Annotated in this window: 55 protein-coding genes and 1 tRNA gene (2 of these 56 cut by a window edge); 30 read left to right on the plus strand and 26 right to left on the minus strand. The window is 42.6% G+C overall.

Annotation, left to right across the window (positions count from 1 at the left end; all coding sequences use genetic code 11):
* On the minus strand, nt 1–2,710 hold the 5' portion of the coding sequence (locus BC659_RS00530) for a tetratricopeptide repeat protein (RefSeq protein WP_133472631.1). Its footprint begins 332 nt before the window's first position; the window shows 2,710 of its 3,042 coding nt (coding positions 1–2,710); the start codon lies at nt 2,708–2,710; its stop codon lies off the left edge, out of view.
* 161 nt (nt 2,711–2,871) lie between these two features.
* Between BC659_RS00530 and BC659_RS00535 the strand changes: the two genes are divergently transcribed.
* On the plus strand, nt 2,872–3,285 hold the full coding sequence (locus BC659_RS00535; protein ID WP_133472632.1) for an acyl-CoA thioesterase: 414 nt from the start codon (nt 2,872–2,874) through the stop codon (nt 3,283–3,285).
* Here BC659_RS00535 and BC659_RS00540 read toward each other — a convergent pair.
* Both BC659_RS00540 and dacB read right to left on the minus strand, forming a co-directional pair.
* Nucleotides 3,282–3,710 carry a DUF6526 family protein gene (locus BC659_RS00540; RefSeq protein ID WP_133472633.1) on the minus strand — a complete coding sequence of 143 codons (429 nt, stop codon included), beginning with the start codon at nt 3,708–3,710 and terminating at the stop codon, nt 3,282–3,284. The genes BC659_RS00535 and BC659_RS00540 overlap by 4 nt on opposite strands.
* Before the next feature lie 41 nt (nt 3,711–3,751).
* Nucleotides 3,752–5,140, minus strand: coding sequence for a D-alanyl-D-alanine carboxypeptidase/D-alanyl-D-alanine endopeptidase (dacB, locus tag BC659_RS00545; protein ID WP_133472634.1), 1,389 nt, complete (start codon nt 5,138–5,140; stop codon nt 3,752–3,754).
* Nucleotides 5,141–5,182: 42 nt separating this feature from the next.
* Between dacB and BC659_RS00550 the strand changes: the two genes are divergently transcribed.
* From BC659_RS00550 to BC659_RS00560, 3 genes are all read left to right on the plus strand, one after another.
* Nucleotides 5,183–6,439, plus strand: a complete 1,257-nt coding sequence (locus tag BC659_RS00550; RefSeq protein WP_133472635.1) for a competence/damage-inducible protein A — start codon at nt 5,183–5,185, stop codon at nt 6,437–6,439.
* Between the two features lie 209 nt (nt 6,440–6,648).
* Nucleotides 6,649–8,121, plus strand: a complete 1,473-nt coding sequence (locus tag BC659_RS00555) for a dihydrolipoamide acetyltransferase family protein (RefSeq protein WP_133472636.1) — start codon at nt 6,649–6,651, stop codon at nt 8,119–8,121.
* Nucleotides 8,122–8,358: 237 nt separating this feature from the next.
* Nucleotides 8,359–9,078 (plus strand): hypothetical protein, encoded by a 720-nt coding sequence (locus BC659_RS00560; RefSeq protein ID WP_133472637.1) that lies wholly within the window; start codon nt 8,359–8,361, stop codon nt 9,076–9,078.
* A gap of 196 nt (nt 9,079–9,274) precedes the next feature.
* Here the strand turns inward: BC659_RS00560 and BC659_RS00565 are convergent, their stop codons facing one another.
* Nucleotides 9,275–12,199 carry a S9 family peptidase gene (locus tag BC659_RS00565; protein ID WP_133472638.1) on the minus strand — a complete coding sequence of 975 codons (2,925 nt, stop codon included), beginning with the start codon at nt 12,197–12,199 and terminating at the stop codon, nt 9,275–9,277.
* Nucleotides 12,200–12,330: 131 nt separating this feature from the next.
* Between BC659_RS00565 and BC659_RS00570 the strand changes: the two genes are divergently transcribed.
* Both BC659_RS00570 and BC659_RS00575 read left to right on the plus strand, forming a co-directional pair.
* The gene (locus BC659_RS00570) at nt 12,331–13,158 is read left to right on the plus strand and encodes an SMP-30/gluconolactonase/LRE family protein (protein ID WP_133472639.1); all 828 of its coding nucleotides are present in this window, start codon (nt 12,331–12,333) and stop codon (nt 13,156–13,158) included.
* Between the two features lie 111 nt (nt 13,159–13,269).
* Complete coding sequence (locus tag BC659_RS00575) at nt 13,270–14,610, plus strand: PAS domain S-box protein (RefSeq protein ID WP_162847307.1); 1,341 nt, start codon at nt 13,270–13,272, stop codon at nt 14,608–14,610.
* 62 nt (nt 14,611–14,672) lie between these two features.
* On the opposite strand, the gene BC659_RS00580 is transcribed toward BC659_RS00575, so the two are convergent.
* The 4 genes from BC659_RS00580 to BC659_RS00595 all read right to left on the minus strand — a co-directional run bounded on the left by BC659_RS00580 (nt 14,673) and on the right by BC659_RS00595 (nt 18,693).
* Entirely contained in the window at nt 14,673–15,581 is a 909-nt protein-coding gene (locus BC659_RS00580) for a DMT family transporter (protein ID WP_133472641.1), read from the minus strand.
* Between the two features lie 90 nt (nt 15,582–15,671).
* Entirely contained in the window at nt 15,672–16,421 is a 750-nt protein-coding gene (locus tag BC659_RS00585) for a polyprenol monophosphomannose synthase (RefSeq protein ID WP_133472642.1), read from the minus strand.
* A 97-nt stretch (nt 16,422–16,518) separates the two neighbouring features.
* A complete protein-coding gene (locus BC659_RS00590; RefSeq protein WP_133472643.1) occupies nt 16,519–17,289 on the minus strand; it encodes a 3'-5' exonuclease in 771 nt (256 codons plus the stop codon).
* Between the two features lie 24 nt (nt 17,290–17,313).
* A complete protein-coding gene (locus BC659_RS00595) occupies nt 17,314–18,693 on the minus strand; it encodes a UDP-N-acetylmuramate--L-alanine ligase (protein ID WP_133472644.1) in 1,380 nt (459 codons plus the stop codon).
* 295 nt (nt 18,694–18,988) lie between these two features.
* On the opposite strand from BC659_RS00595, the gene ytxJ reads away from it, so the two are divergent.
* Nucleotides 18,989–19,318 (plus strand): bacillithiol system redox-active protein YtxJ, encoded by a 330-nt coding sequence (gene ytxJ / locus BC659_RS00600; protein WP_133472645.1) that lies wholly within the window; start codon nt 18,989–18,991, stop codon nt 19,316–19,318.
* 137 nt (nt 19,319–19,455) lie between these two features.
* Complete coding sequence (locus tag BC659_RS00605) at nt 19,456–20,100, plus strand: NAD(P)-dependent oxidoreductase (protein WP_133472646.1); 645 nt, start codon at nt 19,456–19,458, stop codon at nt 20,098–20,100.
* A 177-nt stretch (nt 20,101–20,277) separates the two neighbouring features.
* Here BC659_RS00605 and BC659_RS00610 read toward each other — a convergent pair whose 3' ends face one another.
* Both BC659_RS00610 and BC659_RS00615 read right to left on the minus strand, forming a co-directional pair.
* Nucleotides 20,278–20,808 carry a GNAT family N-acetyltransferase gene (locus BC659_RS00610; RefSeq protein WP_133472647.1) on the minus strand — a complete coding sequence of 177 codons (531 nt, stop codon included), beginning with the start codon at nt 20,806–20,808 and terminating at the stop codon, nt 20,278–20,280.
* Between the two features lie 10 nt (nt 20,809–20,818).
* The gene (locus BC659_RS00615) at nt 20,819–22,003 is read right to left on the minus strand and encodes an acetyl-CoA C-acyltransferase (protein WP_133472648.1); all 1,185 of its coding nucleotides are present in this window, start codon (nt 22,001–22,003) and stop codon (nt 20,819–20,821) included.
* A gap of 156 nt (nt 22,004–22,159) precedes the next feature.
* Here BC659_RS00615 and BC659_RS00620 point away from each other — a divergent pair, with 156 nt between their 5' ends.
* From BC659_RS00620 to BC659_RS00630, 3 genes are all read left to right on the plus strand, one after another.
* On the plus strand, nt 22,160–22,576 hold the full coding sequence (locus BC659_RS00620; RefSeq protein WP_133472649.1) for a hypothetical protein: 417 nt from the start codon (nt 22,160–22,162) through the stop codon (nt 22,574–22,576).
* 63 nt (nt 22,577–22,639) lie between these two features.
* Nucleotides 22,640–23,314, plus strand: coding sequence for a hypothetical protein (locus tag BC659_RS00625; RefSeq protein WP_133472650.1), 675 nt, complete (start codon nt 22,640–22,642; stop codon nt 23,312–23,314).
* 14 nt (nt 23,315–23,328) lie between these two features.
* Nucleotides 23,329–23,997: a hypothetical protein gene (locus BC659_RS00630; RefSeq protein ID WP_133472651.1), complete on the plus strand. Its 669-nt coding sequence runs from the start codon at nt 23,329–23,331 to the stop codon at nt 23,995–23,997.
* On the opposite strand, the gene BC659_RS00635 is transcribed toward BC659_RS00630, so the two are convergent.
* On the minus strand, nt 23,994–24,839 hold the full coding sequence (locus BC659_RS00635; protein WP_133472652.1) for a CvfB family protein: 846 nt from the start codon (nt 24,837–24,839) through the stop codon (nt 23,994–23,996). The genes BC659_RS00630 and BC659_RS00635 overlap by 4 nt on opposite strands.
* Before the next feature lie 139 nt (nt 24,840–24,978).
* On the opposite strand from BC659_RS00635, the gene BC659_RS00640 reads away from it, so the two are divergent.
* A complete protein-coding gene (locus BC659_RS00640) occupies nt 24,979–25,905 on the plus strand; it encodes a hypothetical protein (protein ID WP_133472653.1) in 927 nt (308 codons plus the stop codon).
* A 37-nt stretch (nt 25,906–25,942) separates the two neighbouring features.
* Here BC659_RS00640 and BC659_RS00645 read toward each other — a convergent pair whose 3' ends face one another.
* From BC659_RS00645 to BC659_RS00660, 4 genes are read right to left on the minus strand one after another with little or no spacing between them, the layout of a single operon-like run.
* Nucleotides 25,943–28,459 (minus strand): DNA gyrase/topoisomerase IV subunit A, encoded by a 2,517-nt coding sequence (locus BC659_RS00645; RefSeq protein ID WP_133472654.1) that lies wholly within the window; start codon nt 28,457–28,459, stop codon nt 25,943–25,945.
* 20 nt (nt 28,460–28,479) lie between these two features.
* Nucleotides 28,480–28,851, minus strand: a complete 372-nt coding sequence (locus tag BC659_RS00650) for a polysaccharide biosynthesis C-terminal domain-containing protein (protein ID WP_133472655.1) — start codon at nt 28,849–28,851, stop codon at nt 28,480–28,482.
* 10 nt (nt 28,852–28,861) lie between these two features.
* Nucleotides 28,862–29,692, minus strand: coding sequence for a DUF1835 domain-containing protein (locus BC659_RS00655; protein WP_133472656.1), 831 nt, complete (start codon nt 29,690–29,692; stop codon nt 28,862–28,864).
* A gap of 30 nt (nt 29,693–29,722) precedes the next feature.
* The gene (locus BC659_RS00660; protein ID WP_133472657.1) at nt 29,723–31,603 is read right to left on the minus strand and encodes a DNA topoisomerase IV subunit B; all 1,881 of its coding nucleotides are present in this window, start codon (nt 31,601–31,603) and stop codon (nt 29,723–29,725) included.
* 231 nt (nt 31,604–31,834) lie between these two features.
* On the opposite strand from BC659_RS00660, the gene BC659_RS00665 reads away from it, so the two are divergent.
* On the plus strand, nt 31,835–32,293 hold the full coding sequence (locus BC659_RS00665; protein ID WP_133472658.1) for a YkgJ family cysteine cluster protein: 459 nt from the start codon (nt 31,835–31,837) through the stop codon (nt 32,291–32,293).
* A gap of 217 nt (nt 32,294–32,510) precedes the next feature.
* Nucleotides 32,511–33,677, plus strand: a complete 1,167-nt coding sequence (locus BC659_RS00670) for an exo-beta-N-acetylmuramidase NamZ family protein (RefSeq protein WP_133472659.1) — start codon at nt 32,511–32,513, stop codon at nt 33,675–33,677.
* Between the two features lie 160 nt (nt 33,678–33,837).
* Here BC659_RS00670 and BC659_RS00675 read toward each other — a convergent pair whose 3' ends face one another.
* Nucleotides 33,838–34,575 carry a tRNA threonylcarbamoyladenosine dehydratase gene (locus tag BC659_RS00675; RefSeq protein WP_133472660.1) on the minus strand — a complete coding sequence of 246 codons (738 nt, stop codon included), beginning with the start codon at nt 34,573–34,575 and terminating at the stop codon, nt 33,838–33,840.
* A gap of 125 nt (nt 34,576–34,700) precedes the next feature.
* Between BC659_RS00675 and BC659_RS00680 the strand changes: the two genes are divergently transcribed.
* Nucleotides 34,701–35,792, plus strand: a complete 1,092-nt coding sequence (locus tag BC659_RS00680) for a YCF48-related protein (RefSeq protein WP_133472661.1) — start codon at nt 34,701–34,703, stop codon at nt 35,790–35,792.
* 180 nt (nt 35,793–35,972) lie between these two features.
* The gene (locus BC659_RS00685) at nt 35,973–36,371 is read left to right on the plus strand and encodes a DUF3106 domain-containing protein (protein WP_133472662.1); all 399 of its coding nucleotides are present in this window, start codon (nt 35,973–35,975) and stop codon (nt 36,369–36,371) included.
* Nucleotides 36,372–36,412: 41 nt separating this feature from the next.
* Here BC659_RS00685 and BC659_RS00690 read toward each other — a convergent pair whose 3' ends face one another.
* Nucleotides 36,413–36,745, minus strand: a complete 333-nt coding sequence (locus tag BC659_RS00690; protein WP_133472663.1) for a DMT family protein — start codon at nt 36,743–36,745, stop codon at nt 36,413–36,415.
* A gap of 134 nt (nt 36,746–36,879) precedes the next feature.
* Here BC659_RS00690 and BC659_RS00695 point away from each other — a divergent pair, with 134 nt between their 5' ends.
* The 4 genes from BC659_RS00695 (at nt 36,880) to aat (ending at nt 38,558) form a co-directional block, all read left to right on the plus strand.
* A complete protein-coding gene (locus tag BC659_RS00695; RefSeq protein ID WP_133472664.1) occupies nt 36,880–37,170 on the plus strand; it encodes a hypothetical protein in 291 nt (96 codons plus the stop codon).
* Between the two features lie 69 nt (nt 37,171–37,239).
* A tRNA-Val gene (locus tag BC659_RS00700) sits at nt 37,240–37,314 on the plus strand.
* Between the two features lie 86 nt (nt 37,315–37,400).
* Nucleotides 37,401–37,706: an ATP-dependent Clp protease adaptor ClpS gene (locus tag BC659_RS00705; protein WP_133472665.1), complete on the plus strand. Its 306-nt coding sequence runs from the start codon at nt 37,401–37,403 to the stop codon at nt 37,704–37,706.
* Between the two features lie 204 nt (nt 37,707–37,910).
* Nucleotides 37,911–38,558, plus strand: coding sequence for a leucyl/phenylalanyl-tRNA--protein transferase (aat, locus tag BC659_RS00710; protein ID WP_133472666.1), 648 nt, complete (start codon nt 37,911–37,913; stop codon nt 38,556–38,558).
* Nucleotides 38,559–38,632: 74 nt separating this feature from the next.
* Here aat and BC659_RS00715 read toward each other — a convergent pair whose 3' ends face one another.
* From BC659_RS00715 to BC659_RS00725, 3 genes are all read right to left on the minus strand, one after another.
* Nucleotides 38,633–39,235, minus strand: a complete 603-nt coding sequence (locus BC659_RS00715; protein ID WP_246027057.1) for a DUF4294 domain-containing protein — start codon at nt 39,233–39,235, stop codon at nt 38,633–38,635.
* 229 nt (nt 39,236–39,464) lie between these two features.
* On the minus strand, nt 39,465–41,921 hold the full coding sequence (ccsA, locus tag BC659_RS00720; RefSeq protein ID WP_133472668.1) for a cytochrome c biogenesis protein CcsA: 2,457 nt from the start codon (nt 41,919–41,921) through the stop codon (nt 39,465–39,467).
* Between the two features lie 44 nt (nt 41,922–41,965).
* The gene (locus tag BC659_RS00725; protein WP_133472669.1) at nt 41,966–42,385 is read right to left on the minus strand and encodes a cytochrome c maturation protein CcmE domain-containing protein; all 420 of its coding nucleotides are present in this window, start codon (nt 42,383–42,385) and stop codon (nt 41,966–41,968) included.
* Between the two features lie 102 nt (nt 42,386–42,487).
* Here BC659_RS00725 and BC659_RS00730 point away from each other — a divergent pair, with 102 nt between their 5' ends.
* From BC659_RS00730 to BC659_RS00770, 9 genes are all read left to right on the plus strand, one after another.
* Complete coding sequence (locus tag BC659_RS00730) at nt 42,488–43,021, plus strand: hypothetical protein (RefSeq protein ID WP_133472670.1); 534 nt, start codon at nt 42,488–42,490, stop codon at nt 43,019–43,021.
* A gap of 76 nt (nt 43,022–43,097) precedes the next feature.
* Nucleotides 43,098–44,135, plus strand: coding sequence for an agmatinase family protein (locus tag BC659_RS00735; RefSeq protein ID WP_133472671.1), 1,038 nt, complete (start codon nt 43,098–43,100; stop codon nt 44,133–44,135).
* A gap of 6 nt (nt 44,136–44,141) precedes the next feature.
* Nucleotides 44,142–44,711, plus strand: coding sequence for a hypothetical protein (locus tag BC659_RS00740; RefSeq protein WP_133472672.1), 570 nt, complete (start codon nt 44,142–44,144; stop codon nt 44,709–44,711).
* A gap of 121 nt (nt 44,712–44,832) precedes the next feature.
* The gene (locus BC659_RS00745) at nt 44,833–46,140 is read left to right on the plus strand and encodes a radical SAM family protein (protein ID WP_133472673.1); all 1,308 of its coding nucleotides are present in this window, start codon (nt 44,833–44,835) and stop codon (nt 46,138–46,140) included.
* Between the two features lie 14 nt (nt 46,141–46,154).
* Nucleotides 46,155–47,072 (plus strand): DMT family transporter, encoded by a 918-nt coding sequence (locus BC659_RS00750; RefSeq protein ID WP_133472674.1) that lies wholly within the window; start codon nt 46,155–46,157, stop codon nt 47,070–47,072.
* 8 nt (nt 47,073–47,080) lie between these two features.
* The gene (locus BC659_RS00755; RefSeq protein ID WP_133472675.1) at nt 47,081–48,301 is read left to right on the plus strand and encodes an MFS transporter; all 1,221 of its coding nucleotides are present in this window, start codon (nt 47,081–47,083) and stop codon (nt 48,299–48,301) included.
* A gap of 154 nt (nt 48,302–48,455) precedes the next feature.
* A complete protein-coding gene (locus BC659_RS00760; protein WP_133472676.1) occupies nt 48,456–49,223 on the plus strand; it encodes a sulfite exporter TauE/SafE family protein in 768 nt (255 codons plus the stop codon).
* Between the two features lie 361 nt (nt 49,224–49,584).
* Nucleotides 49,585–50,463, plus strand: a complete 879-nt coding sequence (locus BC659_RS00765) for a hypothetical protein (RefSeq protein ID WP_133472677.1) — start codon at nt 49,585–49,587, stop codon at nt 50,461–50,463.
* A gap of 157 nt (nt 50,464–50,620) precedes the next feature.
* Nucleotides 50,621–51,928 (plus strand): bifunctional folylpolyglutamate synthase/dihydrofolate synthase, encoded by a 1,308-nt coding sequence (locus tag BC659_RS00770; protein ID WP_246027058.1) that lies wholly within the window; start codon nt 50,621–50,623, stop codon nt 51,926–51,928.
* A gap of 64 nt (nt 51,929–51,992) precedes the next feature.
* On the opposite strand, the gene BC659_RS00775 is transcribed toward BC659_RS00770, so the two are convergent.
* The 6 genes from BC659_RS00775 to BC659_RS00800 form a co-directional block, all read right to left on the minus strand.
* On the minus strand, nt 51,993–52,550 hold the full coding sequence (locus BC659_RS00775; protein WP_133472678.1) for an NUDIX hydrolase: 558 nt from the start codon (nt 52,548–52,550) through the stop codon (nt 51,993–51,995).
* Nucleotides 52,551–53,078, minus strand: coding sequence for a YfiT family bacillithiol transferase (locus BC659_RS00780; protein ID WP_133472679.1), 528 nt, complete (start codon nt 53,076–53,078; stop codon nt 52,551–52,553).
* A gap of 195 nt (nt 53,079–53,273) precedes the next feature.
* Entirely contained in the window at nt 53,274–54,038 is a 765-nt protein-coding gene (locus BC659_RS00785; protein ID WP_133472680.1) for an ABC transporter ATP-binding protein, read from the minus strand.
* Nucleotides 54,039–54,040: 2 nt separating this feature from the next.
* Nucleotides 54,041–54,526 carry a hypothetical protein gene (locus BC659_RS00790; protein ID WP_133472681.1) on the minus strand — a complete coding sequence of 162 codons (486 nt, stop codon included), beginning with the start codon at nt 54,524–54,526 and terminating at the stop codon, nt 54,041–54,043.
* A 572-nt stretch (nt 54,527–55,098) separates the two neighbouring features.
* Nucleotides 55,099–56,112, minus strand: coding sequence for a class 1 fructose-bisphosphatase (gene fbp, locus BC659_RS00795; protein ID WP_133472682.1), 1,014 nt, complete (start codon nt 56,110–56,112; stop codon nt 55,099–55,101).
* 158 nt (nt 56,113–56,270) lie between these two features.
* Nucleotides 56,271–56,768 (minus strand): CAP domain-containing protein, encoded by a 498-nt coding sequence (locus BC659_RS00800; protein ID WP_133472683.1) that lies wholly within the window; start codon nt 56,766–56,768, stop codon nt 56,271–56,273.
* Between the two features lie 288 nt (nt 56,769–57,056).
* Between BC659_RS00800 and BC659_RS00805 the strand changes: the two genes are divergently transcribed.
* Nucleotides 57,057–57,671, plus strand: the beginning of a protein-coding gene (locus BC659_RS00805) for a M28 family metallopeptidase (protein WP_133472684.1). 1,026 nt of this gene lie beyond the right edge of the window; only the first 615 of its 1,641 coding nucleotides appear in the window; the start codon lies at nt 57,057–57,059; its stop codon lies beyond the right edge, outside the window.

Raw genomic sequence — 57,671 nt, forward strand, 5'->3', positions numbered from 1 at the left:
TGTAAGCAGCTATTGCCTGATCTGGTTCTTTATTGAGCTGATGATTTTTTGCTACTACAAGACTCGCCATCATTTTATCATCGGTGGCAATACCCGATTCTTTTAACAGATCCTGAGCATTGGGTGCCGCTTCTGCCCATTTCTGTGCCCTGAACTGACAACGCAATAAGCCCCTCATAGCTTCCAGCTTATTTTCCTGCTGGGTGGCAATGGGTTTTAGCTGGGTAAAATATTTTTCAGCCTGCTCATAATCTTTCAGCTCAAAATAATTGATACGTGCGGCCTGTAGCACACTTCTCTCTGCAAAACTGCTTACTCCTTTTGCAGCCACGGCGCTGTAATAGGGCAATGCTTCCTTTAATGCTTTTTCTGTTACCAATATTTCAGCAGTAAAATAATTTGCTTCTATCTGATAACGACCGTCAGAGAATTTAGACAGGTAGTCTTTAAATCCGTTTCTTGCTCCTGGCATATCTTTCATATCATACCTTAACATGGCAGATTTGAAAGTGAGCGAATCTTCTTCATTATAGGTTACCGGACGGCCATTTGCACGCATGAATGAAGCAAACTCTCCTGGTTGTTGTCTCTCCACAAACAGGTTACGGATATATTCAATGGCATCGTCGGTTTCCGCTGCATTCGGGTAAGTAGATACCAGTGTTTTAAACTGTGTAAGCGATTCTTCATTCTTATCCAGGTTAAAATAGGCAATCCCCATTTTCAGGAATGCTTCCGGTTTAATAGATGGCGCCTTGTTACTTTTCACCAGTTTATTCAATGGCACCAGGGCTGCTTCATAATTTTCGTCGGCGATATAAGTATTTGCCATCTCCAGGGCTGCATCAGAAGTAAACGGTGAAGATGGGAACCTGGTATCCATACTTTGTAATAACCTGAGTTTTTCGGTATTCTGGTTCATGGCCCCTGCAATAACCGCTTTCTGAAAAAGTGCATAGTCTGCCCCATCCATCTGTAATGCCAGTACCTGATCGTATATTCTGAGTGCCTGTTTATAATCCTTATTCATAAAATAACAGTCAGCAGAACGCAGATAGGCATCTTTCTCAATAGCAGAGGAAGATGATCCGATATTTTTTGCTATGAGTTCAAATTGTTCTTTGGCAGCGGGATAGTTTTCTGTTTTCAGGAGGGCATATCCCAGATTGTAACGTGCATTGATACTGTTTACTTCTCCGTTGGCCTGTGGATTTTTCAGGTATTCTGTAAAATAAGCGATGGCCGATTCATTGTTACCATTCCGGTATGCAATCTCGCCTTTCCAGAAACGGGCCAGCGATAGTACATTGCTGTTATAGGGAACTTCCAGTAATCTTGAGAGTAAAGGTTCAGCCTGGGTTAGCTGCTGATCGTTGATCAATTCAACAGAACGGCCATAAAGCAATCTCGGATATATCTTCATGGCGTTTTCACTTCTAACGGGCAAACTCTCGTATAAGGCAAGCCCTTCTCTGTAATTACTTGTATTCGCCAGTGTACTCACCAACAATTCCCTCGCCTCCTGTAACATACTAGAGGAAGGATACGCTGTTGTAAATGCCTGAAACCCTTTTAAAGCAGCATCCATATAACCCAGCTCATAAGAAAGCTTGGCATAATTAAAGGCCGACACCTCTTTTTGTAAAGCGTTGCTATTATTGGCGGCACAGAACTGAAAAGCATTGCGGGCATTTACTTTATCATTGGTTTTCAAATAAGCATCTGCCAGCAGGTACATACTGTTTTGCGCCAGTGAATCTTCCCCGCCACCTAACTGCTTAAACCCTTCGATGGATTTTGACCAGTTCTTCGCTTCGTAGTAACAATATGACAATTCATACAGATCTTCTCTTCTTACTTTTTGATTGCCAGCCACATATTTTTCAAGGTATGGCAAGGCTTTGGGGTATTGTCTTTTTTCGAACCAGATATGTCCTACCAACTGGCGCAACTGCAGGTCGTAATATTGTCCAGCTTTGTTCAAAGCTGCTTCTCCATATTCCAGCGCTTTGTCTCTTTCGCCGTTGAAATAATAAATTTCAGCAAGATAAAAGGGCACGACATTCTGGTAATCAGGTGATTTTGCAGCTATCTCGAAACTACCAATGGCTTCTCCGTATTTTTTCTCATTGAAAGCAATAAAACCATAATAGTAATTGGCATCAATATAGTTGGGATCCTCCGGTATTTGCCTGATAGCATTAAACAAAGGTTTTGCTTTCTCGAACTGGGTCATTGTAAAATAACCATAGGCCTGATGAAATTTCATATCTGCGATCTCACGGTTACTGAGGTTCGCAATATTGGTTTTTTCATAACTGGCTACAGCTTCGGAAAGCATTTTTCTGCGGTAGTAATATTCACCCAGATGAAAACGCATCATTTGTATATGTGGTACATCATGCTCCTGCTGAACAAAATCTACTGCCATGGGTGCTGCAGTAGAGTCATTGATTTTTAATCCACATAGGATATAATAATACTTCGATTCCAACTGAACAGCCATCGATAAATTGCTGGATACTGTGCCATTGCTGTATATCTTTTTAAATACAGGATAGGCCAGTCCATATTGGTCGTTCTGGAACAACTCTTTTGCCTGTTTGAATTCGGCATCAGGGTCCTGTAATAGTTGTGTAATCTGTGCATATGTGTTTGATTGAATCGCCAGACCAGCGACAATCAGACTTATGGATAGGAATCTGTTCATAGATTGCGGACTGCTTGATGACAAAGATTTCTGTTTCTTTCTTAATGAAAAGCGAAAAAGCTGTTTTAAAGGTAGTATTAGCGTTTTGTAAGGAAAGGCTTAACAGCTATTTGTGGAAAAACAGATCAACGACGTAAGTTTGTCAACAAATCAGGATAACTATGTACACCCACAGCACAACCTTAAGAATCAGGTATGCAGAAACGGATCAGATGAATATTGTTTATTATGGAAACTATGCCCAGTTCTTTGAAGTGGGCAGGGCAGAATCCATCAGAGAGCTGGGATTTACTTACAAGAAAATGGAAGAAATGGGTATCCGTATGCCCGTAGTGGAAATGGAAGTACGTTTTCTGCGACCGGCCCATTATGATGACCTGATTACTATTAAAACCCTTCTGAAAGAATTACCCACGGATCACAGTATCAGCTTTTACAATGAAGTATACAACGAGCAAAATAAATTACTCACAACCGGCAAAGTAACTCTTTACTTCATCGATAGCCATACACATAAAAGAACGCTGATGCCCGATGCGTTGCGCGAAAAGCTATTACCGTATTTTCAGGATTAAAGCCTGTTGTAATCGGGTCGCCAGTTGCGAATAGCTTGTTTTATTTCTTTTATACCCAGTTGTTCTTTAGCGGCTCTTTCTGCCAGTGCCGGCAATTCCTCATCAGATGCAAATCGGAGGGCAATGATCTGACGCAGCCTAAGTTCGCGTGGAAGAGGCTTACCGGTAAGTACAAAATGACGAAACTGCTCCTCCGCACGAATAGCCCTATCCTGCGCTTTGAGCGCAAAAGCCCTGGCATACCAGTAGATAAAGACCAATATAACACCACCCAGACATAACAAAGAAGCCGAGTAAAGATTCGTTGCTGATGCATGGGCCAGATTGATAAAGGCGCCGATCAAAAAGCACAATAAAGCAGGTGCCACAAAAAAATGCCATACAGGCACATAACGTGAATGATTACCAAAACTTTGTTCTTTCATATTTGCTAAGTTTAATCCTTATAAAACCAACTATAGGGCTGTTATTTTAATTCATCGAGTACCAGAAACATTTTCTTTACCATCTCACCGGCAGAACCATCATAATTATTTACCAGCATGGCAATGGTATAATTTATCCCATCTTTTGAAGTATGATAACCCGCAAAACCTTTTGATCCTCCGATCGTTCCACTCTTTAACTTCATTTTATTATACTCAGGAAATGCATCCAGGTAATAACTATACCAGGGTCGGCTGCGGGCATACTGTAATACTTTGATAAGCGCATTGGTAGTTACCCGGTTCTGGGGCGATAAACCACTTCCATCAATCATTCTAAGTGACGCAGGATCAATACCTTTTTCTTTCCAGAGATTTTTCATGATTTCCAATCCGTCATCTGTAGTACCAAAACCATTCTGCTGCCAGGCAATGGTTTTTACCAGACTTTCTCCATACAGGTTCACACTTTTTTTCATGAACCAGTAGTTAATACTGTCAAGCGTTGGTGATACCTGCGTATGCAGCCATGTGGTTTTACTTTTTACAGAAGATATTACCCTCACACCCGGATGTTTTCCATTCGAAGCTAATAGTGCAGACAAACTATAAGCAAGCTGCTGTTGCGGATCAGTCATAGAACCGGATATCTTAAAACTTTTTTGAGCCGGCGGTATGGTTCCCCTGATGTAGATCCGTTCATTATAGGGCGCAGAGAATATATAGGCATTATCGCCACTACCTTTTTTACCAGCTTTCAATTCATTGGTAAAAAGGGTATTGTACAATTGGGGGATAGTTTTTTCAATACTCACCATATCGCCGGGGTTCGGTCCGGATTTCAGCAATATATCATACTGGTTTTCCCGCCAGTTTATCCCATATGCACCCGCACCATAATAATTACCCATATCATCCCAGGGCCAGCCACCGGGAACAGATGAACTCTCCCACTTATCTCCGTGCATGATAATATTTCCTGTTATATTTTTTATACCTGCTTTATGGAGCATCTCTTTCCATTGGCGCAACAATAATGTATCACTCGTATTTGCGTATCGCCAACTGCCGAGTGTGGGATCACCTGCCCCGTTAATATGCAGGTTACCATTCAATTTTCCATGTGCAATGGTACCATCATAGGCAAATTCAGTTTTATAGGTAAAATCTTTGCCCAAAAGTTCAAAAGCTGCAGCACTGGTAACCGTTTTCTGGCAACTGGCCGGTGCCAATCCGGTATTCCCATTGTATTCGAATACAACAGCCCCCGTTTCACTGTTTACCACTGAAAAACCAATAGACGCATAACGCATTTGTGGGTCGGCCAGCAACTGTTGAAAAGCTTTTTCCAGCTTTTGCTGTACGGTTTGGGCATGGCTTACGGCAATAAATACCAGTAAACTGATGCAACTATAAACAAGTCTTCTCATAAATGCGTTTTACCTTGCAATAAAATTAAGCGCCTGTAAAGTATGGAAAAAGTTTTTGCCTCAATTATTACCATCGGAGATGAACTGCTGATTGGTCAGGTTATAGACACCAATAGTGCCTGGATAGCACAGGAGCTGAATAAAACAGGTATAGCTGTCAAAAACCGTGTGGCGGTAGGTGATGTGTGGGAAGATATATGGCAGGCGCTGGATGCCGAAAGCAAAAAAGCATCGATTGTGCTGATCACCGGCGGACTGGGCCCAACAGCAGACGATATTACCAAGCCACTGCTCTGCGAATATTTTGGCGGGAAGATGATTCTACATGAAGAGACACTGGCATATGTTACTTTTCTTTTCGAAAAAGTATTCAAGCGTCCAATGATTGAAAGAAACAGGAAACAGGCTGAAGTACCTGATGTATGTACTGTTTTAAAAAATGAAAAAGGAACGGCACCGGGTATGCTTTTTGAAAAAGATGGTGTTATTTTTATATCTATGCCCGGTGTACCCCATGAGATGAAATGGCTGATGCTGCACCATGTATTACCACTGGTTGAAAAACGTTTTACCAGAGGTGTTATAAGACATAGTACCCTGCTTACCGCAGGTATCGGTGAGTCTTTTCTTGCCGAAATGATTGCAGATATAGAGTTATCACTGCCTTCGCATATAAAACTGGCATACCTGCCTAATTATGGTATGGTCAGACTTCGACTGACCGCTTCTGGCACCAATGCTGCCTTATTAGAACATGAGTTATCTGGTTATTTTAACCAACTGCTGGAGAGAACAAAGGATTACCTCGTGATTGATGAAGATATTCCGATGGAACTGGTGGTAGGTAAATTATTGAAAGCAAGAAATCAGACTCTGTCCACAGCCGAAAGTTGTACGGGCGGTTACATTGCACATGTTATTTCGAAACACAGCGGTGCTTCTGCCTATTATACGGGCAGTGTGGTGAGTTATGATAACCGCATTAAAACGGATGTTTTATCTGTACCATCCCATGTTTTAGAAACGGTTGGGGCGGTGAGTGAGGCAACGGTAAAACAGATGGCCGAGGCGGTACGAAAAATCATGAAAACGGATTATGCCATTGCAGTCAGTGGCATAATGGGCCCTGCTGGCGGTACAGATACCAAACCTGTAGGTATGGTCTGGATTGCCGTAGCTTCTACTGAAAAGACCATAGCTCAGGTATTCAATTTCCGCTTCGACAGGGCAAGGAATATAGAACTCACGGCCACGAATGCCCTGAACCTGCTCCGTCAACTGATACTGGGGAAACTATAATAGGTACTGCTGAGAAGATGTAATCAATACATAACTATCTTGCATTTGTAAATGCTGTGTAAAAAGAAGGGCAGTTTTTTCGGTTTTCAGCCGGAAATTGTCTATTTTCTCACTAATATTGCCCCCGAAAACAAACGGGTGTAAGTTTTTCAGTCAGGAAAGCGGAAGAAGAAAGGTTTTTGATCATTATTTTAAACACTACGAATTGTATGGCAATTGCTGAACTGGTGATGCCCAAGCTGGGCGAAAGTATCATGGAAGCCACGATCCTGAAATGGAATAAAAAAGTAGGCGACCATGTGAAAATGGATGAGACTGTACTGGACATCGCCACAGATAAGGTTGATAGTGAAGTGCCTTCTACAGCAGAAGGCGTTATAGCTGAGATATTATTCAATGTGAATGATGTAGTCCCTATTGGTACTGTTATTGCAAGAATCAATACTTCATCAAACGGAACGGTGGTTGCTACACCTGTTCCCGTGAAAGAAGAGGAGATCATTGTTGAACAAATCGAAATAAAAGAAGCGGTTCAGGCACCACAGCCCGTTCCAGCTACCCCACCGGCTGTTGAAGCTGAAGCACCTGAAGTTCCTTTTGTACCTGCATCGGCTTCGGTAACATTACTGGACAAACCAGCTACCAACCGTTTTTATTCTCCCCTGGTTTTAAATATTGCCAACAGTGAAGGTATCAGCCTGAGTGAACTCGAAAGAATTCCAGGTACCGGCATAGATGGCAGGGTGAGTAAAAAAGATATCCTGAACTATGTTGCAGATAAAAAATCAGGTAAGGCGCCAGCTGTGGCGGCGGCACCGGTTGCCAATGCCCCTGTTCAGCAGGCACCCAGGTTTGAAACGGTTGCTGCTAAACCAAGTGATTCGGCTACACCTGCTACACCTATTTCCATACAAACTTCTTCCGGAAAATTGAGTGACCCTGCCGCTGTAGTGGTAAATGGTCAGACCGAGATCATGGAAATGGACCGTATGCGTAAACTGATCGCCAAACACATGGTCGACAGTAAGCATACAAGTCCACACGTAACCAGTTTCGCAGAAGCCGATGTTACTCATATGGTGCAGTGGCGCGAGAAAGTGAAAAACGAATTTGAAAAAAGAGAAGGTACCAAACTCACTTTCACGCCCATGTTTGTAGAGTGTATCGCAAAAGTGATAGAGCGCTATCCTTTGATCAACTGCTCAATTGATGGCGATAAAGTGATCATTAAAAAAGATATCAATATCGGCATGGCTACTGCTCTGCCATCAGGTAACCTGATTGTCCCTGTGATCAAGGGTGCCAATCAATTGAATATTGTTGGACTGAGTAAAGCGGTAAACGGATTGGCAGATGCCGCCCGTAACAATCGTCTGAAACCAGATGATACCAATGGCGGCACTTTTACGCTCACCAATGTGGGCACATTTGGCAGTTTGATGGGTACGCCGATTATTTCACAGCCGCAGGTAGCCATTCTGGCCGTGGGTGCTATTAAAAAGCGTCCAATGGTGATTGAAACAAAAGAAGGCGATACCATCGGTATCAGACATATGATGTATCTCTCCCTAAGTTACGATCACCGTATTGTTGACGGCAGTATCGGTGCCAGTTTCCTTACAGAAGTTGCCAAAGAATTTGAGAAATGGGATCCTGAACGCCAGTGGTTCCAATACCTTTAAAAAAATGCCTCAATGAAATCATTGAGGCATTTTTTTTAGTCCGAAAGACCGCAGGTCGGGAAGTCAGGAAGTTTTTTTCGTTTATATACAAGGTTGCTTTCGGTCTTCCTGACTTGCGGTCTTTCGGACTTGCGGTCTTTCGGACTTCCCGACTTCCCTATTTTCACACCCTGTTAATAAACAAATGCGGGATAAAATTTTAGCTTTTCGTAAATTAAGGTAACAAAACGGATCAGTATGAAGACATTATCACAAACCTGGTTTGCAGATGGCTATATTGATTTTGAATTGAAGAAATACACACTGCTGGCCTATTTAAAGGAGATTAATCATCATTTCTGTCAGAACAAGTTGTACCCGCAACTGGCAGATCTTATTTTCCATTACAACAATCTAATTGCATTTAAAGAAAATAAAAAATACCTGCAGGAGCAATTTCCGAAAAGACTAACCGGCGTTCAGATTGAAAAGTTACAACTCCTTTATGAGTCGATGGTGGAAGATGATGAATTGATGCAGGAACTGGAAGATATTATTCAGTATGCCTCTTCTAACATGAAGAAAAGTATTACCAGTGGTACAGAAATTTATGAATTTGTGGAGAATAAAATCACAATTGAACCCATTGGGCTTGTTCCCCTTGACCATAATGAAGGTTATTTTCTTTTGTGTGAAGGCACCTGCAGAAACACCTGGGTTTATCAGTACCGTTTGAGTATTTTTGAGAAACACGATGAGAAATACAGGAGTATCAAAACAGAATTTGTAGATGTATGGCAGCGAAATATCGTAAATTCCTATCAGCATATAAAGGCTGAACTTATCCGCAACCGTTCAGATTTACCCAATCCTGCTGTTTATTCCGTTGAAACTCCGCTCACCATACCATTGGAAGAAACACTTCTCCCCATTGCCAAAAGAAGCCTTGTACGGTATATCAGCACCATGATTCAATGAAAAGATTTCAGATCGCAGATTTCAGATCGCAGATTTCAGATCGCAGATTTCAGATCGCAGATTTCAGATCGCAGATTTCAGATCGCAGATTTCAGATCGCAGATGAACATAAAAAAAGCCGAACAGTATGTTCGGCTTTTTTTATGTTCATCTGTTTTTATTTTCACATCTGAAATCTGCGATCTAACATCTGCCATTACTTAATATCCAACCCCATTTCCTTGCCTTTCATCGTAGCAGGAATACCTTCTGTGATCCATTTGGCAGGTTTTTCACCTTTCAGGAGATAATCAAAGAATTGCTGTTCACGGATCTGAATATCTTTCCTGTTTTTTCTCTCTACAAGATTATGGGCTTCATTATTATAATTCAGCAGCCATACTTTCTTACCCAGTCTGCGCATGGCGGTATAATACTCGATACCCTGGTACCAGGGTACTGCATCGTCTGCATCATTCGACATAATAACCAATGGTGTGGTTACTTTTGGCAGGTGGAACAAGGGTGAGTTTTCTATATAAAGGTTCGGCTTTTCCCATAAAGTGGCGCCAATACGGCTCTGCGTTTTTTCATACTGGAACTGTCTGGTTAAACCGGTACCCCAGCGAATACCACCGTAAGCACTTGTCATATTTACCACCGGCGCTCCTGCCCATGCAGCTGCATATAAATTGGTACGTGTAATAAGATGTGCAATCTGGTAACCACCCCAGCTCTGTCCCTGTAAACCCAATCTAGTACTATCCACATAACCCTGTTTTACCACTGCCCTTGTACCACTCAGGATATAATCATAAGCACCTTGTCCGGGATACCCTTTTTTATACCAGATATCGGGCACAAAAACCACATAGCCCCTGCTTACAAAAAAAGAAATATTCAATCTCGATGGTGTAGGTGCAGGTGCATTGTATCCATAAAGACCATCACTGCTTCTCTCATAGAAATACACAATCATCGGATATTTCTTTTTGGGGTCGAAATCCTCAGGCTTATACACAATGCCTTCTGCCTCTTTACCTGTATACGCTTTCCATTTAAAGAGCTCCGCAGTTCCCCAGTTGTAAGATGACTGTTGTGGATTGGTATTAGAAAGCTGTCTGGCAGTGCCATCCAGCGCCTGTACATAAACGTTGGGCGACTGCTGATAGGTTTCCTTACTGTACACCACCACATCAGCGTCTTTTGCTTTTTGTACTGCCGGGCTCACACTCATCTTTTCTTTAAAGATTATTTTGAATTCTTTATTAAACAGATTCAGTGTAGCCAGCCCTGCACTCTTATCACGCTCATCAAATGCACGGAGCAACAGTGTTTTACCAGCTTTAATGAAACGCTCTTCCTGATCGGTATTAACATAACGATAGGTGGTTTTGTCTTTTCGGCCAGCTGTCAGGCACACAGAAGCTGCTTTACCTTCAGGATCTACCTGCCATATGTCGTATCGGTCATACACATATACATACTGATCTCCCTCCGACCACTTTACAATACCATAGGCATTCGGATCATCGGGCACATCATTTTCTTCATCACCAAGTGATGTTTTGATATCTTTTGCAACCTGGTATAATTGCTGTGTTGTATTATTATATACGAAATACTGCTGTTTGATTTCATCGAAGAAGAGCAGGTATTTACCGGTGTAAGATGGTTGCAGATTGCCCCCTTTCAGATCTTTTCTGATTACTTCAGCGGCTCCGGTAGCTGGGTTTATCTTGTACACATCATTCAAACTGAAACCCTGCCATTGTGTAGCTATGCGTTTCCCATAGTCAGACACACCATAAAACACATTACCGTCGCCTTCCTGTGTTGGTACAACTGTACGAAGTTTTTCATTGGCCAATTGCACAACCTGGCCCGCAGCCATATCATAATATGCAGTATAATTTCTTCTCAGCTCATTGTTCATATTTCTTAACTGTACAGGCTGTATATAATCATCATTATAATGCCATACATCTACACTCACCCTGTCTATTTCAGGCACAGTGGTATCTCTTACCGGCCAGATAGGCAATGTTCCCAGAAAAAGTTTATTACCTGATTTGCTGAATACAAGACTTCCCGGATTATCGCTAATGGTCCAGTTAGCTGGCACCCCTTTTGTTTTATTATCAGCCAGCAGGCTAGCACTATCCATACCATCTTTATGATAATACAGTTTGAAGAATTTTTGCAGTGCTTTGCTACTGCTATCTCTTTCAGCAACAAAAGCTACCTGTGTACCCGCTTCATCCATACGATAGGCCTTAGCTTCATTAAAACGTTTGAAAATGGCCGCACTGGTGTTTTTCTCAAGATTCAGCTTGATAATAGTAGCCACAGATGCTTCATCACTGTTTTTACGTGTTGTTTCTATCAGTAAAACGGTACCGGCCTTATTGAAATAATAATCCTTCACGAGTGCAAACCTGCGTTCCTCACCTGTAAGGAGATTTTTCAATACCAGTTCTGTTCCTTCTTCCACCGGCTCAGCTGCGGGTCTGGCAGCAGAACGATTTGTTCTTGCCGGCTGCAGTACCGCAAGTCCGTTACTCTTTGCAAGGTTTGCTTTATTACGTATGCTATCGGCCACACGTATTAAACTATCGGCCATCGATAACATGGTATTGATTCTTGTTAAAGAATCCGGTGTACGCGGTCGATTGGTTTCCGGCAAGGGTTTATCGAGCAGATAAGCCAGCCAGGTTCCTTTTTGATCGGGCACTTTATAACTTTTGATACGTGGCACTTTCACAATATCTGTTTTGCCCAATGCTACGATAGCAAGACTGTCTTTCGGCATTTCATCCGGACGACGTTTTTTAATTCTTGCCTCTCTGGTATCTTTAAAAAAAGCACGTATGCGGCAAATGGCATACTGGTTATCTTCTGTAATGGATACATTATAACCCCGGGGAATGATCACTTTATAATCGCCGGTCACACTCTGGATATACAGATTGCCATCACCTTCCTGCGGATTTACAGCATATGCTACATATTTTCCATTGTTACTGATGACTCTTTCACCCAATGACTCCCAACCATCATAAACGGTATGGTCGAGGGGTTTCTTTTGTGCGAGGGTCTGAATTGCCGGCAATAACAGGAGGGCCAGCATGAGTTTTTTCATAGCGGTAGTTTTAGTAGGTTCCGAAGATAAACAAAGACCTGACTTGTAAGAACGGCTTTTACAGGAAAATGATCAATGGATGAATATTCAAAAGAAGCCCTCGTAAGCTACCTTTACCAAAATTCAGTCATATGAAAAAATACATATTGGCCGCTATGGGTATGCTCCCCATCATATTATCCGCTCAATCACCCACACTAGAAAAGATATGGAGCACCGATAGCGTATTGAAAGTACCCGAATCTGTTTTAGCAGATGCCGCTAACCAGATTCTCTATGTATCAAATATTGATGGTCAGCCCGCTGAGAAAGACGGAAAGGGCTCGATCGGTAAAATCGGACTGGACGGGAAAATCATACAGACCGAATGGGTCAAAGGGTTAAACGCACCTAAGGGTATGGGTATGTTTAAGGGGAAACTCTATGTAGCAGATCTGACTGAAGTGGTGGTAATTGATATTAAAAAGGGAACCATACTTGAAAAAATAACAGTGCCGGATGCTGTGTTTTTAAATGATATCAGTATCGATAAAAAAGGGGTGATCTATGTTTCAGATAGCAGAACATACAAAGTACATAAAATTGAAAATGGCAATGTGTTTTTACTGATCGATAAATTACAGGGGCCCAATGGCCTACTGGTTACCAAAGACGGACTGCTGATACTGGACAAAGGACGTTTATTAAAAATGCGGACAGATGGCCAGCTGGCCAAATTAGCAGACGGCATGGATCCAAGTACAGATGGTATTGAAATGGTGCGAGAAAATGAATATGTGGTTAGCTGCTGGAGTGGCATTGTTTATTATATTCATTCCAACGGTTATAAAACCACCCTGATAGATTCCAGAAATGAAAAGATAAACAGTGCCGATATCGGATACGATGAAAAGCGTAAAATCATTTATGTGCCTACTTTTTACGGCAATACTGTGTCTGCCTACCGTTTAAAGCAATAATTAATCGCATTTTAATGGCTGAATCATATCTCATATGAAATGAAAAGCAGATATTTATAGATAGTCTCTTCCTGTGATGGGTCTGATCCTGTTCAAATGTATCTTGCTGACATGAATACCGCGGTTTATAGTATACAACAAGTTGTGAGAATGATGGAGCATTCTGAACTGTTTGCCTGCATACTATTGAATGAAGCGGGATATTATACTTATGCCAATCAGCGTTTTTGCCGGGTTACGGGATGGTCTCCGATATCTCTTCTGGAAACAAGAGCAGATGCTTATATTCATTATGCTGACCTTGATTTTTTTCGTCACCAACTAACCAATTGCAGACAAAATCACGGACAGAAATTTTCTGCGACAGTGCGATATGTTCATGGTCATCAGACACATACCATTCAGTGGGAACTCTGTTGTTATGCCAATGATCTGGAAGAAGCGATTGTAGGCATGGGTGTATTACTGAGCGGAGAACCGCTGGAAGAGTTTGCCGCTACTAAATATGCCCATCAGTTTAATGAATACCTTGATGGTGTGCAGGATGGTTTTTTTGCGTTGAACCGGAACTGGGTATTTACCAGGGTAAACCGCTTTTTTGAACAGGTAACCAATCTGAGCCGGCATGAAATGATTGGTCGGAGTTTCTGGGATATTTTTCCTGACTCACCCGACCAGCCCTATGCAGTGGCCATGCGTAAAGCTTTTGACCTGGGACAAACCATCACTTTCGAACAACCATGGCCCCCATCCTATCATTTTGCAGTATCGGCCAGCCCGTCAAAGGAAGGCATCATCTGTTATTTTATAGACATTTCATTACAGAAAAAACAACAACTCGAATTACTGGCCAATGAAATTAAACTTAAAGCCATTCTCGATAGTACCACTGATGTAAACATCATGATCAGTCCTGATATGCATATTCTGAATTTCAACAGGACAGCAGGAATACTGGCAGAAGAATATTTCCAGACAAAGTTGTATGAAGGTGCCAATTTCATGAACTATGTAATGCCTGAACTCAGAGAATCGTTTCAGGACAATTTTAACCGAGCACTATCAGGAGAAAAACTTACCATGGAACGACCCGTATCATTGCCCAATGGCGATGCGATGTGGTTCCAGTTCCTGTATTATCCGGTATATAGTGAAGCAGGCGATATGCTGGGTGTTGCCATGAATATCACCAATATCAATGGAAGAAAAACGGCTGAAATGAAACTGCTTCAGCAATACGATAAAATGCGTGAGATTGCCTATCTGCAATCGCATGAAGCAAGAGCTCCTTTAAGTAATATACTCGGACTCATCAATGTATTGATGCTTTACACGGAAAAAACCGATGACCCGGAAATCTTACAGGTATTAGACCATCTGCATGTAAGTGCTGCCAGACTGGATACCGTGATCCAGAAAATCGTATCGAATACTAGGCATGAAAGCGATTAAGTTCTCATGAATAGTGAATAACGAATATTCAACATTGAACTGGTTAATCGGATATTTTGTTTTTAAGATTCAGCTATTATAGCGATCTCTTCTCCACGATTTTTTTTGTGCTGTTTAACAATACGGATCATTTGTAACACAACGGAACAGGTAATCAGTAGTACGCCAATATAAAAACTTTTACCCAATTGCTTTTGCTCACCAAACAAAACAAAAGCCAGTACAATACCATATATCGGTTCCAGGTTAAGGCTCAGGTTCTGGGTAAATGCAGACACTTTTTGTAAGGCCTGTAACATCAGGTCCATAGCAAGTACGGTACAAAGCCAGCCCAGTATCAATAACCATAACCAGTCTGATAAGGAGGGCAGTAAGGACGTCACGGGATAATAATGCAGGTATACTGGCATCAGCAATGTGAGCAGCAATAAGCCTCCACTCAATTCATATACCATCATAACACGTGGCTCTACTTTATTCACCTGTCTTTTATTGAGTACGGTAAATAAAGCTGCTAATAGAGCGGAAACAATACCTGCGATAATACCTTCCCTGTAACGCTGGTCGAACTGAAAGATCAACAGAATACCCAGCAGACTGATTAAGCCCAATCCCACATCCCATGCACTGAATTTTTTCTGGTTGAAAACAGGTTCTAGCAGCGCTGTAAACAAACCTGTTGATGCAAAACATACCAAACCGATAGATACATTGGCCATTTTAATACTGCTATAAAAAAATACCCAGTGTAATGCAATGAGCGTTCCGATACCTAAAAGTTTCCATACCATTGATGCAGGTATACGTTGAAACTGTTTTTTTACCTGCAACAAAGCCAGCAGACTCACTACTGTAATCATGATTCTGTACCATACCAGCAGGCCTTCATTGAGTTGAATCAATGCGCCTAATACACCGGTAAAACCGGCCAGAAATACGGATATATGAAGTTTAATGAGTGCATCTCTCATAAGCATGGTATGTAAGGAAGTAAAGGTAAGCTTAGAATGAATAGCTCCGGTCACGGCCCCAAAAGCAATAAGAAGAATTTGTGGTAAGGCTTATCCGGCTGAATTGGCTACACGCTTACGGTAATTACGGAAAAGACTGTGCCACTGAATTTTTAATACACCCAGTACACCTTCCTTAATAATACCCTTGCTCATTTTGCTGACGCCTATTTTCCGGTCAACAAAAGTAATGGGCACTTCCTTGATGCGGAAGCCCAGTTTCCAGGCTACAAATTTCATCTCAATCTGGAATGCATAACCCACGAATTCAATTTCATCGAGGTTGATGGCTTCAAGCACCTGGCGTTTATAACATACAAAACCTGCAGTAGGATCATTCACCGGCATCCAGGTAAGCAGACGTGTATAAAGTGCCCCTCCGCGGGAATAGAGCTGGCGGTCTAAGGGCCAGTTTTCTGTTTTACCACCTGGTACATAACGGCTCCCTACAGCTACATCGGCACTACCGGTTGTACAGGCCTGGTACAGACGTTCAAGATCATTCGGATTATGAGAGAAATCTGCATCCATTTCGAAAATAAAATCATACCCCTTGGATATTCCCCATTTAAAGCCATGTATATAGGCTGTCCCCAATCCGAGTTTACCTTTTCTTTCTTCCAGGAATAATTGTGAGGGATATTGCTGCATTAATGATTTTACAATCGTAGCAGTGCCATCGGGTGAACCATCGTCAATCACCAATACATGATAACCTGCCTGCAATTCGAATACAGCTGCTATAATAGCAGCAATATTATCCTTTTCATTATAGGTTGGTATGATGACTAATTTTTGCAAAGCTCGTTGAAGGTTGGCACGCTAAAATACAACACAGAACGATTGCTCGCTGCTCCGGGCAAAGAAATGCGGAAAATACGGTGTATTTAAGACAGACTTATCCTTTTTTTAACAGGGTTCTGTTCAGTATTTCAGTGAGTTTTTGTTTGGTATTCATCGGAAAGTCGCCTTTCATCATCCAGTCATAATACTGAGGCTCCTCTTTCAGTACCTGTACCACAGGTTTACCTTTATGCTTTCCGAAGTTGAATACTTCTACCCCGTTTTCTTTTACAAAACGACGGGCAAAATCAACAATATCATCTTCCCCGGTAAATTTTACGATACTTTCTACTGTATTACCAATCTGCGGGTAACGTTCTACCTGAGCTTCCAGCACCTCCCAGGTTGCTGTTGCATCTGCTTCTGCACTATGGGCTCCATCAAGGTTTTTCTGACAATAAAATTTATACGCTGCACTAAGGGTGCGCTGTTCCATCATATGAAACACTTTCTGTACATCTACCAGTTTCTTACCATCCACAGAAAATTCAATTCCTACACGCAGGAACTCTTCTATCAGCATGGGAATATCAAAACGGTTGCTGTTATAGCCGCCCAGATCACACTGATCCATGAATTGTTTGAACTCATTGGCCACCTGTTTAAAACTGGGCGCATCTTTTACCATATCATCCGTAATACCGTGTACATCACTCGAAGCTTTCGGAATGGGCATTAATGGATTGATCAGTTTCCTTTTTACCTGACGGGTTCCATCAGGGTTCACCTTCACAACAGCGATCTCTACAATACGGTCGGTACTGATATTCACACCTGTGGTTTCCAGATCAATAAACGCAATCGGACGGGTAAGTTGCAATTTCATCTTGCGAAGTAAATACTTTAATTGTTAATTCCCATTTTTCAGGTGTTGTTCCATCAGTTGCTGAGCAAGCTCCGGCACATTTAATCCGTCGTAGTTGCCACTGCTCATGAGTAACAGGTTACTATTTGTATAATTACGGGTTTGCAGCCAGTTTGCCAGCGCACTGCTGTCCGTAAAAATGAGTAAGCCTTTCTTATTGAAACCGGCTTCTACAGATGAAGCGGGTAAATCGGGTAGTCTTTTTAATTCCAGTGCATGTTTTGAATAAAAAACCACGGCCTCATCAGCCTGCTCCAGTGCCCCATCGTATTCTTTCATGAAGGCTTCGTTAAGGCTGCTGAATGTATGCAGTTCAAGTACACCGATGAGTTTACGCTCAGGGAACTGCTGCTTAACTGCTTCTATCGTTGCTTTCACTTTACTCGGAGCATGTGCAAAATCGCGGTAAATAACACAATCAGCTGAAGAAGCCAGTAATTCAAGACGCTTGGCAGCTCCTGTAAAACTACCAATGGCTTCTATAAAGTCTGCAGTTGCAATACCCAATTCTTTACAGGCATAATAGGCCGCATAAAGATTCATCAGATTATGGTTTCCGAAAACTTTCAGCACACCCTTAACACCATCAATCACGACGGTAGTATTTCCTTTTTCAATGGTATGTTCGGGAATGCGATAGGGTTGGTATCGTATATCTTTTCGGAGATTTGCATGCACCAGTTCTTTCAATACAGGATCTGACTCATTATAAATTAATAAACCATCTTTTTCTATCCTGTTGATGAAAATAATAAACTGCTCCAGGTAAAATTCGAAAGTGGGAAATACATTGATATGATCCCAGGCAATACCCGTTAAAATAGCAATATGCGGATAGAGAAAATGAAACTTGGGTTTACGTTCAATAGCACTGGCCGGATATTCATCACCTTCACACACAATCACCGGTGCATCGGTAATATTCACTGACTGATCAAAGCCTTCCACCCTTGCTCCTACAAGGTAATCGAACGACTGTTTTGTTTGTTTCAACACGTGCATGATCATGCTCGTGGTAGTGGTTTTACCATGGCTGCCACCTACCACCACACGTTTTTTTTGCTGACTCTCATGGAATATATATTCCGGAAAAGAATAGATTTTCAGTCCCAGCGAAACAGCTTTCAGCAATTCGGGATTATCCTGTTTGGCATGCATTCCCAGGATCACTGCATTCAGATCATCCGTAATCATTTCCGGCTGCCAGCCTATTTTATCTGGCAATAAACCCAGTTCCTGAAGATTGGTTTTTGCCGGTTCAAAGATTTCGTCGTCTGTTCCGGTAACCTGATAGCCCTTTTTATGCAATGCAATGGCCAGTTGGTGCATTACACTCCCACCTATTGAAATAAAATGAACCCTCATAATAATTGATTGATTTCAACCGTTTTATGCAAATTAACGAATCGGCAACTGTGCACAAGGCAACAATTTAACTTTATTCAGTATCTTTGTTATAGCGCAAAATACAGTCAAAACGCCAACTTAATACAACACACATGAAAAAGATAACCGCTTTAATGCTCCTGGTTCTGTTCAGTGCGGCATTGGTTAGCTCCTGTACTTCTTCAAAGAGCCGGGGTTGTCCTACTACCAATCCCCGTTATTTTAAACCCTGATACTTTTAACGCATCAGGCAAAAGAATTGTTTTTAGTAAAGATGAATTGGAATACGTTAAGCTCTGTTGAGCAATTAGAAGCTATTAAATCAGCTTCCTACCAGCAACCACAGGTCATTTTTAAACATAGTACACGCTGCAGTATCAGTTCTATGATACTCAACCGCCTTGAAAGAAGTGACGCCCCCGAAAACATCCGTTTTCATTATCTCGATCTGCTGGCGCATCGCCCGCTGTCGAATCAGATCGCAGAAGATTTCTCTGTTTACCATGAATCACCGCAGGTACTGCTGATTAAAAACGGCGAATGTATCTACGATGAAAGTCACCAGGGTATTCGTATGGAAGAACTGGCAGAGCAGGCACTGTAACAAAAAGCAATGAGCCTTGGGCTATAAACTGCAAATTACCCATTCAATTGATCTTTTATCGGTCAATAGCCGACCAACCGTATTATAACCGCTGTAATATTCTTTTACATTCAGTAAATTGCCTGAAACACTGTTTCATGATCCTTACTGTATTTGGCGCTACCGGTCAGGTAGGAAAACATGTTGTAAAAGAGGCTTTGGCTATGGGCCATACTGTTCGCGCGTTTGGCCGTTCCATAGAATCGCTGATAGACAAAGACCTCTCGAACGATCAACTGATGGCCATCAAAGGTTATGTATTCGATGAAAAGGATGTACTTTCAGCTGTAAGTGGTGCTGACGCTGTTATTTCTGTTTTAGGTGGCTCTTTCGATGGCAAGGATCAGACAAGAAGTCTTGGCATAAAAAATATTGCTGAACAAATGGAAAAAGCTGGCGTAAAAAGAATCGTTGCACTGGGCGGAATGGGTATATTAAATGCTGAAGGTGATGACAATGGATTGTTGATTGATCAGCCTGATTATCCGGAACAATACAAGCCAGTAGGTTTTGAACACCTGGCAGCTTTTCGTACACTCGAAGCTTCTTCTTTAGCATGGACCTTTATCTGCTCCCCCGATATTCTCGATCAACCCGGTAACAGACAATACATTACGTCTGCCGGCAATGCTCCTAACCCCAATCACTATCAGATAGCAGCAGGCGACCTGGCAGACTGTATGCTGCAATGCGTACAAAAATCACAGTATTTGTTACAACGTGTAGGAATCAGCAGGTTGTGATGGAAGATGGAAGATGTCAGATCGCAGATCGCAGATTTGATGGAGGATGTCTGATGGAGGATGTCTGATTTGAGATGGTGAGCTAATGGCTAATGGCTAATGGCTAATGGCTAATGGGCAAACAGTATCATGCATTATCTTATTGTGCAAAAACTTATTTTTTTGACCATTCACTATTCACCATTCACAACCCACTTCCTTCCGCATCAACCAATCTCGCTGCACATCATTGCCTAGTACAAAATCGTGTTCTGAAAATTTCTGGAAACCGAATAACCGGTAGAAATCAATGGCTCTTTGGTTATGCTCCCAAACACCTAACCAGATAGTATGGTAAGCATTGGCTTCAGCATATTGTATCGCGTGTTGCATCATAGCTTTTCCGATACCTTTTCCGATGAATGGTTTACGTGCATAGAAGCGGCAGATTTCAAGTGCAGCTGCTGTATCCGTCAACTCCGGATGCGTACCGGGTTTTAGTTTGGCATAACCTGCTGGCGTATCTCCATAAAAAGTCAGGAAAAAAATATGGGCTTCATCAGCGACCTCCTGTATCAGCAATTCGGTATCGAATTGCCGCTCCATAAAGAGTGTCATATCTTCTGCTGTATTCTGCGCTGCAAAACTGTCGTAAAATGTTTCACGGCTGATTGCAGCTATCAATGCTGCATCCTCTTCTGTGGCTCTCCTGATTTGCAATTCGCTCATGCGATCTCCACTACATGTTTTCGATTACCATGGCGCTGGCACCTCCACCACCATTACAGATACCGGCTGCACCTATTTTTGCCCCCTGCTGTTTGAGTACATGGATCAGCGTAACAATGATTCTCGCACCACTACAACCCAGCGGATGACCTAAAGATACAGCACCCCCATGTATATTTACTTTTGCAGGATCTAACTGCATTTTCTGTATGTTGGCAATGCCCACCACAGAGAATGCTTCGTTGAGTTCCACGTATTCAATATCACCCATTGTTAATCCTGCCTTGGTTACCGCTTTTGGCAGGGCCAGTGAGGGTGTGGTGGTAAACCATTCCGGAGCCTGTTCAGCATCTGCATAACTACGTATTACAGCAAGTGGCTGAATACCCATAGCATCTGCTTTTTCTTTACTCATCAGTACCACTGCAGCAGCACCATCGTTCATGGTAGATGCATTGGCTGCGGTAACTGTTCCGTCTTTGGTAAAAGCAGGTTTCAGTTCCGGTATTTTATCAAACTTTACATTAAAAGCATCTTCGTCTCTCGCAAATAAAACAGGGTCACCTTTGCGCTGTGGAATGGGCACAGGCACCACTTCTGCATCAAATTTTCCACTGTTCCAGGCAGCCTGACTTCTTGTATAACTTTCAATGGCAAAAGCATCCTGTTCTTCACGTGAAATATTACATTCCTTTGCACAGAGTTCTGCAGCATTACCCATGGCATAGTTATGGTACACATCGGTAAGACCATCTTTCGCCAGTCCGTCCACCATTTGCACATTGCCGTATTTATTACCCCAACGCAGGTTGGGTGAATAGAAAGGAACATTACTCATACTTTCCATACCACCGGCCACAATAATATCAGCATCTCCCAATAAAATAGACTGGGCTCCCTGTGCAATGGCTTTCATACCACTTGCACAAACTTTGTTTACCGTTGTACAAACCACTGAATCAGGCAGTCCTGCAAACTTTGCGGCCTGCCGTGCAGGTGCCTGTCCGGTATTGGCCTGTATCACACAACCCATCAGTACTTCCTGTACATCTCCAGGCTGTATACCTGCCCTTTCTACAGCCGCTTTAATGGCAATAGCACCCAGTTGCGGTGCAGAAAAATCTTTCAGACTACCCCCAAATGACCCCATTGGGGTACGCACGGCCGATACGATATATACAGTTTTTGTTTCCATTTTATGATTTTGAAATGCAAATATAAAGCAATCATACTAACAACCGTTAGCATCATTGGAATTAATGAAGCTATTGGCAGTATATATGGATTATTTTTTGACCGCAGGCGTAAAACAGCCTTAACTTAGTTGCTAGATTGATTAAGAACTATGTATTTGAATAGAAGCACGATACTTCCTTTTTTACTGGTAACAGGTATTGTATTCATGGGTTTCACAGCAACTATACCCGATTGTACGCAATTAAAAAAAGGAAGATTTCATAGTTACACAAAACAGGGCACACATATTATTATCAACAGAATAGATAGTATTCAGCAAGACATCAACACAAAAACCAGGGATACTACATACTGGAAAATAGAATGGCTGGGTAATTGCCGTTTTGCAGCTACCTATTTATCGGGTGGTGGACCTAAATCGGCTGAAGAGAAAAATGTATACCTGAGTACAACACTTTTTTATGAAATAAAGGAACTTGCCGATAATTATTATATAGGTACCACAACGGTTAAAGCGCCTAATGGAACAAGTTCTTTCGCTGATACTACCTGGCTGATTGAACGCAGATAGATATTATTTTTTTATGATATTTCGGCATGGGTTTTGTTGTATTTTAGTATACAACCCAAAGCCATGCGTTTGCTAACAAAAACTATACTGGTAAGCTGTTTATTACTCACCATCGGCCATACGGCATCTGCACAGGAAAATGAACCCGATCCTGTTTTTATCCAGCACTACAAAACATTCCGTGCAATCACAGATTCGCTTTCAAGCTATGCCTTATACCTGGTTCCTTATGGATCCTCCAATAAAATCAGGCTCACAGGTGCCTACCAGAGCAGGCTTTCAAAAGTGTATCATTTTTTAAAGCGGAATAAAAAAATCGATTTTGACCAGCCTGATTTTATCATCGGCATTCTGATCGACGATGAGCAGATAGAAGAACCCAAAGTACTGGCCAATGGAAGATCAGGTGGGTATGAACAATACATTATCAAAGTTACCTATCGTTATAAAGTAAATTTTCTGATACATACCAAAGACAGAAAAGAATTAAGGTTTAATCTGGGCGGTATTGTTACGCATGAAAAAGCAATGCCTATGAGCGCTCCCTTCAATGAAATAAGGGATTCCATAAGCAGAAGGGGATATTCCATGTACCCTCAACCGCAGGCCATTTCCATTGCGCAGATTAAAACACCTCAGTATGGCGAATTGCAAATGTTTCCGGAGGACTATCAAATGCTTTTATCCAAACTGCTTGATAAGTTTACCAATTATTATGTAGACCGGGTAGATAATTAAATTAAAAAACAGGTATGAAAAAAATACCACTGCTGTTAGTACTCTCTGTATTTACCTTCCTGCACCTGAATACAAAAGCCCAGGATGATTCGGCTTTTGCAAAGATCTACAGAGCGGTAAGAGATATGACAGATGGTTTAAAAACCTATAATTTCTACCTGACCGTATTTAACCAGCCATCCAGACAAATCAGGCTTGGTAAATCGCATCAGCAGCAGTTATTATCGGTATTTCATTTTCTGAAAGAGGGTAAAGAACTATCTGCCAAGGACCCTGATATTGTGATCAATATTATGGTAGAAAATCTTCGACTTTTAAATCCGGGTGGTAGCGGGCCGGGCCTTGTTACCCGCACTGCAAATGGAGATGGGTATACAGAAACGGCTACTTCTACCTTTACTTTTACCTTATGGGTGTACACCAAAAAACAAAAATCCATCCAATATAGGTTTTACCACCCGGTTGCTGTTTACAAAACGATATACGAAAGACCCCTACATTCTTTTAACGATATAATCAGAGATTCACTGAGCAGACATGGTTATTCTCTTTCCGGAACCACACAAAGCACTTCTTCTTTTGTACGATCAGATCTACTCCCTTCTCAGGAAGATTATAAGTATGAATTAACCAAACTATTGGAAAGATATAAGAATCGTTATGTGGACCGGGTGTATAATTAATCGTTTGATTCGATCAGCCTAATACCTGTTTGGGTAAACTCCAGTTTTCTTTGTTTATAAAGATTACCGGTTGTCATTTTGAAGGTTTTTTTACTCATACCAAAGAAGTCATAGATATCTTCAGGAGCAGATTTATCGTTGTAAGGCAGGTATCCATTGTTTTCTTCGAGAAGCCTCAGCACTTTGCCGGCTTCATCTTCTACTTTCTGAAAGCCAGGCTTTCCCAATACAACATCAATCTTATTGCCTGCTAATATTTTTTTGATAAACCCTTTTAACTGGTCTCCGATCTGTATATCACCGAATATTTCATTCTGGTGTATAATACCTGTATGCAGGTTATTAATAATCACTACAAAACCCAGTTCTGATTTTCGGTAAACCAGTAGGTCTACCTGATCCATTTCTTTTACGGTTAACTGGTCGTTACTCAACTGCTGTTCCAGTTTTTCGGTAGCCGCTACCCTGCCCGTCATTTCATCGATATACAGTTTCACCAGGTATTCGCCACCTACCCGCATACCGCCCAGTTGTTTGGATGCAGGCACAAATAGATCTTTCATCAGGCCCCAGTCAAGAAAAGCTCCCTGTCTGGTTACGGCCACGGCTTTCATTTTAACGATATCGCCCACACAGGCTTTGGCTTTTTGTGTGGTGGCAATCAACCTGTTATCAGAATCATGGTACACAAATACAGTGATTTCATCTCCGGTTTTCAAACCTTTGGGTGCGAAACGGGTGGGCAGCAGAATTCCATCTTCGCCATTATCAAGATAATATCCGAAATCTACTTTTCTGGATACTTTGAGTGTATTGTATTTTCCTACCTGAACAGGTTCCATAATCATGTGTAATCTGCAAATTTACGTCAGTTTATTGGTTTCCCATAATGAATCAGTATATATATGGCCCTCGCAGCTTTCCACTTCTGTTAGCAACTTTGGTGGCTGGCTTCCAGCAGCTTTAAATATTTTGCAGCAGATGAAGCCCCTAATTGTATTTGTATTTTCTTTTTTGTGCTGGAAGCAGATTGTATTGTCACAACAGGTAAATGGTCATTGGTTTGGCGTAGGTAAAGTTACTGTTCCGGGTGAGCATAGTGCCTATATGGCCGAAATGATTTTAAAACAGAAAGGCAATACTGTTACCGGTGAATTGCAATATTATTTCCGGGATAGTTTATTCAGCGTTCCTCTTAGCGGACAGTTTTCTAAGGACACCCGGCAATTAAGCCTCAGACCCATCCCTTTCATTTATTATCTATCGAGAAGTACCAAAAATGGGATCGACTGTATCCTCAAAGGCAATTTTACATTGATTGTTAACCGGAATGAATCTTTGCTGAACGGAGCTTTCGAAAGCGATGAGGCACACCGTTATACAACACCTGCTATTCAGTTTCGTTTCAGGTATTCTACTGATACCATACCTGCTCCCATCCAGATAACGGAAGAAGCAACAGATGAGATCGTATCAAACGACAGTGTTCCTGCTCCAAAAGATACCCTTGCCTCAGATCTACACACTGCAGCCGATAGTAAAGATTCCATGCATGCCTTGAGAGAAAAAGTATTTGTTCGCGAAATTGAAGTATCAGGAGGTCCTTTGCGACTTGAACTATATGACAATGGCAGTATCGACTATGATTCTGTTTCTGTTTACCTGAACAACCGCTTATTAATCCCTAAATCAAAACTGGATCACAGAGCTATCAGAAAAACCATCCTGTTAGACAGTACGCTGCCCTACAATGAACTGAGCATGTTTGCTGAAAACCTTGGAATGGTACCACCCAATACAGCTGCACTTATCATTTATGATGGAGACAAGAGACATGAACTGGTACTCACCAGTGACCTGAATAAAACCGCCACCATCAGAATACGAAAAAGAAAACATATTGAATAAGGAAATAACCCTTTCCTTATTCAATATGCATCGTTGATTATTCAAAAAGTTCGGGTTGCGCATTGTCTTCTTTGGGTTTCTGCTCCCATTCCATTTCGATGCTCTTATTAAAATCAGTAAGCTTGGCCCCTACTGCTTTCCAACCCATTACTTCCACCATTTTAGCTACTTTAAACTTCGCCTTCCGAACCTGTGCACCTTTACCGGTTTGCACTGATAATACAGGTTCATCTTCGGTGGTAACCGCTTCCAGACGATTGCCCTCTCCTTCTTTAATAAAGAGGAACTGTGTTTTCAGCGTACTTGTTTCAATCTTGAATCGCTTGATATTGTACTGTCGCTTATCGTTATCCAGGTATACTGCCGTTATGATTTTATTGGGATCAAATCTTTCGATCAACGCTATTTTCTCCGGTTCAAAGCGTTGCGTCATCTCTGTATCAGTAAGTTCATAAGAACCGTCGTGATAAATAACCAGTAATTTCTCATCTTCAAAACTTCCCAGGTACTGTCCCTTTTCTTCTGTATTCAACCTGCCAAACTTATCATCAAACCACAGCTTTCTACCTGCCAGTGTACTTCTGCCCGCTTCTTTCAGTTTTACGGCTTTGATGGGATACTTGGTTACCTGATTACCCATACTGCTTCTACCCTTGATCTCCAGTTCTTCAAAATAGAAATCAAATTCCTTGTTACGCGCGGTACAATTCGGACTCAGTACAATTTTTACCACTTCTGCCTCACCATTCAGGTTAGCCGTAAAATAATGCACCTTACTCTTATCAGACCCTTTTGTGAGGTCATACTCTTTTTCTCGCGTAATACCGGTTACATTGAAACGTTTGGCATAACTGGTTCCAGTGGCACCATCCAGATAAATCATATTATAAGTGGTACGCTCATCGTTTTTCTGGAACACAGCAGCGTGTAAAATGTCTTTCCCGATAAATACCTTATCAGAAACCTTCACCACTTTCATGGTGCCGGCTCTTGTAAAAGCGATGATATCATCATAGTCTGAACAATCGCAGAGAAATTCATCTTTCTTCAAACCCGTACCAATAAACCCTTCGGAACGGTTGATGTATAATTTGGTATTGGCAATTGCTACCTGTTTTACCTGAATGGTATCAAATTCCTTGATCTCCGTTTTTCTTTCCCTGCCTTTACCATATTTCTTCAGGAGGTTTTCAAAATAAGCCACTGCGAAATCAGTCAGGTGCTCCAGGTCATACTGCACCTGTTTGATGTCTGCTTCAATTGATTTGATCTGCTCATTCAGTTCATTAATATCCAACCGGTAAATTCTTCTTACCGGTTTCTCTGTAAGCTTAAGAATGTCTTCCCGCTCAATAGCACGTTTCAGTTTTTTCTTAAAGGGTGTAAAGGCTTTGTCAATGGCTTCAATCACCGCATCCCAGGTAGCATGCTTCTGCTCCAGTTCCTTATATATTTTCTCTTCAAAGAAGATTTTTTCCAGTGAAGTATAATGCCATTTATCTTCCAGTTCACTGAGTTTAATCTCAAGTTCACGTTTCAGTAAAGACTTGGTATTTTCAGCAGATACTTTTAATAGATCGTGTACGCTCATGAACTGTGGTTTATGATCCACAATTACACAGGCGTTGGGAGAAATGCTTACTTCGCAGTCTGTAAATGCATACAATGCATCTATGGTAATATCCGGAGAAATGCCGGCAGCCAGATCAATATGTATTTCTACTTCTTTGGCTGTAACATCCGTTACCTTTTTGATTTTAATCTTGCCCTGATCATTGGCCTTGGTGATACTCTCCATTAACTGGGTGGTGGTTACACCATAGGGCACATCACGTATAACAAGGGTCTTTTTGTCCAGCTCCTCAATATGGGCCCTTACCCTGACTTTCCCTCCTCTCTTACCTTCATTATAATTGGCCACATCAATCATACCTCCTGTCTGAAAATCGGGGAATATTTCAAACTTCTTTCCTTTGAGGTATTTGATAGAAGCATCAATGAGTTCACAGAAATTATGGGGCAACAATTTGGTAGACAATCCCACAGCAATACCATCCGCACCCTGTGCCAGCAGCAAAGGAAATTTCATCGGTAAGGTTACCGGTTCATTTTTTCTGCCATCATAACTTAATTGCCAGGTGGTGGTTTTAGGGTTAAAAGCAACATCCAGTGCAAATTTCGATAAGCGGGCTTCGATATACCTTGATGCAGCTGCTTCATCACCGGTTCTTACATCACCCCAGTTACCCTGTGTTTCAATCAGCAGGTCCTTTTGTCCGAGGTTAACCAGTGCATCTCCGATACTGGCATCACCATGCGGATGGTACTGCATGCTCTGACCAATGATATTGGCCACTTTATTAAAACGGCCGTCGTCCATTTCCTTCATGGCATGGAGAATGCGGCGCTGTACAGGCTTTAAACCATCTTCAATAGCGGGAATGGCCCGCTCCAGTATAACATAGGAGGCATAGTCAAGAAACCAGTTACGGTATTGTCCCTGCACACCTGTTTCATTTTCAAAAATTCTGTTCGGTTGTTTTTCTTTCGCCATGTCAACTTCGTTTGTGATCGCTACTGTTCCAATCTGAAAGTATCGTCTTTTGCATCTTCCAGTCCATTCAATTCAAACACGATGATATCTGTATTCGCTATTACTTCATGCCATGCCCATGGTTGAATGATGACCATAGATGGTGCTTTTACCTGTACCGTTCCCTTCTCATTACTCCTTACATCCAGCCAGTTCACCGTTGCTTCCCCCTGCATAATAATAATCTGTTCGGGATTCTTTTGCGGAGCCGTTCCTTTATGATAATGTCTCCCACTCGCACTACCCGCTTTCCGGTAAGCAATGATAAATTGTCCTGTTCGGTCTGTATGAAAAAAATGCGTGGCACCTCTTTCATCCTCTGCAACCTGATGTACCGGAATCACTTCTACCATAACCAACTGATTATACTGTTTCCGCAGTTGCGGCAGCTGCAGCTGTTTTTACGGTGATTTCTTTCCAGCCCTTATTCCAGTCGCCTGCGGCTTCCAGTTTACCTTCTGCCACCATTTCACGTATGCGCCATACCAGAAACACATCCCCTGTTTTCACTTTCATCTTTGAAAGTGTATTGGAAATGATTTTATTGAGCTTTTGAAATTCGCCTGTAATATGGGCAAGAATATCCTTATCAAAGAAATTCAATTCCTTTCCGGTTATTTTTTTGCCCCCTTCCAGAAAACGAACAAAAGAACCGTCCTGGCAGAGTTTTTTCCATTCATCCGGATCTACTTCAAACTCACTGAGGGTTATCGGACGAGCCAGTTTTTTGGCTTTCAGAAATTCTTTGGGTTGAATTTCATGCAAGTAGGAAGGATAAAATAGCTGCCCCTTTTCATTGATAAAAGGAAGATTGTTGAGGTACAGTACCTGCACACGACCCTGGTATTCTTTCAACTGACTCATCAACCAGTAATAACCACATACGTCATGTGCATTCTGGGCCATCCATATCCATACTTCTGTCTCAGGCTCTTCATCCAGTTGTTTCAATAACTGATGTACAGTAAGTTTATCATCTACTAGGTTGATCTGTTCTGTATAAGGCGAATATTCAAGCAGGTTCTTCCACCAGTCGCGCCTTGCCTGATAACCTTCGGTTTCATAAATATCGCCCAAAGGACCTACCGCATAATCGTCTTTAATCTCTGCAACAGTTCCCTGCAAACTTTCATCCAGTTCGATGGCCTGCTGTAAGGCATTTACATTGGCTGTTTCAAATACAATATGAATCATCTTTTATTTTTTCTTGCTTCTGTGAATGAATTAATCAACCAGATCCAGTTCCACTTTCAGGTTATTGATAATAAACTCCTGTCTTTCCATGGTATTCTTACCCATATAATATTCCAGCAATTGCTGAATATGATCGCCCTGTTCGAGAATCACAGGTTGTACACGCATTTCTTCCCCGATAAAACGACCAAACTCTTCCGGAGAAATTTCACCCAATCCTTTAAAACGGGTGATCTCCGGTTTATTGCCCAATTTCGATACAGCAGCCTGTTTTTCCGTTTCATCATAACAGTAAATGGTTTCCTGTTTGTTTCTTACCCGGAATAAAGGTGTTTCGAGTATGTAGACATGACCTCTTTTTACCAGATCAGGGAAAAATTGAAGAAAGAAGGTCATCATCAACAAACGGATATGCATACCATCCACATCGGCATCGGTAGCAATTACAATATTATTGTAACGCAAACCTTCCATGCCATCTTCAATGTTCAATGCGTGTTGTAAGAGGTTGAACTCTTCATTTTCATATACCACTTTTTTAGTGAGTCCATAAGCATTGAGTGGCTTACCACGCAAACTGAATACTGCCTGCGTATCTACATTTCTGGATTTGGTAATACTACCACTGGCGCTATCCCCCTCGGTAATAAAAATGGTACTGTTTTTCTGGAGGGCAATAAACTCTTCCTTGTTTTTGGCCGGAAGATCATCATTGAGGTGTACACGGCAGTCGCGTAATTTTTTATTGTGCAGATTGGCTTTCTTGGCTCTTTCATTCGCCAGCTTTTTAATACCTGCCAGTTCCTTTCTTTCCCTTTCACTCTGTTCAATCCTTTTGCGCAGGGCATCGGCCACGGCCGGGTTCCTGTGCAGGTAGTTATCCAGTTCTTTGGCCAGAAATTCTTCCACAAATTTCTTCATCGTTGGCCCGCCCTCATATACATTCTGGGAACCCAGCTTGGTCTTGGTCTGACTTTCAAAAACAGGTTCCTGTACACGCACCGATATGGCAGCAACAATACTGCCCCGGATATCTGCCGCATCATAATCTTTTTTATAGAAGTCGCGGATCACTTTAATATACGCTTCCCTGAATGCCTGTTGGTGGGTACCACCCTGTGTGGTGTACTGACCGTTAACAAAGGAGAAGATATCTTCACCATAATCATTGTTGTGCGAAACCGCTACTTCAATGTCTTCCCCTTTCAGGTGAATGATGGGGTAACGTAATTCATCTGCATTGGTTTTACGTTCCAACAGATCGAGCAAACCATTTTTGCTCACATATTTTTTACCGTTGAAATGAATCGATAGCCCTGCATTCAGGTAACAATAGTTCCATAGCTGGCTATCAAGGTATTCATGTATGAAATGAAAGTTGCGGAATACGGTTTCGTCCGGAATAAAAGTAACCAGTGTGCCATTAGCCTCTGTTGTCTTTTGCTCTTTGTGTTCCTTAACGAGTACGCCTCTTTCAAATTCTGCAATCTTCGCTACCCCATCGCGGTGAGAAGTTACTTTGAAATATTGACTCAATGCATTCACCGCTTTGGTACCCACACCGTTCAAACCCACACTTTTCTGGAAAGCCTTACTATCGTATTTGGCACCTGTATTAATTTTACTAACCACATCCACCACTTTCCCCAGGGGAATACCACGTCCATAATCACGGATGGTTACCTGCTTACCTTCAATGGTAATTTCCACCTGCTTACCAAAACCCATGGTATGTTCATCGATACAGTTATCCAGTACTTCTTTCACCAGTACATAAATACCATCATCTGTTGCAGAACCATCTCCTAATTTTCCAATATACATACCCGGACGAAGACGGATATGTTCACGCCAATCAAGCGACCGTATGGAATCTTCATTATACTCATTCAAATTCTTCTGTTCAGCCATTTGCAATCTGTTTTATGGGTTGCTTTCCCGCTAAACCGGGAAAACGCCTGTTTCTCAACCCGCAAATCTAACCACCTCAACTCCCGGTACAATTTTACTTTTCTACAATACGGCTTTTGATGTGGATAAAAGACCTTAAAATGTTGATTTATCAGAATTTCGTACCTTTACAGGATAGAAAAGCCCCCAAAATACCTTTTAGAAAACCTGGAACAAATCGCCTCACTGGCATTGGACAGGGAAGCCGAAAACGACCTTTTTGCCCATAATGTGAAAGAAATGGACCCTTTGGTAATCGATCAGATGGTTCACAAGTTAAACCAGGATATCAGTCCCAGAATAGACTGCACTGTTTGTGGCAACTGTTGTAAAACTTTACTGATCAATGTAGAAGAAGGAGAAGCGAATCGCCTTACCAACCACCTTGCCCTTAGCAGAACAGATTTCGATCATCAATACCTGGAAAAAGGAAGCAATGGCATGATGATAATGAATGCCATCCCCTGCTCTTTCCTCACCGAAAAAAAATGTTCCGTTTACGAATTTCGTTTCGATGGCTGCCGCGAATTTCCTGCCATGCATCTTCCTGGTTTCAGCAAAAGACTTTTCACCACCCTCATGCACTACGGAAGATGCCCCATCATTTTTAATATTGTTGAAGCGATGAAAGAGCAAATGTCTGATGTCTGATCGCGGATCGCGGATTTGATATGGGATGTCAGATCGCAGATCGCAGATGTCAGATTTGATGTCGGATGTCTGATCGCGGATTTTATTTTTTTGATTTTTGAATTTTGACTTTTGAATGGCGGACTGCTGTATTTACTGCATCTTTACGTTCAATAAATCATATCAGACATCAGACATCTGACATCTGACATCTGCGATCTGCCATCAAAAAATCCCCATGCTATTTTTCGGTATAGATCATTTACTGCAACAATCGCCTTCATGGAAGGAATTACGCATGGGTATGGTTACCAATGAAGCGGCTACTACCCGTTCTGGTGCCTTTTCCAGAGAGGCTTTACTGAAAGCAGGATTTAATATTACCTGTCTCTTTTCTCCTGAACATGGCCTGGATGTTCGGGGTGCAGACGGGCACCCGATGAAAGATGGCCGGGATGCGCGTACCGGCTTGCCCGTCATAAGCCTCTATGGTGAGCGACTGGCTCCCGATGCCGGTCATCTCGCAGAAATAGATATCCTCCTTTTTGATATCCCCGATATCGGCAGTCGCTTTTACACCTATCTCTGGACACTCACCTATATATTGGAAGCTGCCGCCGCCGGCGGAAAGAAATTAATCCTACTGGATCGGCCCAATCCCGTATCGGGTAATATGCAGTTATGTGAAGGACCCATGCTTACGGAAGCAAACAGTTCTTTTATCGGCAGATGGCCCATGCCCATCAGGCATTCCTGTACCATGGGAGAACTGGCTCTGTATTTTAATGACCAGAGAAAGATCGGCGCTGAGATAGAAGTGATAAAATGCAGCGGCTGGAAAAGAGAAATGTTTCAGCCAGACTGGCAAATTCCATTTGTACCCACTTCACCGGCTATACAAAGTTTTCAATCCATGCTCCTGTATCCTGGTCTTTGTTTGCTGGAAGCTACTAATATCAGTGAAGGACGTGGCACTGATTTTAGTTTTGAAGCAGCCGGAACACCCTGGCTCAATGCTGCTGTAGTAGCCGATATGCTGAATAATATGTCGGGAGGTGAAATGGCTGCCAGTGTTGTTCAGTTTACACCTGTTCACAGCAAGTTTGTAAATGAGTTATGCCATGCCGTGCATATGCAGGTAGATGACTCCTCCTGTTTTAATGCCGTAATGAATGGAATGCTTTTGATTAAGCTGATCAAAAGCCTGCATCCATCTCAGTTCAACTGGGCAACTTATCCAACCGCTGTCAATCCAACAGGCAAAGGACATCTCGATAAATTACTGGGCATTTCCGATAGCGAGGCCCTCTTCGATCTCCCCGTCCCCGCCTTCATTGCCGCCGCCACCAGATTAACGAGCTGCAGGGAATGGAGCGCAGAAGTGAGCAGGTATTTGTTGTACTAAGGGTGAATGGTGAGTAGTGAGTAGTGAGTGTAGAATATTTTGTATCTTACTCAGTTAATCTTAGATTGTCCATTGTCCATTGTCCATTGTCCATTGTCCATTGTCCATTGTCCATTGTCCATTGTCCATTGTCCATTGTCCATTACCTGCTCACTACTGACTACTGACTACTGACTACTGACTCACTAAGATCCCTCACCACCACACTCGCTGCCATACAGCCGAAGATGGCGGGCATATAACTGATGGTGCCGATGATGGATTTTTTGGGATAGGCTTTTTCTGTTTCAATGATACGGCTCTGGTCTACCCTTTCGCCGCTGAATATTACTTTAACGCCTTTATAAATACCCAGTTCATGTAAACGTTTTCTTACATAGCGGGCAAGGTTACACTGATGTGTTTTCGAAATATCAGTTATCACCACCTGCGAGGGATCTACCTTGCCACCTGCCCCCAGCGAACTTACAATGGGTATCTTTCGGTCTATACAGGCTTTGATAAAATAGACTTTTGGTGAAAGTGTATCGATACAATCTACCGCATAATCAAACCCACCCTGATCGAGGATTTCATTGGTACGTTCATCGCGGATGAATTCTGTAAGCACTGTGAGATCGAGATCGGGATTGATATCTTTCAAACGTTCGGCCATCACTTCTGCTTTCAGTTTACCTGCTTTCGAATGTAAGGCCGGAATCTGACGGTTGCAATTGCTCAGGTCAACGGTATCGGCATCCACAATGGTCATTTTACCGACCCCCGCCCTTGCAATCATTTCGGCACAGATACCCCCTACACCACCCAAACCTACCACCAATACATTTTTGGTCATCAGTTTTTCAATCGGTTCATCACCCAATAAGAGCTGGGTACGGCTCATCCAGTATGGAATCATAAGAATGTCAGATGGCAGATGTCAGATGTCAGATGTAGTTTATGTATTTTGGTGAGCAACACTTAACTTTCACCTGATTTGACATCCTATGGATAATTTTTTTCAGGTACAAAAATGTAGTTCCTATGCGGTTTTATAAAATAATTATTGGTCTGGGGCTGGTATTGATTTCTTTTACTGCTTTTGCACAGACATCTCCTGTTACCATACTTGACGGGGGGAAGCGCATCAGCTACAGAGGGTTAAGCGTGGTAAATGATAAGGTTTTCTGGGTCAGTGGCAGTAATGGTACGGTGGTAAGATCGCTGGATGGTGGTAATACACTGGAGACCATTCCGGTTCAGGGTTATGAGAAAAGAGATTTCAGGGATATAGAAGCCATTGATGCAGAAACAGCCATCATCATGGCCATTGCAGAGCCCGCCGTCATTTTAAAAACCAAAGACGGCGGAAAAAACTGGACCAAAGTTTTTGAAGACACCACCAAAGGCATGTTTCTGGATGCCATGGATATGCGCATCAACGCTTATCAGGGGAAAAAAAAACAGAATGCTTCAACAGCAACACCTACCCTGATGGTGGTGGGCGATCCCATCCACGGAAAATTATTTGTGGCCATGTCATTTGATGCAGGTGATACCTGGCAGGTAATGCCCAAACCTGAATCAAAAGATGATGTAAGATGGGTAAACGATACAGAAGCCATGTTTGCCTCCAGCGGTACCAATGTAAAGCTTACCAGTTGGAACGATGCCTCTCCCACATTACTGGTTACGGGGGGCAGCAAGGCAAGACTAAAAGATCTAACACTACACAACTTCAACGATTCGCTGGCACTGATGCAGGGCGGTACATCCACAGGTGCCAACTCGATTGATGTATACAACCCAACCAAATCGGCCGTGATTGTGGGGGGCGATTTTGCAAAAGATAGTATTGGTGCCAACAATTGTGTGCTGGTTTCTTTTGCAACAGGCAAACCTGTTTACTCTGTACCCAATACGATGCCGCATGGTTACCGCTCCTGTGTTATTTATCTGGATGCCAATACCCTTGTAGCTTGCGGCACTTCGGGTATCGATATTTCAAAAGATGGCGGTAAAAACTGGCAACTGATTTCCAGAGAAAGTTTTCATGTGGTACAAAAAGCAAGAAACGGAAAAGCCATTTTTATGGCAGGTGGTGGTGGCCGCATTGCAAAACTGATTCTTCCCTAAACAATACCGCTATGCCTTCCTGTGTATTCTGTGGCAAAGCATATTTATATAATGGCCACTGAATACACAGAGGAACACAAAAGTTTTTTGACGTATAAATGTTAAAGTGGCTAAAAGCATAAAAGTGTTTTAAACTTCAAAAAAAACATACAGTCTCATGTTTAATAAAACCTCATAAACATGAAAAAAGCCATCCTCATTTGCTGCAGTATTTTCAGTATAGCTGTTTTGCAGCAGGAAGTAAAAGCACAGACAGGTAATGAAGCAAGACAAAAAGTTCGTCACCGTGCAGATAGTCTCAGTCCGGAACAAAAAGCCAAAATTGCCGAGTTCAGAAAAGATCGTGGCGAGCGTATGTCACCGGAGAAAAGAAAAGAATTAAAGGCACGATACGACAGTCTCTCTCCTGAGCAGAAAAAAGAACAGCGTGAAAAAATGCGTAAGCGTTTTGATGAGTTATCACCGGAACAGAAGGCGCAGGTAAAAGAAAGAATGAAGAACCGCGCAGACAGTTTATCGCCCCGTGAAAGGAAAGCACTGAGACATCGTGTAAAAGAGGCCAGAAAAGATTCTGAATAAGGTTATACGGATAGATGGAGGGGTTGCCTGTTGGTAACCCCTTATTTTTTAAAGGCAAAATACACAGCTCCGATGATGAACAGAAAACTGATCAGGTATTTGGTTTGAAAAGGCTCTTTCAGGTATAAAACGGCAAAAACGGTGAATACAAGCAGCGTTATGATTTCCTGGGTAATCTTTAATTGAAAGCCACTGAGTCCGTTTGCATAGCCTGCCCGGTTGGCAGGCACCATGAGACAGTATTCAAAAAAAGCAATACCCCAACTGATTACAATGGCTTTCCACAAGGGCATACCCTGTTGTTTGAGATGACCATACCAGGCGAATGTCATAAAGATGTTGGAAGCGAGCAGTAATAAAACGGTCTTTATCATATAACTTTCATTTGTAGTTTGACAGTTGTTTCTGCAATATCAGCAGTAAAAATGATACAAAAATTGCCAGATTGCCACATGAAAATAAAACAGCACGGATATTGTACTGTATTCACCAGATAAAATGAGTGTGTATGAAAAAATTTCAGGCGATTATTAAGTTTCAGATGGACGACGACTTTATGTCGCTCGTGCCACCACACCGTACCTATATCAATTTTTTGCTGAATAAGGGCATGATCGACAATTATGCGGTGAGTATGGAGAGCCAGACCTGCTGGATGACCCTGAATACCGAAACCAAGGAAGAAGCTGATAAAATACTGGTGAAATCGCCGCTGTATAAATACTGGACCTATGATATTGAGGAATTATTTGTGTATGACAGCCAGCATTACCGTTTACCGGCTTTACAACTCAACTAATTTTGAAAAAAAAGAAAACTTTTTTTGGCAGTAATGTTTCAGACCCTATTTTTGCACTCCCAACAAAACGGGAGCATAGCTCAGTTGGTTTAGAGCATCTGCCTTACAAGCAGAGGGTCCGCGGTTCGAACCCGTGTGCTCCCACGGAGAAAAGACTTACAACCAGTTTGTAAGTCTTTTTTTATGTAAGTACTTTTACTGGTTTCTGAAGTTCAAATTAACTTTACGGAATGATTCACCTGTTCACCAATGATGGTACCCGCCCCTGGGAATCGCAGGAAGAAGATATTGCGGTAGACCATGCACTACCCTTCCACCTGATCGTGTGGAACGATGAAGTGAACACTTTTGAATGGGTCATTGAAACACTGATGGAAGTCTGCGGACATACCCACGACCAGGCCGAACAATCGGCACTCATCATTCATTTCAAAGGTAAATATGCCGTAAAAACCGGCGATTACGACACCCTCAAACCCATGTGCGATGCCATCACCGACCGCGGCATCGGAGCAACCATTGAAACAGAGAAATAAACATAGAGGGACAAGATACAAGAAACAAGAAACAAGAATCAAGTGGCAAGGTGCATGTGTCAGACTAAATCGCAACTTCTCCGATTCTTGTTTCTTGTATCTTACTCCTTGATTCTTGCTCCTTGTTTCTTGTTTCTTTTTCCTTGATTCTTGCTCCTTGCTCCTTGTTTCTTGTTTCTTCCTCCTTGTTCCTTATTTTTAAACATGTCTTTACACGCACTCGATTCACGCATTTGGTTTCCGCCGGTAGAGGATGCACTGGATGATGGCTTACTGGCTATCGGGGGTGATGTTGCTGTGGAAAGACTATTACTCGCCTATCGCAATGGTATTTTTCCCTGGTACGATGATGAAAGCATTCCGCTATGGTGGAGCCCGGATCCGAGATTTGTTTTGTATCCTGAAAAATTGAAGATCAGTAAAAGCATGACACAGGTTTTCAAGAAAGGGCATTTCAGCTTTCACACCAATACCCATTTTGCAGATGTAATACATGCCTGTAAAGCCTTACAACGTAAAGGACAGGACGGCACCTGGATCACCGATGAACTGGAACAATCTTTTATTCAGTTACATGAAATGGGTGTGGCGCATTCAGCTGAAACCTGGCTGGATGGTGAACTGGTAGGTGGCTTATACGGTATCAGAATGGGTCCTTTCTTTTTCGGAGAAAGCATGTTCAGTAAACAAAGCAATGCCAGCAAGTTTGCCTTTATCAGCTATGTACAACAACTAAAAAAAGAAGGCGTACAATTAATAGACTGCCAGGTACACACCGACCACCTAGAAAGCCTCGGCGCAGAAATGATACCCAGACAACAATTCATCCAACTACTTCAGCAACACCTTTAGAATCTTTGATTTCTTGAAGTTTGATTTTTTGATCTAAATCAGGTAATCAAACTTCAAGAAATCAAACATCTTCTTTAGCTTTTATAGCCGTACATCAACTGTACATCCCTTACAATTTTTTCCATATCGAGGTCCTTGCCGTAGGGGTCGTAGTTTTGTTTGAGGTTACTGCCAAATACGATGGCGATGGTTTGCCAGAAAGCGGCATTAAAGCCCCCTTTGTATTCCTGAATAATTTCGTAACAATTATTGCCTGTTTGCCGGTAGATCAGCTTCATCAATACCTTACCCTGGTAAACCGATAATTGCGTCAATTTATCGGCAAAATCTCTTTTCAATTCTTTCTCTCTGGATTTGATGATGGCTCTTCTTTGCTTTTTATCTGTTACATTTTCCAGCTTTACATTGATCTCATTCATGATGCGGCTGGCTGCAATGGCATATGGATAAGTAACATACACAGCATTACGCAAGCGGGTCCATTCAGCCCAGTGACGCTTCCATTGTCCGGTTAATTTACCCAGCACTTCCACAGGGGGTAAAATACTTTCAGGAATGGTATCTCCTTCCGGCGTAATATAGGCATATACTTTTACCGTATCATAAGGCCCACGGGTTTGTGCATGCAAAACATTCCCCACCACTCCCGCACAAAAGAACAGGAGCACAACCATCATATGTTTGCCAGGGAATTGCATACTTAAATATAGAACTAGTTACGCTAATTAATGCTGCCCGGTTCAAAAAGTAACCCAGCAGACTTTACGCTTTTAACAAATTGTCAACGGGCTATGCTGAGGTGCTGGGTGCTGGGTATTTGTTGTTAGGCGTTAGGTGATAGCTGTTAGGTGTAAATTATATGAAACTATATCAAATACTAAAAACCTAGTACCTAGTACCCAGCACCTAAGATACAGGCTTGAGGTTGTTCTTCACCTGTTTGTTGCGTTGAATGATCGACATGATAAAACCGGCTGTCATAACGAGAATACCCAACCATAGAATATTGATCATCGGAAACTCATATACTTTCAGTGTAATCAGGTCGGTAATGGCACCGCTTTCTTTGATGCCGATTTCAAGCAGGCCCTTCTTCTCATCTTTTACTTTATTAAACTGGATGATCAGACTTTGTGCAGTAACCGTATCAGCAATCGGTCTGAAGGAATTACCATTGACGGCAATACCCGGCTTCACGGCATACCTGCGACCATCTTTCGACAGCACATCGATATCGAGGAACAAAGCCGTTTCACCATTACCATACAAGGCAGCCTGCTCAGGCGGGTTCACACTTACTTTATTCAATACCAGTAATCCATTGCTGTAAAAAATAGTATCACCTACCTTGATATCCCTGTTTACAAATTTCGTGGTGTCTTCACCGGTGTTTTCCTGGAAAGAAGTGATATAGGCAAAAATATCTTTATGCCAGTAATGCTTTGCAGCCGGGTTGGCAGCAAAACCTTCCATGCCTTTGTTGTTTTTAATCACATCCGGATACAGACTGAAACTTTCACCTCCCTCTTTCGCTTTGAAGGTGATTTCGAAATATCGTTTCCGATCCCTTTCATTGATGGTATCTTTTGTATAGGTAACCATATACCTGCCCATATCCGTAGCCACTTCTTTAAAGAGGGTAATATTCTCTGCAGGGTTGCCTGCAGGGTTGCCCGGCTTACTGGCATCTTCCTGACGAAGCGGTGTTACACCGGTGGTGTTCCAGCTCAGTACGGTTTTCTTGGCCGACGAAATCAGGATACCTACGAGTACCATACCAAAGCCCACATGCGCAACAGAAGCACCGGCGGCTTTGATCTTGCCTTTCAAACCCAGCCAGATATAAGAGGCATTGGCCACTACCGAATATACCGCTGTAAAAATGGCAAGGTGAATGGCAAACAAAAAGCCAGGACCTTTCTTATCATAATTCACTTCACCAAAAAAGCTGATACAAAGACTAATCACCACAGCGATGATAGTGGGTATCCATATTTTTTTGCCAAAGAAGGCTTTGGGTGTATCCTTATACTTCAGGTATTGTGTAATCGCTGTTAAGAACCCGATGATAACAGCCACAAATATCTGAATCTGGTTATGCGCATATTCCGGATCTTCCGGTGGCGCAATATTGGTACCGAATAATTTATTGAATACCGGTGTAGAGGTTTTGGCAATGATTACCATACCTGCCAAAAAGAACACCAGCGAACCGATAAACATCCAGAACTCTCTGCTGTAAGTATTTTCTTCTTTCTGAATACTCGGAATCGATTTATATTGTTTGAAGTACAGGAACAAAGCAGGTACAAAAAATACCAGCACAAACAACAACAACTGCGTATTCATACCCAGATCTGTAAAAGCGTGTACGGAAGTATCGCCCAGTACACCACTTCTTGTGAGGAAGGTAGAATACAGAATCAGTGAGAAAGTGATGATATAAAAGAAATAGGTTGGTCGGAGAGAATAACCACTGTGACGATAAATCAGATTAGTATGCAGGCCGGCAATCAAGGTAAGCCAGGGCACGAGTGATGCATTCTCTACCGGATCCCATGCCCAGTAACCACCGAACGATAAACTTTCATAGGCCCACGCAGCACCCATCATAATACCTACCCCCAATACCGTTGCAGAAAAAGAAGCCCATGGCAGTGATGGTTTTACCCATTCATGTTTCTTACTCATTAAGCCTGCAATGGCATAAGCAAAAGGAACAATAGTGGATGCAAAACCCAAAAACAACACTGGCGGATGTATCACCATCCAGTAATTCTGTAACAGTGTATTGAGACCGGTACCATCTTTAATCAGACTTAAATAATCAGGACGACTCAGAATGGGCCAGTCAAATTCATTTCTTAATAAGGTGAATGGACTGCTTCCGATTTTCACACCAAATACATATACACCCAGGAGCATCGAAGCGAGGGCAAACTGCGCAAAACTCACCACGGTCATCACACCGGCTTCCCATGCTTTGGCGCGCCAGATCAATATCCAACCCAATACGCAATGCCAGAAGCTCCAGAGCATAAAACTACCTTCCTGTCCCTCCCAGAAACAGCTCAACAGGTACTCTACCTGTAAACTTCTGTCGCTATGGTTATAGGCATACTTGTATTCAAATAAGTGGTTGGAGATGATATAATAGAGAATACCAAACATGGCCAGTATACTCACCGTTTCCACCAGAAAAGCTACCCTCGCCATTCTTACCCATCCTGCTTTGGTTGTATCCAGTTCAGATCTGCTGGCTTTGAAATAGGCAACAGTGGCCAGTAATGAAGCAACAAACGATAAAACAGCAAAAAAATGCCCAGCCTGTCCGGGTAGTAGGTGTTCTCCTAAATATTGCATGTGTAGGTAGTTCTGTAAGAAAAATAGATAATGAGCGACGTATATTATTTAGCCGGTTCTGCGGCTACAGGCTCAGGTTGTTTCTGCGCCTTCGGATCATCCTTGTATTTAGAGGGACATTTCAGCAGTATATCCTTGCACTCAAAATGATCGCCCTGCATTTTACCCTTCAGCACCAGACGCTCACTTTTTTCCATGTCGGTGGGTTTGTTATTATGGTACACAACTTTCACGCTGTTACCCAGTGTATCAACGGCTGTAAAAGTGAGGTAGTTAGGATTTTTAACCGCATCGTATTCGAGGGGCTGTGATTTGTCCAGTTTAGCGATCAGGTTTACAAATTTGCCTTCTTTCTGACGGGCAGAAGCAATGGTTTCATAAGTGGTGAGATCGCCTGTATAACTGATCAGCACCACGATGGCAGCAGCAATCAGCACAAGGATGATAATATGTGTTTTTTTCATCTCTTTTCTTTTACGCTGCAAAAGTAGCCCAAAATGAACAAGCAATAGCTGATGTTTGTCAGGCATTCTTGTTAAAACCGGAATCTTTCCACAATTTTAAGCATGAACCCATCCGAACAACCTGTTTCTGTTACCGACAAAGGTTTTGTCATCTTTATGAGCCGGGTCATCGGACTATGGCTCATAGTGATGTTTATTGCGTTCTGGGTCATGGGGCAGCTACCTCATCAACTCACCGCTACACCGAATGCATGGATCAACAGTCCATTGCTGAATCAGCTGGCCACCCTTCTCCCCTCCACGCTGGCCATTGCATTCATGATTGTACCCTCGCGTAAACTGGCAGCCATTTGTCTTTTCGCCATGATTTTTCTGCTCCTGAGCTATCATGGACGCAACCCTGCACTTAAATTGTCTGTTTTTCCTTTGATATACCTGCCTTTTCTGGTGAAAACCACTGATTTCAGGAATGCCTGGAAATGGACCACCCGTTTTATGTTTTTGTCTTTTGCTTTTACCGCCCCCTTTATGTCGCTATCCGTTAGTGCCCTTCCTGCCTATACGCTGTTGTTACATGCGGTTATTCCCTGGGAACGACTGTTTGTTCGTTTTGTGGAAAGGTTTGAGCCCAAATAGGGGTTTTAGGCCGATTTAATCCCATATTTCAGAAAATTGCTGCAACTTGCATCCCGTTTGCAATTTAAGAAAGATCATGGCTGATTTATCGCAGTTTAACCCCAATGCCGTTGGTAATCCCAACAACAATATTTTCGGACTCCCTTTTACAGAAGATGATGCCCGTCTCGTAATACTACCCGTACCCTGGGAAGTAACCGTAAGTTATGGAGCCGGTACTGCACGTGCCGCAGAACATATCTTTAAGGCGAGTATACAGGTAGATCTTTTTGATACGGATGTACCCAATGGCTGGAAAGATGGTTTTTACCTGAAAGAAACCAACAAAAAAATATTGCTGAAAAGCGATTACCTGCGCAAAGAAGCCGAACTCTATATTGATTATATTTCTAAAGGCGATGAAGTTGAGAAGAATAAGTTCATGTGCAAGAGCCTGAAAGAAATCAATGAAGGTGGCATATTCCTCAACCAGTGGGTATATGATGAAACCAAAGCACTGTTAGACAAAGGCAAAATAGTCGGGCTCCTGGGTGGCGACCATAGCACGCCCCTCGGTTTCATGAAAGCCCTTGCCGAAAAACATGGTGAGTTTGGCATATTACAAATTGATGCACACTGCGACCTGCGAAAAGGGTATGAGAACTTTGTGTACTCGCATGCTTCTGTGATGTATAATGCACTCACTGAAATTCCACAGATACAGAAATTAGTGCAGGCGGGTATCCGCGATTTATGCGAGGAAGAATGGGAATACATTTGCAATAGTCAATTCAGGGTTATCACGTATTTCGATAAAAACATCAAAGAGCGCCAGTTCGAAGGTGAAACCTGGAAGCATATTGCGGAAGAAATCATCAACCACCTGCCACAGAAAGTATATATCAGTTTCGATATCGATGGTCTTGACAGAAAATATTGCCCTAACACAGGTACACCGGTACAGGGTGGTTTTGAAACAGAGGAAGTATTGTATCTTTTCAGAAAAATAAAAGAAAGCGGCAGGGAAATCATCGGGTTCGATCTGGTGGAAATTGGCGTAGGCCAAACAGACTGGGATAGTAATGTGGGCGCCCGTTTATTGTGGAGAATCTGTAACCTGATGGTTAAAAACTAATACACTATGGCAGGCAGAACCTATGATTATGTAGTGGTACTGAAACAGAGAGATTTCAAACTGGTAGATAATATCAGCCTGATGATGTTATTTCTGGCCATTGTGGTTTTAATGGAATCGGCACTGACTCCCTTTTCCAATGCATCTGTTTTTCCGGTTACCATTGTAGCACTCATCATCGGTTGGGTGGCTTTTACTTTTGTAAAAAAGAAAAATGGTAAAACAGCTTATTTCAGAATCGCCATGCTCTTTGCTGCATGGGGTTTAATGATGACCCTGCCCATGCCCTACACCTGGCTCACTGCTGTATATGTAATAGCAGCCGTAGCAGAAAAGCAGGTAAAATTTCCGAGAGAAGTGGCTTTCGATGAAGAAGAAGTGGTATTCAATACCTTCCCACGCAGCCATTATCACTGGAGCGAGTTCAGCAATATTGTACTGAAAGACGGCTTACTAACCATTGATTTTAAAAACAATAAACTCCTACAAAAAGAAATTGATTCCCATGTGCCCCCTCAACTGGAGCAGGATTTCAATGCTTTCTGTAAGAACAAGATACAAGTGAGTGAGCAGTGAGTGAATAGTGAGTAGTCAGTACTGAGCAGAGAACCCTTATACGCTTTCACTCACTACTGACTACTCACTACTCACCATTGACCATTCACCATTCACCATTGACCATTCACAATTCACTCCCATGCCCCAATCACCTTATATTCTCTACTCCGATGGTAACGGAAATATTTTTGAAGATACCAGTCTGTATGCGGTGGGTCGTGCAGGATGGGATGCTTTACCGATTCCGGCAGAAGATTGGATTGAATTACCTGATGGTGGTAATCTCTATGAATTACCGGGCAGAAGAGGCATTGGTATCGATGTGGTAACGGGTGAAATGCGTTTGTGTGAAAAGGGATGGGCAGTAGCGGCTTTTATTCCGCCGGCCCATACGGGTTTATATATTGCAGCATATGAAACATTACCCGATGCACCTACACTCCCATTATTCTGTTATACGGCGGCAGGATGGCTGAACGATAAAACCTATGTACCCGCTGTAAGAATTGAAAAAGATATTCGCCAGGAATGTGCAGGTTATGATGATAAGAAAATAAAAACAGGTACACAGCAATTACTCGAACACTATCCAGAAAACAGACTGGTAAAGCACCTGATGGAAAACTGCTGTATGACATACAATTGTCCGGCAGCCAGAAACTTTTCTTTGTCACGTTGGGAATGTCCTGTTCCTACCTCCCCTGCCTGTAATGCCAACTGCGTAGGTTGTATTTCTTTCCAACCGGAAGAGGAAACCATTGTATCTACACAGGATCGCCTCACGTTTAAACCGATGGCCGAAGAGATTGTAGAGTTTACGGTACCGCATTTAATGAATGCTCCTTTTCCGATTGTGAGTTTTGGTCAGGGTTGTGAGGGAGAACCATTGCTCATGTGGGAGACCATCCGACAAGCCATTATAGAAATCAGGAAACATACCGACAGAGGAAGTATCAATATCAACACCAATGGTTCCAAACCCGATGCGGTAAAAGCATTATGCGAAGCAGGTCTCAATAGTATCCGTGTAAGTACCAACTCGGCCCGTAAACATATTTACGAACCCTATTACAGACCCAACAACTATCAGTTCGAAGACATTATCGAGAGTCTGAAAGTGATGAGAAGTTATGGTGGCTGGGCCAGTATCAATTATTTTGTATTTCCCGGCATGACCGATAGTGTGGAAGAATATGAAGCTTTACGCAAGCTCATTATCGATACAGATTTATCGATGATACAGTGGCGTAATTTCAATATCGATCCGGATTGGTATATGGGCAGAATGGGAGTACATGAGACCGGAGAAATGCTGGGTGTGAAACAATTGATGAGTCTCATCCGGGAAGAGTTTCCCAAAGTTAAATTCGGGTATTTCAATCCGCCCATGGAGAGAATCAAAGGCAATTACGATCAGCATTTTGCAGGTGCTGAATTATATCAATAGCAGCAAAGGCAGGTATGCATCCAGCTAAAAAAGATTATTATACCGGCATTGCATTGGCCGTACTTGCTACCATTATCTGGTCAGGCAACTTTGTGATCTCCAGGGCCGTCAACCAACAAATACCACCGGTAAGCCTGGCATTCTATCGTTGGGCACTTGCTACGGTTTTAATTGCCCCCTTGGCTTATAAAAAGTTTACGGAACAAAAACAGATCGTATTTCAAAACTGGAAATACCTGTTCTGGGTATCGCTAAGTGGTATTACTTTGTTCAACACTTTTGTATATGTAGCGGGGCATTATACTTCTGCTATTAATATGGCCTTGATCGGTACCACATCCTCTCCCATTTTTGCAACGGTGATGGCTATTATTTTCTTAAAGGAAAGACTGAATATTTTTCGCATCACAGGTATACTCATCTGTATCGCAGGTATTATCCTGTTATTGTCGCAGGGCAGTTGGGAGAAACTGGCTTCTTTCACATTCTCAACCGGAGATCTGTGGATCCTGGCAGGCGCGCTGGCTTTTGCAGTGTATAATATCCTGGTCAGAAAAAAACCTGCAGGCATCACACCGGTAAACTTTCTGTTTGTGATTTTTTTCTTCGGAACACTTCTACTGTTACCTGCGTATATCATTGAACGCAATCTCACACCAGCTGTTCAGTGGAACGGAAGTATTATCGGCTCTGTTGTTTATCTGGGTCTGGGCACTTCTGTTATTTCATTTCTCTGCTGGAATGCTGCACTGCAAAAATTAGGAACGGGCACTACGGTATTGTTTGGTAACCTCATCCCCATCTTCAGCACACTCGAAGCTGTGTGGCTGCTGGGAGAAAAAATTACCGATATACATATCATCAGCGGCCTGCTTGTGATTGGTGGCCTTATATTGGCGAATACCATGCAGCGTAAGAAAACAAATGCATAACCTACAGTATGAAGGTAAAAACATCATCCACTGTTCCTGCCTATATACTACCTGTAATTGTTGTATCGCAGTTTGCCGGCACCTCTGTATGGTTTGCAGGTAATGCCATACTACCTGCCCTGCAGTCTCTTTATCATTTCCCTGAACAGATGCTGGGCAATATTACCATTGCTGTGCAGTTGGGTTTTATTACAGGCACTTTATTATTTGCCCTGCTTACCATTGCCGACAGATTTTCGCCGGTAAAAGTGTTTATGCTTTCTGCTTTACTGGCTGCTGCTTTTAACCTCCTGCTATTATTCACAGAAGGCCATGTATCATCCATACTAACCCTGCGTTTCTTCACCGGTTTTTTTCTGGCCGGTGTGTATCCTGTAGGCATGAAGATAGCGGCTGATTGGTTTGCGGCCAATCTCGGCAAGGCCCTTGGTTTTCTGGTCGGCGCATTGGTAGCAGGGAAAGCGGTTCCCCATTTATTAAAAGGATTGGGTGATACATCCATGTGGAAAGAAGTGATCATCTACACTTCCTGTATGGCCGCTGCCGGCGGATTACTGGTAGGCTTATGGATAAAAAACGGACCACACAGAACCCAGGGCAAAAAACTTTCCTTTCATAACCTGTCATCACTGTTTCAACAGAAAGATTTTAAAGCGGCGGCATGGGGTTATTTCGGACATATGTGGGAGCTCTACACTTTCTGGGCCTTTGTACCCATCATGATCGGCTGGTATAATCTTCAGCATCATACAGAACTGAACATATCTCTCTGGTCCTTTATCATTATCGGTGCAGGTGCATTGAGTTGTATCCTCGGTGGTTATTTATCACGCAGTATGGGCAGCGCAAAAATTGCTTTCATCAGTTTATCCGGATCAGGTATTTGTTGTTTGTTCGCACCTTTGTTTTTTGTAGTAAGTCCTCCTCTCTTCTTAACGGCATTGTTGTGCTGGGGTTGTTTGGTGATTGCAGATTCTCCACAGTTCTCTGCACTGGTTTCTCAAACGGCAGAGAGCAGCCGTAAAGGAACGGCACTAACACTGGTTACTTCCATCGGTTTTGCTATTACCATTATCAGTATAGAGATTATGAGTTATGTGGTAACAGCGAACGCAAGTATGATGCCCTGGTTACAGGATCATAAAGAAATCAGTTTGCTCTTACTGGCACCCGGCCCCCTATTCGGGTTATTGAGCATGCGCTCATTATTGAAGAAGTACATGCCTTGATCAATATAGAAATCCTCCCCTTCTTCCCTTCTCCATGCGAAAAGCGCCGCACTTAATACTGTCTGCATTAAATACATTCTTTTGCAGGGAAAAATGGAGTGATGAATTTTAGTTCTATGCGGAAGAACCGTTAATTAAATTATCTTGCCGATCAATGGATATTGTCACGATTATTTTACTCTGTATTGCCGCATTCAGCGCCGGTTTTGTGGATGCGATTGTTGGGGGTGGAGGATTGATTCAGACTCCTGCTGCTTTGGTTTTATTACCCGATATGCCGGTTTCTACTGTCATCGGTTCTCTTAAAATACCTTCTTTCAGCGGCACTTTCTTTGCAGCGCGGCAATACCTGAAACGGGTACAGATGAATTGGTCCTTAACGGCCATGATGTGCATCACCGCTTTCCTCGCAGCATTCGCCGGATCGGAACTGTTAACCATTGTGAGCAACCGTTTTATGAAACCGGTTATTTTTATTGTGCTTATCCTCGTAGCCATCTATACCTACAGTAAGAAAAATTTCGGCCAACAGGTCATCAAACAACACAGCGCTAAAAAAACCATTGGTCTCAGTCTGATCATCAGTCTGATCATTGGTTTTTATGATGGTTTTATCGGTCCGGGTGCCGGCAGTTTTCTGGTGCTGGCCTTCATTGCCATTCTCGGTTTCGATTTCATGCAGGCCAGTGCCCATGCAAAAATGGTGAACCTTTCTACCAATCTGGGGTCAATTGTTTTGTTTTTGTTAAAAGGAAGCATCCTCTGGAGTGTAGCCCTACCCATGGCCATCAGCAATGCCATCGGCGGCATCCTTGGTGCCCGTCTCGCCCTGCAAAAAGGCAACCGCTTTATCCGCATCTTCTTCCTGCTCGTAGTTACGGCTACTTTGCTCAGGTTTGGATATGATGTGTTTTTTTCGTGAGCAGTGAGTAGTGAGTAGTGAGTAGTGAGTAGTGAGTAGTGAGTAGTGAGTAGTGAGTAGTGAGTAGTGAGTAGTGAGTAGTGAGTAGTGAGTAGTGAGTACACGAAAACTTGGCCCTGATAACCCTTATTGCGCAAGCACAATAATTTTTTTTCATTGACCACTCACTACTGACTACTCACTCTTCTTCATTCACAATTCACCATTGACCATTCACCACTCACTACTCACTACTCACTACTCACTAAATTAACCTTTATTTATACCCCAAAAGTGGATTACTAAGCTGTCTGGCATGTAATTTTCAACATTATTCATAGTCGCAAGGCTTCGTTGTACATTTATGCATAATACTACCGGCATGACCATTGATTTTGAAAAAGAGAAGAATATCAAGGCATCGGTCATTACACTGGCCATATGTGGTCTGCTGTTCCTGCTTTTTTTCTTCCTGCAATGGAGCCTGCCACAGATTCCCCAGCCCGATTATGGTGAAGGCATAGAAGTAAACCTGGGCAACAGCGAAACAGGTTTTGGCGATGTGGCCCCTCAGATACCCGGCGAACCTGCAGCAACTGAAGAAATAAAAACCAGTCCGGTAGCAGCGGCACCCGTAACCAGTCAGACCAATATCACCGGCGATGAAAATGAAGCAGATGATGCGCCTGTTGTAAACAAAACCATTAACAAGCCTGCTACCAAGCCGGTGAGCGATATCAAACCAACTGTTACCAAACCGATCACCAACAATAGCACACCTACCCCACCTGCTCCCAAACCCAAAGCCGTGTTCAATGGCGGAACCACAGCGGGTACCGGCGGTAATCGTGCAGACAGCTACAATGGCGTCCGCGATCAGGGTATTGCGGGTGGTAAGGGCGACCAGGGGAAACCCAACGGTAATCCCAATTCAGACAGTTATACCGGTAATGATGCCAGTGGCAATGGTGGTGCAGGTGGTTCTGGAGGTGTCAGCATCAGAAACGGATTAGATGGCCGACGCATTACAAAGCTCCCATCCTTTGAAGATGATTTTAATGAAAATGCAAAAGTAGCCGTTGATATTACCGTAGATAAATCAGGCAATGTAACCATGGCTGTGGTCAACCCACGCGGTACCACCACCACCAATCAGAATATCCGCAATATCGCACTCCGCAAAGCCCGTTCCCTCAAACTCAATGCCGGCACCGCCGAAGAACAAACAGGAACGCTGGTGTTTAGCTTTAAGCTGAAGTAAACAGAGAAATAAGGAATAAGAAATAAGGAATCAGGAAGGAGATTTTGGATTTCAGATAGCTGATTTAATATCAAACATCCGACATCCGACATCCGAGATCATACATCTGCCATCTGAAATCTGCCATAACTTCCCTATTTCTTATTTTCTTTGCCGTATGATGAGTTATGCTGAAGCAATTGATTATCTGTTTACCCGGCTGCCGATGTTTAGCAGGTTGGGGGCAGCTGCATATAAGAAGGATTTGACCAATACTATTTTACTCTGTGAGGCATTGGGTAATCCACAGCAGCATTTTAAATCCATTCATATTGCAGGCACCAATGGTAAGGGTTCTACCAGTCATATGCTGGCTGCTATTTTGCAAACAGGTGGTTATAAAACAGGATTGTATACTTCCCCTCACCTGAAAGATTTTCGTGAAAGAATCAAAGTGAATGGCGATATGTGTTCGGAGGAGTTTGTGGTACGTTTCACAGAACGCATTCAACCATTGATTGAGTCGATTGAACCCTCATTTTTTGAAATCACCGTAGCCATGGCTTTCTGCTGGTTTGCTGAACAGCAGGTGGATATTGCAGTAATTGAAACCGGACTGGGTGGTCGTCTCGACAGCACCAATATTATTAGACCCGAACTCAGTATCATTACCAATATTGGCTGGGACCATATGAATATGCTGGGCAATACGCTGCCGGAAATTGCGGGAGAAAAAGCAGGCATCATTAAAAAAGGAATACCCGTAGTCATTGGTGAATGGTTACCGGAAACCAAACCTGTTTTCGAACAAAAATATGCAACTGTTAATGAAGAGCTGGCTGCAAAACCCACGCTGGTATTTGCTTCGGAAGAAAGATGGGTGAGCGACTGGACCTATGAGCACCATATGATTAGTATCACCATAGCCGATAAACACACTGATAACAGACAGCATTTTCAGCTTGACCTGCCCGGTATCTATCAGCATAAAAACCTGATCACGGTACTGGCTGCAGCGCATGAACTGGAAAAGCAGGGATGGCATTGCGCATTACCTGTTATACAGGAAGCCCTCAAACAGGTAAAAAAGAAAACGGGTTTACATGGCAGATGGGAACTGATTCACCAGCACCCTTCTGTGATACTGGACGTTGGACATAATGTTGACGGTATCAAAGCCATCCGCGAACAGCTGGAGCATTGTAACTATCAGCACCTGCATATTATTATCGGTATGGTAAAAGATAAGGATATTGATGCCGTACTGGCCCTGTTGCCCAAACATGCTTCCTATCATTTTACACAGGCGCAGATACCCCGGGCATTGGATGCCATGAGCCTGCAGCAACAAGCTGCTGCATTCGAATTGAACGGCCCTGTATACACAGATGTCAATACCGCCTTACAGGAAGTACGCACAAAAGCCGCATCTGATGATCTCATTCTGGTCTGCGGCAGCGTTTTCCTCGTTGGGGAAGTGGGCTGAAGGCGGTGAATGGTGAATGGTCAATGGTGAATGAAGAAGGGTTCGCATACATAAAATTCACCATTCACGCCCCAAGCCATTTCAGCTTCATCATTGCTTCATAAATCGGGCCGAGTTGGACGCCGTGTTGTATTTTGTTTTCGCGGAGTAACTGGAGGAATTCATTTTTTGAAAAGAGCAAGACATCGATATCTTCAAAAGCATCAAAGTTTTTCTTTTCGCCCGGTACTGCATTTTTGGCGAGATAAAAATAAGCCGTGTTATCGTTGATGGCAGGGTTCGGAGCCAGCTTGCATAGAAACTCCACTTCTGTGGAATGATACCCTGTTTCTTCCTGCATTTCGCGGATAGCGGCCTGCATAGGGTCTTCATCTTTATCCATCACACCACCCGGTAATTCAAACGTAACCTGGTCAACGGGGTAACGATATTGCCTTACCATTACAATTTGCTCATCGGGTGTTACCACCACAATATTGGCCCAGTTGGGCAGTTCAACAATATAGTAAGGTTCAATCACCCTGCCATCCGGAAAACGGCAGGAGTCGGCCCTGAGGTTGAGCCATCTGTCACCATATACTTTTCGGGAACTTAGTTTTTCCCAGCGGAGCTCTCTCATCATTTACCATCCTTTATTGGCACGCAAGGTAGTAATATGCGCGGTATGGTGCCGGCCATGCCATGCATACAATCCCAGCAAGAACCAAAGTGTCATTTCACGTCCATGCTCCGGATGTGTCACTTTTCTTTCCCATTGTTCGGGTGTAAGGTCTTTAATGGTAGCCAGCATACGTTGGTGCAACGCATGTAACAGGGTTAGTGATACATTAATGGGAACGGTATCAATATCAGCCAGTTTCACCCATTCATTTTCATCATAGGGTTTAATGGTAGGATTGTCTTCTGTTAACCCCAGCCTGAAACGGATATAGGCATTCATATGGCTGTCAGCAATATGATGTACCAACTGCTGAACCGTCCACCCACCCTCACGGTAAGGTGTATGGAGCTGCGCAGCATCCAGGTTTAGAATGGCACGCTCTACTTCTTCAGGTAAAAACTGAATATCGGCCAGCCATTCTTTTTTCTGCTGTTCAGAATAGGGTTGCGGCTGGTACTTGCCAATGGGGTATCGTGGGTCTGTCGTCATAGTGAGTAGTCAGTAGTGAGTAGTGAGTAATGATGATATGTTTTTTTGTGAATGGTCAATTGTGAATTGTCAATGGCGAATGGTCAATATAAAATGAATGATGTAAGATACAATATCTTTAACACTCACTACTGACTACTCACTACTCACTACTCACTCTTCTTCATTCACCATTCACAATTGACAATTGACAATTCACGCCCCTTCACGCAACGCATGCCCCGTAAGCTGTATAAACACATCTTCCAGGTTTGCTTTTTTCACTTCTTTGGGTTTTTCAAAACCGCTGGCTACCAGCTCATCGATGAGTTTATCGGGTGAGTTAAGGGCAATGATATGTCCTTTGTCTACAATCGCCACACGATCGCACAATATCTCGGCTTCATCCATATAGTGTGTGGTAATAATCACCGTAGTTCCTTTATCCCTTATCTGCCGTATTAAATCCCAGAGATTTCTTCTCGCCTGCGGATCAAGACCGGTAGTAGGTTCATCTAAAAAAATAATACGGGGTTCATTGATGAGTGTGGTGGCAATAGAGAAACGTTGTTTTTGTCCGCCACTCAATTCCTTGAATTTCGATCTGGCCTTATCACGCAGGTTCACCGTATCCAATAATGCCAATGGATCTATAGAGCGGTTATACAAACCCGCAAACAGTTCCAGCAACTCCGTAAGATTAAGTCCGGGATAGTAGCCGGAAGTCTGCAACTGCACCCCAATGATCTTTTTTATTTCATTGGGTTCCTTATCAAGATCAAACCCACCTACCCATATTTCACCACTTGTTTTTTCACGGAGGGTTTCAATAATTTCCAGTGTGGTAGATTTACCTGCACCATTCGGTCCTAACAACCCAAATATCTCCCCTTCCAGCACTTCAAAGCTGAGTCCTTTCACCGCAGTGAAATCACCATATTTCTTGTGCAGGTTGTTAACTTTTATAATCGGCTTCGACATACTCAGAATTTATATACCAATCCGGCCTGTTTATCGGCCAACCCGATACCCAGTGATGCCTTGTTATGGCGCTGGTTAAATAAGGTAACGGCTGTATACAGCTGCCGCTGGCTCTGTAAAATTAAGGCACCGCTGGTAATGGTAGCCACAAAACCTCCACCTATCAGTCCCCAACCCAGTCCTTTCTGGTTATCGTTGGATGATACCCTGCTGATACCAAAAATCAAGGCAAAACTGCCTACAACACCCAATACCTGTCCTGTTATTTTATTGGATTGGTGCTTTTCGTACAGATCAATCAACTGCTGATCACGGGTACGATAAAACAATTGCATAAACTCTTTACTACCCCTGTATAAAGTATCGCGGTAAAGAATACTATTGGGTTTGGGATTGGTAAGATAGTGCATGCGTCCGGGCTCAAGCCGCTGCTGCGCCGACAGACCCTGAAAAAATAGTAACCCAAATAAAACAAAAACAATTCTCATACAAGGAGTCAATAATGAATAAGGAATGTAGAATAATGAATGATGAAGTTAGTAAAAAAACACTTCGTTATTCTTTATTCTTCATTAGGATAAGGAAGAATAATACCCAATCCTTCCTATTAAAGGCTTCTCTCCGTTTACTTTTTTTTCTTGATAAAAAAAAGTAACAAAAAAATCAAGGCTTCAGAAAAAAAGCTAAAATTCATCTCATTACGCTACAATGGATGAAGTCTAAAGCCCAGCCTTAATCTATTTATTGAGCAAATCAATATTTTATCTTTTGCAAATAGCCCGACACATCCATTGCTTAACGCTTCATTCCATGAATTTCTTAACGCTTTTTTTCTAAGGCCGGAATAAGCATCTGTTTAATAGCATATCTGGCATTATTCTACCTACTACTTCATTCATTGGCATATTTTGCTCTTTATAGATTAAAATAGAAAGACACAAAAACGAACATAAACCCATCAAAATAATAATTTTAAATCAGTCCTGTGGACGGGGCCATGCGGCCTGGGAGCAACAAACAGTTTTGAACAGTCGCCTGATCAGTTTTAATGGTCAATACGTCATTCCTGATTTAGATAGCTTTCCAGCTCCGCCATCATTTCGCTGCTGCCGATAAACAAGGGTGTACGCTGGTGTAATTCGGTAGGCTGAATATCGAGAATGCGTTCTTTACCATTGGTAGCTTTACCGCCAGCCACTTCGAGTATAAACGCAAAAGGATTGGCTTCATACAGCAACCTCAGTTTGCCTTTGGGCTTATCGGTAGTACCGGGATACATAAAAATGCCGCCTTTAATGAGGTTTCTATGCACATCGGCCACCATACTGCCAATATAACGCTGTGTATACGGACCACCAGTTTCCTTTGTTTTACGCTGACAGCCATCGATGTATTTCCTGACATTGATATCGTACTGGAAAAAGTTGCCATGGTTAACTGAATAAAACTTACCTGATGGCGGACATTTAATATCCGGATGACTCAAACAAAACTCTCCGATAGATGGGTCGAGTGTAAATCCGTTCACCCCTCTTCTGGTGGCATATACAAACATGGTACTGGAACCATAAATAACATAACCCGCTGCTACCTGACGGTTACCGGGTTGTAAAAAATCTTCTTTCACACAGGGCTTACCTCTTTCACTCACGCGGCGATATACACTGAAAATGGTACCGATCGAAACATTCACATCAATATTACCACTACCATCCAGCGGATCGAACATCACCACATATTTACTCTGGTTACTCACTTCATCATCAAACACTACAAAATCATCCAACTCTTCACTACCAATACCTGCACAACTGATACCATGCTGCAGCACACCCATAAACTGGTTATTGGCATAGATGTCAAGCTTCTTTACATCTTCACCCTGCACATTAATGGTACCCGCATCTCCCAGTATATCTACCAGTCCGGCCTTATTCACTTCTACATTCACACGTTTGGCCGCCAGACCAATATCACGAAGCAAACTACTCAGTTCACCCGTAGCAGTAGGAAATTGTCTTAATTGTTGTAATGTAAATTCATCGAGTGTAAGAATTCTTCTGTTGACAGTCATAGCAGGGCGATCGTTTGAACGAAGGTATTTAATTTGGAAATTTGAAAATTTGAAAATTTGGAAATGAAGCAAACTTTAAGTGTGTAATTGTTACATATTAAGCATACCACACTCATTTCCAATCCGCCTTAGGCGGATCAAATCACCTAATTTCCAAATTAGCGCAGCATAAAAAGCTGCGTGAAAAAAATAACACCCTTCTTATCCTGATACACGCCTATTCCTGTGAGGGTGTAATTGCCTTCGATATTTTTTTTGTGACCGGGACTGTTGAGCCAGCCATCTACCACTTCTTTGGCTGATAGTTGACCGTAAGCCACATTTTCAGCAGCGGCACGCATGGTACCTGCTGTTTTGGAAATGGTGGCAATACGTTCCTCAAAGCCATTGTGACTGAAGGCTGTTTTTTTCAGTGCCATATTCTTACTGTGCAGTGCAGCCTGTTGATCGGCTATATCAAGTGAAGACAATGCATTCAGTCCTTTCTTTTTCCGGTAAGCATTTATATGGTACAGAATATCTGTTGCCATATCGGCTGCATTAAAAACAACTTCTCTTTCGGGCTTGTTATCTGAAGCAGGTGTTATATTTCTTGTACAGGAAAAAAGCAAAACAGGCATCAGCAATCCCAATAAAAAACTACTTCTTTTAACCATGATCTATCTATTTATTTTTATGCTACCCTTCGCCTCCTCAGCGTTCCCATATTCGCTGCGATCGGATTCCTAACGTCATCCTGGCGAAGGAAGGAACCGCAGAGAACATAAGTGCGCAGAGATTACGCAGGGATATTTGCTGATAAGAATGCAACAACTGTACCAAATACAAATACTACCATTTTAGTGATGTAAAAAAGTACCGGCAGCATTCCTTATGCAACTACACTGCTAAGTAACCCAAAACCGCTAACTTAGAAGTTTACAGCAACGTTAAAATTAACTACCATGAATAAACGCAACCTGGGTATCAGTTTACTGGCAATGGCTGCATTTTCAGCCTGTTCAACGGGCTTTGACCCGGAAGATGGTCTGGCAGCATTTAATGCCGACAGTCTCAAGCACCATGTAAGTATACTGGCATCCGATTCCTTTATGGGTCGAAAGCCTTTTACAGAAGGTGAAACCAAAACCATCGACTATCTCACCACTCAGTTTGCGGCCGCCGGTCTTGAACCCGGTAATGGCAATAGTTTTATCCAGGATGTGCCGATGGTGAGCCTGCTGGCAAAAGCCGATCCATCCATGCAGGTAACAGGCGCCAAAGGTTCTTTCCAACTCAAGGCTTTTGATGATTATATCGTATGGACCGATAAAGTAGATTCCCTGCAAACACTCGATAAATCTGAACTGGTATTTGCCGGTTATGGCGTAGTTGCACCGGAATACAACTGGAACGATTATGAAGGGCTCGATGTAAAAGGAAAAGTAGTGATGGTAATGGTAAACGATCCCGGTTTCTGGGTAGGTGATACGAGTTTATTCAAAGGCAAAAGCATGACCTACTATGGCCGTTGGACCTATAAATTTGAAGAAGCTGCCCGTCAGGGTGCCAAAGCCTGT

This window comes from Sediminibacterium goheungense, from assembly GCF_004361915.1.
GTDB lineage: Bacteria > Bacteroidota > Bacteroidia > Chitinophagales > Chitinophagaceae > Sediminibacterium > Sediminibacterium goheungense.

What these genes read in the sequence shown, in the direction of transcription:
- BC659_RS00535 (WP_133472632.1), top strand. Translation starts at nt 2,872, where the DNA reads ATGTACACCCACAGCACAACCTTAAGAATCAGGTATGCAGAAACGGAT.
- BC659_RS00540 (WP_133472633.1), bottom strand. Translation starts at nt 3,710, where the DNA reads ATGAAAGAACAAAGTTTTGGTAATCATTCACGTTATGTGCCTGTATGG.
- dacB (WP_133472634.1), bottom strand. Translation starts at nt 5,140, where the DNA reads ATGAGAAGACTTGTTTATAGTTGCATCAGTTTACTGGTATTTATTGCC.
- BC659_RS00550 (WP_133472635.1), top strand. Translation starts at nt 5,183, where the DNA reads ATGGAAAAAGTTTTTGCCTCAATTATTACCATCGGAGATGAACTGCTG.
- BC659_RS00555 (WP_133472636.1), top strand. Translation starts at nt 6,649, where the DNA reads ATGGCAATTGCTGAACTGGTGATGCCCAAGCTGGGCGAAAGTATCATG.
- BC659_RS00560 (WP_133472637.1), top strand. Translation starts at nt 8,359, where the DNA reads ATGAAGACATTATCACAAACCTGGTTTGCAGATGGCTATATTGATTTT.
- BC659_RS00565 (WP_133472638.1), bottom strand. Translation starts at nt 12,199, where the DNA reads ATGAAAAAACTCATGCTGGCCCTCCTGTTATTGCCGGCAATTCAGACC.
- BC659_RS00570 (WP_133472639.1), top strand. Translation starts at nt 12,331, where the DNA reads ATGAAAAAATACATATTGGCCGCTATGGGTATGCTCCCCATCATATTA.
- BC659_RS00575 (WP_162847307.1), top strand. Translation starts at nt 13,270, where the DNA reads ATGAATACCGCGGTTTATAGTATACAACAAGTTGTGAGAATGATGGAG.
- BC659_RS00580 (WP_133472641.1), bottom strand. Translation starts at nt 15,581, where the DNA reads ATGAGAGATGCACTCATTAAACTTCATATATCCGTATTTCTGGCCGGT.
- BC659_RS00590 (WP_133472643.1), bottom strand. Translation starts at nt 17,289, where the DNA reads ATGAAATTGCAACTTACCCGTCCGATTGCGTTTATTGATCTGGAAACC.
- BC659_RS00595 (WP_133472644.1), bottom strand. Translation starts at nt 18,693, where the DNA reads ATGAGGGTTCATTTTATTTCAATAGGTGGGAGTGTAATGCACCAACTG.
- ytxJ (WP_133472645.1), top strand. Translation starts at nt 18,989, where the DNA reads ATGAATTGGAATACGTTAAGCTCTGTTGAGCAATTAGAAGCTATTAAA.
- BC659_RS00605 (WP_133472646.1), top strand. Translation starts at nt 19,456, where the DNA reads ATGATCCTTACTGTATTTGGCGCTACCGGTCAGGTAGGAAAACATGTT.
- BC659_RS00610 (WP_133472647.1), bottom strand. Translation starts at nt 20,808, where the DNA reads ATGAGCGAATTGCAAATCAGGAGAGCCACAGAAGAGGATGCAGCATTG.
- BC659_RS00615 (WP_133472648.1), bottom strand. Translation starts at nt 22,003, where the DNA reads ATGGAAACAAAAACTGTATATATCGTATCGGCCGTGCGTACCCCAATG.
- BC659_RS00625 (WP_133472650.1), top strand. Translation starts at nt 22,640, where the DNA reads ATGCGTTTGCTAACAAAAACTATACTGGTAAGCTGTTTATTACTCACC.
- BC659_RS00630 (WP_133472651.1), top strand. Translation starts at nt 23,329, where the DNA reads ATGAAAAAAATACCACTGCTGTTAGTACTCTCTGTATTTACCTTCCTG.
- BC659_RS00635 (WP_133472652.1), bottom strand. Translation starts at nt 24,839, where the DNA reads ATGGAACCTGTTCAGGTAGGAAAATACAATACACTCAAAGTATCCAGA.
- BC659_RS00640 (WP_133472653.1), top strand. Translation starts at nt 24,979, where the DNA reads ATGAAGCCCCTAATTGTATTTGTATTTTCTTTTTTGTGCTGGAAGCAG.
- BC659_RS00645 (WP_133472654.1), bottom strand. Translation starts at nt 28,459, where the DNA reads ATGGCGAAAGAAAAACAACCGAACAGAATTTTTGAAAATGAAACAGGT.
- BC659_RS00650 (WP_133472655.1), bottom strand. Translation starts at nt 28,851, where the DNA reads ATGGTAGAAGTGATTCCGGTACATCAGGTTGCAGAGGATGAAAGAGGT.
- BC659_RS00655 (WP_133472656.1), bottom strand. Translation starts at nt 29,692, where the DNA reads ATGATTCATATTGTATTTGAAACAGCCAATGTAAATGCCTTACAGCAG.
- BC659_RS00660 (WP_133472657.1), bottom strand. Translation starts at nt 31,603, where the DNA reads ATGGCTGAACAGAAGAATTTGAATGAGTATAATGAAGATTCCATACGG.
- BC659_RS00670 (WP_133472659.1), top strand. Translation starts at nt 32,511, where the DNA reads ATGCTATTTTTCGGTATAGATCATTTACTGCAACAATCGCCTTCATGG.
- BC659_RS00675 (WP_133472660.1), bottom strand. Translation starts at nt 34,575, where the DNA reads ATGATTCCATACTGGATGAGCCGTACCCAGCTCTTATTGGGTGATGAA.
- BC659_RS00680 (WP_133472661.1), top strand. Translation starts at nt 34,701, where the DNA reads ATGCGGTTTTATAAAATAATTATTGGTCTGGGGCTGGTATTGATTTCT.
- BC659_RS00685 (WP_133472662.1), top strand. Translation starts at nt 35,973, where the DNA reads ATGAAAAAAGCCATCCTCATTTGCTGCAGTATTTTCAGTATAGCTGTT.
- BC659_RS00690 (WP_133472663.1), bottom strand. Translation starts at nt 36,745, where the DNA reads ATGATAAAGACCGTTTTATTACTGCTCGCTTCCAACATCTTTATGACA.
- BC659_RS00695 (WP_133472664.1), top strand. Translation starts at nt 36,880, where the DNA reads ATGAAAAAATTTCAGGCGATTATTAAGTTTCAGATGGACGACGACTTT.
- BC659_RS00705 (WP_133472665.1), top strand. Translation starts at nt 37,401, where the DNA reads ATGATTCACCTGTTCACCAATGATGGTACCCGCCCCTGGGAATCGCAG.
- aat (WP_133472666.1), top strand. Translation starts at nt 37,911, where the DNA reads ATGTCTTTACACGCACTCGATTCACGCATTTGGTTTCCGCCGGTAGAG.
- BC659_RS00715 (WP_246027057.1), bottom strand. Translation starts at nt 39,235, where the DNA reads ATGATGGTTGTGCTCCTGTTCTTTTGTGCGGGAGTGGTGGGGAATGTT.
- ccsA (WP_133472668.1), bottom strand. Translation starts at nt 41,921, where the DNA reads ATGCAATATTTAGGAGAACACCTACTACCCGGACAGGCTGGGCATTTT.
- BC659_RS00725 (WP_133472669.1), bottom strand. Translation starts at nt 42,385, where the DNA reads ATGAAAAAAACACATATTATCATCCTTGTGCTGATTGCTGCTGCCATC.
- BC659_RS00730 (WP_133472670.1), top strand. Translation starts at nt 42,488, where the DNA reads ATGAACCCATCCGAACAACCTGTTTCTGTTACCGACAAAGGTTTTGTC.
- BC659_RS00735 (WP_133472671.1), top strand. Translation starts at nt 43,098, where the DNA reads ATGGCTGATTTATCGCAGTTTAACCCCAATGCCGTTGGTAATCCCAAC.
- BC659_RS00740 (WP_133472672.1), top strand. Translation starts at nt 44,142, where the DNA reads ATGGCAGGCAGAACCTATGATTATGTAGTGGTACTGAAACAGAGAGAT.
- BC659_RS00745 (WP_133472673.1), top strand. Translation starts at nt 44,833, where the DNA reads ATGCCCCAATCACCTTATATTCTCTACTCCGATGGTAACGGAAATATT.
- BC659_RS00750 (WP_133472674.1), top strand. Translation starts at nt 46,155, where the DNA reads ATGCATCCAGCTAAAAAAGATTATTATACCGGCATTGCATTGGCCGTA.
- BC659_RS00755 (WP_133472675.1), top strand. Translation starts at nt 47,081, where the DNA reads ATGAAGGTAAAAACATCATCCACTGTTCCTGCCTATATACTACCTGTA.
- BC659_RS00760 (WP_133472676.1), top strand. Translation starts at nt 48,456, where the DNA reads ATGGATATTGTCACGATTATTTTACTCTGTATTGCCGCATTCAGCGCC.
- BC659_RS00765 (WP_133472677.1), top strand. Translation starts at nt 49,585, where the DNA reads ATGACCATTGATTTTGAAAAAGAGAAGAATATCAAGGCATCGGTCATT.
- BC659_RS00770 (WP_246027058.1), top strand. Translation starts at nt 50,621, where the DNA reads ATGATGAGTTATGCTGAAGCAATTGATTATCTGTTTACCCGGCTGCCG.
- BC659_RS00775 (WP_133472678.1), bottom strand. Translation starts at nt 52,550, where the DNA reads ATGATGAGAGAGCTCCGCTGGGAAAAACTAAGTTCCCGAAAAGTATAT.
- BC659_RS00780 (WP_133472679.1), bottom strand. Translation starts at nt 53,078, where the DNA reads ATGACGACAGACCCACGATACCCCATTGGCAAGTACCAGCCGCAACCC.
- BC659_RS00785 (WP_133472680.1), bottom strand. Translation starts at nt 54,038, where the DNA reads ATGTCGAAGCCGATTATAAAAGTTAACAACCTGCACAAGAAATATGGT.
- BC659_RS00790 (WP_133472681.1), bottom strand. Translation starts at nt 54,526, where the DNA reads ATGAGAATTGTTTTTGTTTTATTTGGGTTACTATTTTTTCAGGGTCTG.
- fbp (WP_133472682.1), bottom strand. Translation starts at nt 56,112, where the DNA reads ATGACTGTCAACAGAAGAATTCTTACACTCGATGAATTTACATTACAA.
- BC659_RS00800 (WP_133472683.1), bottom strand. Translation starts at nt 56,768, where the DNA reads ATGGTTAAAAGAAGTAGTTTTTTATTGGGATTGCTGATGCCTGTTTTG.